The 54,910-nt window shown below is 42.8% G+C and carries 45 protein-coding genes and 1 pseudogene (1 of these 46 running past the window's edge); 42 read left to right on the top strand and 4 right to left on the bottom strand.

Translation table 11 applies throughout. The annotated features are described in order from the left end of the window. The first annotated feature begins 161 nt into the window (after positions 1-161). The 3 genes from KQI22_RS08310 to KQI22_RS08300 are packed head-to-tail and all read left to right on the top strand — an operon-like array spanning position 162 to position 3,311. Positions 162-1,814: a tetratricopeptide repeat protein gene (locus KQI22_RS08310; protein WP_216551616.1), complete on the top strand. Its 1,653-nt coding sequence runs from the start codon at positions 162-164 to the stop codon at positions 1,812-1,814. Positions 1,815-1,869: 55 nt separating this feature from the next. Further along, complete coding sequence (locus tag KQI22_RS08305) at positions 1,870-2,916, top strand: hypothetical protein (RefSeq protein WP_216551615.1); 1,047 nt, start codon at positions 1,870-1,872, stop codon at positions 2,914-2,916. An 11-nt stretch (positions 2,917-2,927) separates the two neighbouring features. Next, positions 2,928-3,311, top strand: a complete 384-nt coding sequence (locus tag KQI22_RS08300; protein WP_216551614.1) for a hypothetical protein — start codon at positions 2,928-2,930, stop codon at positions 3,309-3,311. A gap of 547 nt (positions 3,312-3,858) precedes the next feature. Here KQI22_RS08300 and KQI22_RS08295 read toward each other — a convergent pair. Continuing rightward, complete coding sequence (locus tag KQI22_RS08295; protein ID WP_216551613.1) at positions 3,859-4,608, bottom strand: ATP-binding protein; 750 nt, start codon at positions 4,606-4,608, stop codon at positions 3,859-3,861. 26 nt (positions 4,609-4,634) lie between these two features. After that, a pseudogene (locus tag KQI22_RS14130) lies at positions 4,635-5,967 on the bottom strand (IS21/IS408/IS1162 family transposase). 212 nt (positions 5,968-6,179) lie between these two features. Between KQI22_RS14130 and KQI22_RS08285 the strand changes: the two are divergent. From KQI22_RS08285 to KQI22_RS08255, 7 genes are all read left to right on the top strand, one after another. Next, positions 6,180-6,833 carry an Rpn family recombination-promoting nuclease/putative transposase gene (locus KQI22_RS08285; protein ID WP_216551612.1) on the top strand — a complete coding sequence of 218 codons (654 nt, stop codon included), beginning with the start codon at positions 6,180-6,182 and terminating at the stop codon, positions 6,831-6,833. Between the two features lie 3 nt (positions 6,834-6,836). Then, positions 6,837-7,100 carry an HDIG domain-containing metalloprotein gene (locus KQI22_RS08280; RefSeq protein WP_216551611.1) on the top strand — a complete coding sequence of 88 codons (264 nt, stop codon included), beginning with the start codon at positions 6,837-6,839 and terminating at the stop codon, positions 7,098-7,100. A gap of 434 nt (positions 7,101-7,534) precedes the next feature. Continuing rightward, complete coding sequence (locus KQI22_RS08275) at positions 7,535-8,491, top strand: hypothetical protein (RefSeq protein ID WP_216551610.1); 957 nt, start codon at positions 7,535-7,537, stop codon at positions 8,489-8,491. Positions 8,492-8,701: 210 nt separating this feature from the next. Further along, positions 8,702-10,126: an ATP-binding protein gene (locus tag KQI22_RS08270; RefSeq protein WP_330623307.1), complete on the top strand. Its 1,425-nt coding sequence runs from the start codon at positions 8,702-8,704 to the stop codon at positions 10,124-10,126. A gap of 125 nt (positions 10,127-10,251) precedes the next feature. Then, positions 10,252-11,004 (top strand): HD domain-containing protein, encoded by a 753-nt coding sequence (locus KQI22_RS08265; RefSeq protein WP_253293567.1) that lies wholly within the window; start codon positions 10,252-10,254, stop codon positions 11,002-11,004. Between the two features lie 104 nt (positions 11,005-11,108). Next, positions 11,109-12,425: a sugar phosphate nucleotidyltransferase gene (locus tag KQI22_RS08260; protein WP_216551608.1), complete on the top strand. Its 1,317-nt coding sequence runs from the start codon at positions 11,109-11,111 to the stop codon at positions 12,423-12,425. Positions 12,426-12,464: 39 nt separating this feature from the next. Beyond that, the gene (locus KQI22_RS08255; protein ID WP_216551607.1) at positions 12,465-13,952 is read left to right on the top strand and encodes a DUF6056 family protein; all 1,488 of its coding nucleotides are present in this window, start codon (positions 12,465-12,467) and stop codon (positions 13,950-13,952) included. Between the two features lie 3 nt (positions 13,953-13,955). On the opposite strand, the gene KQI22_RS08250 is transcribed toward KQI22_RS08255, so the two are convergent. After that, positions 13,956-14,822: a helix-turn-helix transcriptional regulator gene (locus KQI22_RS08250; RefSeq protein WP_216551606.1), complete on the bottom strand. Its 867-nt coding sequence runs from the start codon at positions 14,820-14,822 to the stop codon at positions 13,956-13,958. Between the two features lie 176 nt (positions 14,823-14,998). Here KQI22_RS08250 and gmd point away from each other — a divergent pair, with 176 nt between their 5' ends. The 26 genes from gmd to thiI all read left to right on the top strand — a co-directional run bounded on the left by gmd (position 14,999) and on the right by thiI (position 49,154). Continuing rightward, a complete protein-coding gene (gmd, locus tag KQI22_RS08245) occupies positions 14,999-16,090 on the top strand; it encodes a GDP-mannose 4,6-dehydratase (RefSeq protein ID WP_216551605.1) in 1,092 nt (363 codons plus the stop codon). 41 nt (positions 16,091-16,131) lie between these two features. Beyond that, positions 16,132-17,073: a GDP-L-fucose synthase family protein gene (locus KQI22_RS08240; protein WP_334299614.1), complete on the top strand. Its 942-nt coding sequence runs from the start codon at positions 16,132-16,134 to the stop codon at positions 17,071-17,073. Positions 17,074-17,081: 8 nt separating this feature from the next. Then, entirely contained in the window at positions 17,082-18,044 is a 963-nt protein-coding gene (locus tag KQI22_RS08235) for a tRNA-dihydrouridine synthase family protein (RefSeq protein WP_216551604.1), read from the top strand. 197 nt (positions 18,045-18,241) lie between these two features. Continuing rightward, complete coding sequence (locus tag KQI22_RS08230; protein ID WP_216551603.1) at positions 18,242-22,141, top strand: hypothetical protein; 3,900 nt, start codon at positions 18,242-18,244, stop codon at positions 22,139-22,141. A 197-nt stretch (positions 22,142-22,338) separates the two neighbouring features. Continuing rightward, positions 22,339-23,286, top strand: a complete 948-nt coding sequence (locus KQI22_RS08225; protein WP_216551602.1) for a magnesium transporter CorA family protein — start codon at positions 22,339-22,341, stop codon at positions 23,284-23,286. A 28-nt stretch (positions 23,287-23,314) separates the two neighbouring features. Beyond that, positions 23,315-24,382 carry a substrate-binding domain-containing protein gene (locus KQI22_RS08220; protein ID WP_216551601.1) on the top strand — a complete coding sequence of 356 codons (1,068 nt, stop codon included), beginning with the start codon at positions 23,315-23,317 and terminating at the stop codon, positions 24,380-24,382. Beyond that, on the top strand, positions 24,363-25,859 hold the full coding sequence (locus KQI22_RS08215) for a sensor histidine kinase (protein ID WP_216551600.1): 1,497 nt from the start codon (positions 24,363-24,365) through the stop codon (positions 25,857-25,859). Before KQI22_RS08220 ends, KQI22_RS08215 begins: the two co-directional genes overlap by 20 nt. A 9-nt stretch (positions 25,860-25,868) precedes the next feature. After that, a complete protein-coding gene (locus KQI22_RS08210) occupies positions 25,869-27,461 on the top strand; it encodes a response regulator transcription factor (RefSeq protein ID WP_216551599.1) in 1,593 nt (530 codons plus the stop codon). Positions 27,462-27,464: 3 nt separating this feature from the next. Then, the gene (locus KQI22_RS08205; RefSeq protein WP_216551598.1) at positions 27,465-28,493 is read left to right on the top strand and encodes a substrate-binding domain-containing protein; all 1,029 of its coding nucleotides are present in this window, start codon (positions 27,465-27,467) and stop codon (positions 28,491-28,493) included. Positions 28,494-28,731: 238 nt separating this feature from the next. Then, the gene (gene chvE / locus KQI22_RS08200) at positions 28,732-29,877 is read left to right on the top strand and encodes a multiple monosaccharide ABC transporter substrate-binding protein (RefSeq protein ID WP_216551597.1); all 1,146 of its coding nucleotides are present in this window, start codon (positions 28,732-28,734) and stop codon (positions 29,875-29,877) included. A 160-nt stretch (positions 29,878-30,037) separates the two neighbouring features. Next, complete coding sequence (gene mmsA / locus KQI22_RS08195; protein ID WP_216551596.1) at positions 30,038-31,579, top strand: multiple monosaccharide ABC transporter ATP-binding protein; 1,542 nt, start codon at positions 30,038-30,040, stop codon at positions 31,577-31,579. A 3-nt stretch (positions 31,580-31,582) separates the two neighbouring features. Beyond that, positions 31,583-32,755 carry a multiple monosaccharide ABC transporter permease gene (gene mmsB, locus KQI22_RS08190; protein ID WP_216551595.1) on the top strand — a complete coding sequence of 391 codons (1,173 nt, stop codon included), beginning with the start codon at positions 31,583-31,585 and terminating at the stop codon, positions 32,753-32,755. 466 nt (positions 32,756-33,221) lie between these two features. Next, positions 33,222-34,685 (top strand): MBOAT family O-acyltransferase, encoded by a 1,464-nt coding sequence (locus KQI22_RS08185; RefSeq protein WP_216551594.1) that lies wholly within the window; start codon positions 33,222-33,224, stop codon positions 34,683-34,685. Between the two features lie 77 nt (positions 34,686-34,762). After that, positions 34,763-35,704 carry a hypothetical protein gene (locus tag KQI22_RS08180; RefSeq protein WP_216551593.1) on the top strand — a complete coding sequence of 314 codons (942 nt, stop codon included), beginning with the start codon at positions 34,763-34,765 and terminating at the stop codon, positions 35,702-35,704. A gap of 43 nt (positions 35,705-35,747) precedes the next feature. Then, positions 35,748-36,938, top strand: coding sequence for a pyridoxal phosphate-dependent aminotransferase (locus KQI22_RS08175; RefSeq protein ID WP_216551592.1), 1,191 nt, complete (start codon positions 35,748-35,750; stop codon positions 36,936-36,938). Positions 36,939-36,982: 44 nt separating this feature from the next. Next, the gene (locus KQI22_RS08170) at positions 36,983-37,882 is read left to right on the top strand and encodes a patatin-like phospholipase family protein (protein ID WP_253293566.1); all 900 of its coding nucleotides are present in this window, start codon (positions 36,983-36,985) and stop codon (positions 37,880-37,882) included. Continuing rightward, the gene (locus KQI22_RS08165; protein ID WP_216551591.1) at positions 37,879-38,715 is read left to right on the top strand and encodes an undecaprenyl-diphosphate phosphatase; all 837 of its coding nucleotides are present in this window, start codon (positions 37,879-37,881) and stop codon (positions 38,713-38,715) included. Before KQI22_RS08170 ends, KQI22_RS08165 begins: the two co-directional genes overlap by 4 nt. A gap of 161 nt (positions 38,716-38,876) precedes the next feature. Next, complete coding sequence (locus tag KQI22_RS08160; protein WP_253293565.1) at positions 38,877-39,296, top strand: DUF6465 family protein; 420 nt, start codon at positions 38,877-38,879, stop codon at positions 39,294-39,296. A 224-nt stretch (positions 39,297-39,520) separates the two neighbouring features. Beyond that, positions 39,521-40,576, top strand: a complete 1,056-nt coding sequence (hrcA, locus tag KQI22_RS08155) for a heat-inducible transcriptional repressor HrcA (protein ID WP_022005190.1) — start codon at positions 39,521-39,523, stop codon at positions 40,574-40,576. 48 nt (positions 40,577-40,624) lie between these two features. Beyond that, a complete protein-coding gene (gene grpE, locus KQI22_RS08150; protein WP_022005191.1) occupies positions 40,625-41,245 on the top strand; it encodes a nucleotide exchange factor GrpE in 621 nt (206 codons plus the stop codon). 136 nt (positions 41,246-41,381) lie between these two features. Further along, the gene (dnaK, locus tag KQI22_RS08145; RefSeq protein WP_216551589.1) at positions 41,382-43,262 is read left to right on the top strand and encodes a molecular chaperone DnaK; all 1,881 of its coding nucleotides are present in this window, start codon (positions 41,382-41,384) and stop codon (positions 43,260-43,262) included. A gap of 97 nt (positions 43,263-43,359) precedes the next feature. Then, positions 43,360-44,547, top strand: coding sequence for a molecular chaperone DnaJ (dnaJ, locus tag KQI22_RS08140; RefSeq protein ID WP_216551588.1), 1,188 nt, complete (start codon positions 43,360-43,362; stop codon positions 44,545-44,547). 150 nt (positions 44,548-44,697) lie between these two features. Beyond that, positions 44,698-45,738 carry a 50S ribosomal protein L11 methyltransferase gene (gene prmA / locus KQI22_RS08135; protein ID WP_216551587.1) on the top strand — a complete coding sequence of 347 codons (1,041 nt, stop codon included), beginning with the start codon at positions 44,698-44,700 and terminating at the stop codon, positions 45,736-45,738. Between the two features lie 257 nt (positions 45,739-45,995). Then, positions 45,996-46,751: a 16S rRNA (uracil(1498)-N(3))-methyltransferase gene (locus KQI22_RS08130; protein ID WP_216551586.1), complete on the top strand. Its 756-nt coding sequence runs from the start codon at positions 45,996-45,998 to the stop codon at positions 46,749-46,751. 46 nt (positions 46,752-46,797) lie between these two features. Continuing rightward, positions 46,798-47,952, top strand: a complete 1,155-nt coding sequence (locus KQI22_RS08125; RefSeq protein ID WP_216551585.1) for a cysteine desulfurase family protein — start codon at positions 46,798-46,800, stop codon at positions 47,950-47,952. Positions 47,953-47,972: 20 nt separating this feature from the next. Continuing rightward, positions 47,973-49,154 (top strand): tRNA uracil 4-sulfurtransferase ThiI, encoded by a 1,182-nt coding sequence (gene thiI / locus KQI22_RS08120; protein ID WP_216551619.1) that lies wholly within the window; start codon positions 47,973-47,975, stop codon positions 49,152-49,154. A gap of 81 nt (positions 49,155-49,235) precedes the next feature. Here the strand turns inward: thiI and KQI22_RS08115 are convergent, their stop codons facing one another. Beyond that, positions 49,236-49,466 carry an HPr family phosphocarrier protein gene (locus KQI22_RS08115; RefSeq protein WP_022005198.1) on the bottom strand — a complete coding sequence of 77 codons (231 nt, stop codon included), beginning with the start codon at positions 49,464-49,466 and terminating at the stop codon, positions 49,236-49,238. A gap of 100 nt (positions 49,467-49,566) precedes the next feature. Here KQI22_RS08115 and mtaB point away from each other — a divergent pair, with 100 nt between their 5' ends. The 6 genes from mtaB to KQI22_RS08085 all read left to right on the top strand — a co-directional run. Then, entirely contained in the window at positions 49,567-50,952 is a 1,386-nt protein-coding gene (mtaB, locus tag KQI22_RS08110) for a tRNA (N(6)-L-threonylcarbamoyladenosine(37)-C(2))-methylthiotransferase MtaB (RefSeq protein WP_216551584.1), read from the top strand. Positions 50,953-51,168: 216 nt separating this feature from the next. After that, a complete protein-coding gene (locus KQI22_RS08105; RefSeq protein WP_216551583.1) occupies positions 51,169-52,050 on the top strand; it encodes a hypothetical protein in 882 nt (293 codons plus the stop codon). Positions 52,051-52,118: 68 nt separating this feature from the next. Further along, positions 52,119-52,382: an IreB family regulatory phosphoprotein gene (locus KQI22_RS08100; protein ID WP_022005202.1), complete on the top strand. Its 264-nt coding sequence runs from the start codon at positions 52,119-52,121 to the stop codon at positions 52,380-52,382. A gap of 12 nt (positions 52,383-52,394) precedes the next feature. Next, positions 52,395-52,826: a Holliday junction resolvase RuvX gene (gene ruvX / locus KQI22_RS08095; protein WP_216551582.1), complete on the top strand. Its 432-nt coding sequence runs from the start codon at positions 52,395-52,397 to the stop codon at positions 52,824-52,826. Between the two features lie 8 nt (positions 52,827-52,834). Next, entirely contained in the window at positions 52,835-53,125 is a 291-nt protein-coding gene (locus KQI22_RS08090; RefSeq protein WP_253293563.1) for a DUF1292 domain-containing protein, read from the top strand. A gap of 172 nt (positions 53,126-53,297) precedes the next feature. Then, on the top strand, positions 53,298-54,910 hold the 5' portion of the coding sequence (locus KQI22_RS08085) for a ribonuclease J (RefSeq protein WP_216551581.1). It continues 61 nt past the right edge of the window; only the first 1,613 of its 1,674 coding nucleotides appear in the window; it begins with the start codon at positions 53,298-53,300; its stop codon lies off the right edge, out of view.

Genomic DNA, 54,910 nt, shown 5'->3' with positions numbered 1-54,910 from the left:
ATTGAAGCTACTTCATATCCAGAAAACTCTAGTTTGAAGATATATGTAACTTGTAAACCGTTCAACAAATCCAGTAAAATCAAGGCTTTTGTTGAACATGCACTAAAAAGAATAGAGAGGCTTTTGTTGAACATGCACTAAAAAGAATAGAGAGGACATATATGCAGAGACTTGGCGAATTTGAAATAAGACAAAAAATTGAAGGTTTAACACGTCAAGATGCTATTACATATTTTAGGGAGTTGTCAAAGTATTATGGGTTAGAAGTACATAGAAAAGAAGATGAAGAGATTTATAAGATAATAAATGAAAATTTGTACAATAATCCTCTTTCTATAAAATGGTATATCAGTGGAATATATTCCGGAACTGACTCCAAACAAATGTTAAGTCATAAGGATGATTTAATTGAATTTTGTGTATCTAATATATTTGATAAGCTGTCAAATATATCAAAAAAGATATTACAGTTATTTTTGCTTCAAAATAATAAGTTGACTTATGGTTTGATAGATTTTTACATAGATGGCAATGAGCTGGAATTGAGAAACGCAATTAATGAATTATTGTCAACTTATATGATACAGGCGTCTTCAGGTGAATATGTAATGAATGATATGTCAAGGGAGTATATTTCATTAAAATATCCACCAAGTAATGAGTTTGTAAAGAGTGTGTTTCAAAAGAGAAAAGAATTAAATGGAATGTTACAAAAGGTAAAAGTTAATAGTGAACAAGCTCCGTTTAATCCGAATACTATATCTCCAAGGTTGAACAAAATAGATGAACAATTAGCAACATATCATTTAAAAAATGCATTAAATTATGGAAAAGAAAAAAAGTGGGATGAGTGCATGGAGGAAATTGCCAAGGCATCGAGTATTGACCCAGATTATTTTGAAACGTACAAAGTGAAAGCATTTTTAGAAGCAGAGAAGGGGGAGTTATATGGAGCAATAAATAATTACAATATTGCATTGTCAAAATGCACAAATGACAAAGAACGAGCTGTTGTATGTTATTTATTCTCAATTTTTTATACGGTGAAAATGCAGGACACGGATAGCGCTTTGGAGTATATTTTAAAAGCTGATGATTATCTTCCTAATACAAATGAGATATTGCTTGAAAAAGTTAGAGTATTTACATTTTTAGGGAAATATGATGAGGCGGAAAAACTATGGATACAGGCTAAAGAAACAGATAAACATCCAAATTTAAGAACATTAAATATTATGGCAAACAGATATATGGACCTAAAGCGACGGCAGACAGAACTCTTACAAAAAAGGGATTATGTTGAAAAATATAATATAATTAAGCAAGGCATAGAAGTATTAGAGAATGTAGGATCAATTGATGATAAGACCACAGTCACGTTATTGAAATTACTTACAAATTTGTCATATTCATATTATCATAAAGAATCTATAGAACTTATAGCAGATACGCTGGATAAGTATTCTTATGCTGTATCAAAATTGGATAGGAGTAGTAAGGCGAAATTGTTATCTAATATACAAGCACACAAAGAGGAAATTAAAGAGGAGTATTATGATTCAATTTATTCTAATTTATCTGCATTTAGAGATGAAGCTAATGAGATTATATCAGAAAATGAAGGTGTAGTGGTAAAAATAAAGGATACTTATGGTTTTATTTCAAACGCAATTCATACAAATAAAAATGCACTGTTTTTTTCAAAAAATAATGCATATAATGAAATAAAAGTTGGAGATAAGGTATCGTTTGAATTATATACAGCTGTGAAAGGTATTGGGGCAAAGAATATAAAAAAACTTATTGAAAATTAAAATTGCAATCAAAAAATAAGATATAATTAAAATATATAGTTGGGAAATAATTGATATGATTACAGAAGATACGGATAATTGTGATACAGTTCCACCTAGAAAAAAAGGGGAATGGATAAAAGAAAAATATAGGAAGATACGTTCGGTATTTGAAAGTTCTGCAAGACAATCATTAGAACGTATGGCAGTAGAACATAAGGAGAAGTATGCAGCAAAGCTGGTATCTCATTATAGAAACATAAATGCATGGCTAGGTGTGGTCGGACCGATATTAGTAAGCTTGCTTTTTTCAATATACACAAAACCAGATGCATCTGTTGAAAAGATAAACATTGTGATTTATTATATAATTATTATAGGTAGTGTTTGGGTTTGTATATTTCTTTTTACCATCACATTTCTTCAAAAAGATGTTTGGGAAGCTATATTATCAGAATACGATATGAATCAGCAAGAAATTATAAAGCGGCAACTCTCTGAAGAAAAAAAGAAAAATGAAGAATTGATTTTTAAAACCCAAATTCTTGAAGATGATAAAAATCGTTTGCTAGAATTTAAAAGTGTAACAGCATTACTAGAGTCTAATAGAAATAGAGGAAAAAATATTCAAAGTATTCTATTGCAGAGAATATTGACTGTTTTAGGAAATGGGGAATATTCTGTTGCGTTATATCATTCATATGATAGGGAGTATGTTCTTGATGAATATGAATCGACAAGAATTAAATTGGAAACTCCGACAAGTTTAAAGAAATTGTTAAAAAAGGATGATAACGAAAATAAATATAAGAGTTATTATTCAGCTGAATGCTTATTTGAGGAAAAAAATGGTAGACATTGTAAAAAAAATAGGGAAGAAATAAAGGATAGTTTAAAAGGAAATATAAAGGATATTAATCAATATGCATGTTATAATTATGAAATGGGGAAAACGCACAATATATTATTGGAAATAATAGCCTATAATGATACAAAATTTTCTTATGAAGACGATGATATAGATGGGTATTTTGATAAAATATTTGGATGTTATATGCCGCTGATTGAAATGTTTGTAGGAAGTGTAGATGTTCAACAAAAATTTAGGGATTTAAGAGCATAGGAAGGGAAAAAATGAAGGAAGTAATTTCAGAATATTCTGATTTAAAAGAAGAAATGTGCAAATATGAAATAGAATACTATAAATCAGAGTTAGAAAAGTATCAGACTGAATTAAGAGAACTTAAAAGAGGGATGAGAAACTTAAAAACTGATGAATTAACAAAACGTAAAATTTCACAGGATATTTTAGAAAGCACATTAGTTTATTATAATACTATGATCAGATTTTCTATAGAAGATGAAAAGACGAAAAAAAATAATAAAAGGCATAATGAGTCGTATATTGAAATGCAGGATACAAGAGATAGAAAAGTTGAAAAGAAAAACTTGGTATATAAACTGTTAGAGAAATATTATGACAATGTGCTTAAAAAAATATCTCAATATGTATTATGATTTAGAAATATTTTAAATACTGTAGTGAGAGCGTAAAAATGATAAAACTGATTAGGTATTTTGGAACTTTCTAAAACCATTTCCGAAATTGTGGTCGTTTATTGGAAAATTATGAGTTGCATTGAAAAACTTTATTATATCATTTCCCTGCTTAAATTATAGAAAAATCATAATTTGTAGATTGATATAACGACATTGGTTATAGAGGGGAAGATGAAATAAATAAGAATTGTAATTGCTTTGCAGTAATGGTATAGTCGTTGCAAAGCATATTTTCTTTTCGGAAGCTTTCTGTTTCTGGCGAACCATATCTTTAATATGCCATATGCGGCATATTAAAGGAGTATGCACTGGACGTTTACAATGCAATGAACGATTCAAAGTATACAGATCCTGATATGATTCAGATCATGCGACTAGAAAGCGGGATCTGTATGGCAGAAAACGTGTGCAGTGAATATTATGGTGCGGCAGAGCCGCCAGTCCGGACTAACGAAGCCACCCCATTTTGTTTATGAAGTTACTTTGCCATTGCTGGATCCAGTCCTTATACTTCTCTCATAGAAAGGTCTTTAGACGGATCAATACTTTCGTTATCGATCTTATAGGAATCATACGATATACGATCCATGATGGCATCGGCAAGAGTACTTTCACCATCACAGATTTGCTGATACCATTCACTTTCACGGAACTGGGAACAAAAGATCGTTGAAGATTTTTTACGTCTTTTATGTATCAGTTCAAAAAGATTTCTGGCTTTAGCCTCTGTCAGTTTAAGAAGCAGCCACTCATCAATAATCAATACTATTGGCTTGGTGTATTTTTTCAGGACAGTCAAAAAAGTTCCATTGTCTCTGGCGGTCTGTAAGTCCAATAATAGATCAGGAAGTCGTATATACTGCACTGTGTAGTAGTGTTTGCATGCTTCCATGCCAAAGGCACAGACCGTGTAAGTTTTACCGCTCCCAGTTGCTCCAGTAATAAAAATGTTCTGATATTCTGTAATGTATTCGCAAGTTGCCAGACGGGTGATCAGTGCTTTGTTCAGTTTTCGCCCAGAATGGTAATCAATTGCTGAGATGCTGGCATCTGGCTGCTCAAGCTCAGCTTGTCGGATCAGCCTTTTCAGACGATTGTTTTTGCGGTTGCTGTATTCGACATCGACAAGCATACCGAACTGATCCTCGAACGGAACTTCCTTCATTGTGGGATCATCCATCTGGATAAGGAATGCATCTGCCATAGCGGTCAGACGCATTTCAATAAGTTTATCGATGGTACTTTGATTTGTCATGATTGTTTACCTCCATAGTATCTGGCTCATCTGGTGATGCCGTGTGGTTTTATTGCTTGGGATGCTTCTGGTTCATTACCAGGCACATCCTTCGCTGCAGCCAATAGATTTTTGATACTTTTATAGCTGGGTTTATCAGAATAAGAAAGTGCCTTGGCGCAGACCTGCTCCAGTTTTTCTGGCGAATATTTTTCGGCCAGTTTCAATAATCCCATACAGCTTCTGTAGGATTGCTGTTCAATCCTGCCGGAGGTAAGCATTGCATCGACAACCTTACTTGTGTTAATTCCAATCGAATCAGCCCACTTACGGAACCGGTCACCGTTCCATTCCAGATATTTCTGGTGCTCCTGCGGCGTATGTTCTGTCACAGTAGAATACTGACCGCTTCTCCCATAGAGCCGTCTGTGAGAGGCAATACGATTGTGATTATAAAATATTTCAACTGTTGTATCTGTTATACGCACATCGACCTTATTTTTGATATACTGATAAGGCGCGGAGTAGAACATCCTGTCTACTGCGATGTGATAGTTAAACTGGACGGTGGTCTGTTTCCACTCAGCCAGTTCAAAAGATGTAGCAGGCAACGGAGCCAATAATGGCATTTCTTCCCCAAGAAATAAACTGAGTCTGCTACATTACTTTTTTGAGAATTTACGGGCGTTGTAGACATCCGGTTTTTTACGGATAGAAGCATTCAATTCACTCTTTTTATGATTCACTGCGGTTGTACAGTTATTGGAAACGAGCATGGGTGTAACACCGCCAAAGAAATCAAACATCTGGACATGAGCTTTGATCCAGTTGTCGGTTTTCTCATCCATATATGCTTTTACAAAAGCATACTGACTGTAAGTTAATACACCTACAAATATCCATGCATCTGTGATTTCTCCGGTATCCGGATCAATGATGTGGCAGGATCCCCAGCCCAGTCAACTTCAATCTGTTCACCTGGTTTTCTGGGATATGCATGGTAGCCCTGCGTTTTTCTTCATCCTTCTGGATGTAGTAGCAGAACTGAGAATACATTAGAGGCTCTTCGCTGCTTATGCGGCACTCCTCACAGCATTCTACCCAGAGAAGTTTTTTGCTTATACCGTTCCGCAGAAGTTCTTTGCGGATGTAGTCAAAGTTCGGCATATGTTTATTCGTTGCCGACTTATCCTTGGGAAACATCAGCTCATCTAGTGCACTGTCGGTCATGTCGAAATCCAGCGACCATGAAAGATTGATTTCCGCTGACTTTTTCAAAACCTTGGCGACTGTGTTTCTGGATACACCGTAGCTCTGTGCGATGTTTTTCTCACTGAATCCTAAGCTTTTCAAGCGTAGGATTTCACGATACTTGGTCATAACTTACGACCTTCTTTATCTGTATTCACACCAAAGGTGTGTACTTACAGTATAAAGGAAATATATGTAATAGAGCTCAATAAGGTGGTTCTGAATTACCGGAATATATGGCTCTCGTTCTTCGGAATGGTGGCTCTCAAAGTCCGGACAGGTGGCTCAGAGAGCCCGGAATAATCAGTGATGAGTAGCCGTATGTAATTTATTATTCATTTATGGAGGACTTAGATGTAAAGATCAAGCTGAATGATGCAAGGATCATCAATATTGAATTACAGGTATATAAGCAAACTTACTGGACGAACCGATCCCTGTTATACTGGGCAAGAGCCTATGACAGTATTAAGAGTGGGCAAGATTATGGTATGTTGTTTCCTACATATCACATTGGTATTTTAGATTTTACATTATTTGAAGAACATCCAAAGTTTATGGCAAAATATCAGATTTTAGATGTAGAAGATGGATTTTTATATTCAGATAAATTATGTATTAAAGTACTTGACCTGACACAGCTTGAGAAAGCAAAAGACCAGTCTGAAACAGATAAAAAGATTTTGAAATGGGCGGGTATATTCAAGGCAGAGACTCTGGAAGAACTTGAGCAGTTAGCAAGAGGCGAGGAGGTATTTGAGAATATGGTAGTGACAATGAAAAAACTGAGTGAAGATGAAAAAATCCGTATGCAGTGTGAAGCAAGGGAAGATTATGAGAGATGCCTTCTTACGGAATATAATGCCGGAAAACGGGAAGGGATAGAACTTGAACGGGAGAATACAGAAAAGGAGCGGCAAAGAGCAAATGATGCAGTTAAAAGAGCTGCTGAGTTGGAAGCCGAGGTAAAAAGACTGCAGGAGCTGTTGAAATAACTGATGAACCGAACAAGAATCGAGCAAACATTTGCAGAGTATACAAATAAATATAATGCATCTGATCCGAAGATCAGGCTGAAGATCGATCATACGAATCGTGTGGCGGCGCTTGCGGAGCGCATTGCCAAAACAGTTACGGATATATCCGTTGACGAGGATCTTGCGTGGACAATGGGGATGCTCCATGACATAGGTCGTTTTGAACAGGTGAAAAGATATGGCACTTTTGTGGATAGTGAGTCGATAGATCATGCGGCTGTATAGAGTGTCAGGTACCATTAAAAACAAAAAATGGGGAAAATTGTTTTGAAAACAGCCAAAAATGGGAGAGAATCTGTCAAATTATTAAAAAACATCAAATGGTCATTGGGGTCAAGTACTATTAAATAAACACTAAGAATGAAGAACTATTTTTAGAGATAGTAGTGTCAACAGTATATGACATCAAAGTGTGATCTAAATATTTACTATGTGATTGTAAATGCTTTGCAACAATGGTATAGTTGTTACAAAGCATATTTTCTTTTCGGAAGCTTTCTGCTTTCGGCGAACCATATCTTTATGATGTTGTGTGATTTCACAGCATATCTGTTCATCTTTTAGAAAATCCATGCTTGTAACTAAATAAGAGCAGGGATTTGCGAAAGATAACAAATTTACTATAGCAACTTCCTGTGGTATACCAAAGGAGGATGCTTATGGCACAGAAAGACAAGAAGAGAAACTATCGCAGCAATGGAAACAGGGAATACAAAAGTGATGTAATCTCCATGATGCTGCAAATACCAGAGTATGCACTGGATGTTTACAATGCGATGAATGATTCGGTATATACAGATTCTGATATGATTCAGATCATGCGGCTGGAAAATGGAATTTCGTTATCGGTACGAAATGACGCTTCCTTCTTTATCGGTAATTATCTGAATCTGTATGAACATCAGTCTACATACAGTCCGAATGCACCGTTGCGTTTTCTGATCTATTTAACGAGTCTGCTTAAGAAAATGATAGGAAAGCGGGATCTGTATGGCAGAAAACGAGTACAGATCACAACACCGCATTTTGCAGTGTTCTATAATGGAACAGAGAAAAGACCGGAGAAAGAAGTACTGAAACTTTCAGATGCATTTATCAACCAGACAGATACGCCGGAGATTGAACTGACAGTTACAGTGTACAACATCAATCCAAACAATAATACGCGGCTTCTTGCAAAAAGCAAGGTCTTGAGTGGTTATATGATCTTTGTGAACCGTGTGCGGGAGAATTTAGAGAAACAGAAGACATTTGTACAAAATGAAACGGAACATGATGACACAGAATATATGGAAGATTTGGAAACTGCGATTAATGAAGCGATTGATTATTGTATAGAGCATCACATCATGGAAACATTTTTTATGAAAAACAGGAGTGAGGTGACCAAAAGTATGGTACTTGATTATACATGGGAACGGCGAGAGGAACTGATCCGCGCAGAAGAATATGAGGATGGAAAGCATGAAGGGCTCGAAGTTGGCAGAGCCGAGGGTGAGGAAAACGCGCATCGTTATCTGATCAACAGATGGCTGCAAAAAGGAAAGACTATAGCTGAAATCGCGGATGATTTGGGAAAATCAGAGGAGTATGTAGAGAATCTGATGAAAAGCTGAATTGGTCTATCGGGCAAGGCAGCAATAACTGATTCGTGCATTTTTGCTCAATATCTAATGCATATCTTATTTCAGAAAATCCATGCTTTATTTCATAACTATTTAATAAAGCGGGAGTTTCGATTGTTGCATAGACTCATTTATGATATATTTAATTCAGAAACATTTTGTCAAAAACGATTTGAATAAAAATGAACAAATTTGGAGGAGATGCAAATGTTTATAGGAAGAGAAAGAGAACTGGCATCCTTAAAGGAGTTCTATGATAAAGAAGGCATTGGCATGACAGTCATATATGGGCGCAGACGTATCGGAAAGTCTACGCTGATTGCTGAATTTGTCAAAGATAAAAAGACAATCTTTTATACGGCGACTAAAGTGGGGAAGAATAGGAATCTGGAATTGTTCTCAAAGCAGGTAACAGATTTGCTTATGCCGGGTGTGGAGGATATCAGTTTTAATACGACAGAGGCGGTTTTTGATTTTATCAATAAGAATATGGGGGATGAGAAGCTTATTCTGGTAATAGATGAATTACCATATTGGGCTGAAAAAGATGATGCACTATTATCTGTTTTGCAAAAATATATAGATAGAGTCTGGAGTGATAAGAATCTTAAAGTGATATTGTGCGGTTCCGCGCTTAGTTTCATGGAGAAGAAAGTACTCAGTGAAAAGAGCCCTTTGTTTGGAAGGCGTGATTCGCAGATCAAATTGGAGGCATTTAATTACTTAGATGCAGCAAAATTTGTCCCTGATTATTCCAATGAGGATAAGGCTGTCTGTTATGGTATTACCGGTGGAGTTGCAAAGTATCTTTCTATGATCGACCCTGAAAAGAGTATAGATGAAAATATTATTCGACTATTCTTCAGAACAGATGGATATTTATATGATGAAACAAGAAATCTTCTGACGCAGGAGTTTTCTGATATATCACTTGTAAATAATATTGTTGAACAGATTGCATCCGGGGAAAATACGCTCAATACGATTGCAGGTAAAATCAGAGAAAAAGAGCAAACGGTATTATATTCTCTAGATAAGCTGATAAATGTTGGTCTGGTTGAAAAAAAGAAATGTATTACGGATGAAAAGAACAAAAAGAAGACGCAGTATGTCTTAAAAGATTATATGTTCAAGTTTTGGTATGAATTTATTCCAAAAGCTACCAGCGTAATTGAAATGGGACAGGGGGAACTCTATTACACAAAAGTAGTTAAGCCAGTATTACATTCATTCATGGGCTCCGTTTTTGAAGAAATGTGCAGGTATTATACGTTAATGAAGGGGATAACAGGTGAATATGGCTGCTTTATTACTTCTGTAGGTACTTGGTGGGGAATAGAGAAGGTGACAGATAAAAATGGAGGCATTAGAACACAATCTGCGGACATTGATGTGGTTGCTTTGTCTGAGGTAGACAAAAAGGCTGTTATAGGGGAATGTAAATTTAAAAACGAAAAGATTGACAAAGGTATTTATGAAACTCTGATTAGAAGAGGAAAGTTAATTACGGCAAAATATAAGGTTTCAAAATATATATTCTTTTCTCTGACCGGATATACAGACTGGTTTGAATCACTTTCCGAAGAGGATGTATTATTACTTACCTTGGATTCACTTTATGTGTAGAGATAGAGCACATGGAGCCAGGCATCACCATTAACTTGGTCTGTTGTAACTTTTTAGAGTATTCATTAAACAGAGAACAGGAATAACTGAAGCAGTTAGCAAGATGGGAGCTATTGAAATAACTGATGAACCGAACAAGAATCAAGCAAACATTTGCAGAGTATACAAATCAATATAATGCATCTGATCCGAAGATCAGACTGAAGATCGATCATACGTATCGTGTGGCGGCGCTTGCGGAGCGCATTGCCAAAACAGTTACGGATATATCCGTTGACGAGGATCTTGCGTGGACAATGGGGATGCTTCATGACATAGGTCGTTTTGAGCAGGTGAAAAGATATGGCACTTTTGTGGATAGCGAGTCGATAGATCATGCAGAGTTGGGGATAACAATTCTGTTTGAGGATGGTCTTCTTACACAATTCGGAGATTTTACACCGGAGGAACAGGAACTTCTCAAAGTCAGCATTGAAAATCATAACAAATACAAAATCCCGGAAGGTATGTCTGCGGAAAAAACTGCCTATTGCAATATATTGCGTGACGCAGATAAGATTGATATTTTCCGGGTAAATTGTGATACACCGCTTGAAGATATTTATAATGTATCGACTGCGGAACTGAAACAGGCAGCAGTATCGGATTCTGTGAAAAAATGCTTTATGGAGAAGCACACAGTGCTTCGCAGCCTGAAGCATACGCCGGTTGATAATCTGGTAGGACATGTTTGTCTGGTATTTGAACTGGTCTATCCGATCAGTGTACAGATTGCAAAGGAGCAGGGATATGTGGACAAGCTGATGCGGTTTGCGTCGGACAATCCGGATACGAACGCATGGCTTTCCTATATGCGGAAGCATTTATGGAACAGTTGATTGGAAAGCGGGTGTGTTTCGCGTGGAGCATGGAAATAGTTAGTTGTCCGTTCGCCCCATCCGTGCTAAACTAATTGTATTTATACAAGGGAACAGGAAAAACGATGAACATTGTATTATTATCAGGCGGATCAGGGAAGCGTCTGTGGCCGCTTTCCAATGATGTGAGAAGCAAACAGTTTATTAAAATATTTAAGAAAGAAGACGGCTCTTATGAGTCTATGGTACAGCGGGTCTATCGGCAGATCAAGACGGTAGATGCGGATGCAACCGTCACGATCGCGACTTCCAAGACACAGGTTTCAGCGATCCATAACCAGCTTGGTGATGGTGTAGGAATTTCCATAGAGCCATGCAGAAGAGACACCTTCCCGGCGATTGCGTTAGCGACAGCTTATCTTGTCGATGAAATGAAAGTCAGCCCGGAGGAATCGGTGGTAGTCTGCCCAGTCGATCCTTATGTGGAGGATGACTATTTTGCTGCCCTGAAAGATCTGTCTGAGCAGGCGGACAAGGGGGAAGCCAATCTGGTACTGATGGGAATCGAGCCGACATATCCAAGTGAAAAATACGGCTATATCATTCCAAAAACTGCTGATCATACCTCCATGGTTGAAACATTCAAGGAGAAACCGACGGCAGATGTGGCAGCGGAATATATAAAGCGTGGTGCTCTTTGGAATGGCGGTGTTTTTGCGTACAAGCTGAAATATGTGCTTGAGAAGGCACATGAACTGATTGAATTTACAGATTATCAGGATTTATTTGATAAATATGAGACTTTGACAAAAATTTCTTTTGATTATGCGGTTGTAGAGAAAGAGGATAAGATCCAGGTGCAGCGTTTTGCCGGACAGTGGAAAGATCTCGGTACATGGAACACACTGACAGAGGCGATGGAAGAATCTGTTGTCGGAAAAGGTGTTTTAAATGAGACCTGTTCGGATGTGCACATCGTCAATGAAATGGATGTGCCTGTGCTGGCGATGGGATTACATGATGTGGTCATTTCCGCTTCGCCGGATGGTATTCTGGTATCCGATAAAGAGCAGAGCAGCTATATCAAGCCTTATGTGGATAAATTTGAACAGCAGATCATGTTTGCGGAAAAATCATGGGGAAGTTTCAGGGTACTTGATGTGGAAGGAACTTCCATGACGATCAAGGTAACTCTGAATCCGGGGCACAGCATGAATTATCACAGCCATAAAAATAGGGATGAAGTCTGGGTGGTTATTTCCGGAAACGGCAGAACGGTCGTAGACGGATTTGAGCAGGCTGTGAAAGCGGGTGATGTGATCACAATGTCTGCAGGCTGCCGCCATACGGTGTTTGCGGATATAGAGCTGCGCCTTGTGGAGATCCAGCTTGGAAAAGATATCAATGTGCATGATAAACAGAAATTTGAACTGGAGATTTAAATAAAAATTTCGGAGTACAGAAGGGGAAACAGTGAGAGAATGAAACAGAAGAAAATAAATATGCAGACATTTTGGAGCATATTTTTATGGATTGTGTTATTGGTAGCAATTTTGCCGCTTTTATGGATGGCAAATTATAGCCATAGTATGTCGGACGACTGGGTGTATGGAGTAAAACTGCATGAAGTTATTCTGCAGGGAGGATTCCATCCACTGCAGGCATTGCGTGCCATATATGATTGGATTGTGCATTATTGGCATGGATGGCAGGGGACATATGCGGCGATCTTTGTTTTTCAATTGCAGCCGGCGGTCTGGGGAGAAAAATTTTACCGGCTGGGAACGTATATACTGACATTTCTGGCAATTACATCCACAGTGGCTTTTTTCAGAACATTATTGAAAAAGGTATTTGATGCGGAGAGACAAGCAGCTGATATTGTATCATGTCTGGTTCTGTTGTTATGGTTTGAACTGATGCCTTCTCCTGTGCAGGGACTTTATTGGTGGAATGGCGCTTCTTATTATGTGTTATTCTTTGCGTGTATGCTGTTCCTGTGTACGGGTCTGCTTAAAATGCAGACAGATGAAAGCTGTAAAGCAAGCCGTTTTGTAGGATTATTACTGCTGGCTTTCTTTCTGGCAGGAGGAAATTTTATTACGGCTCTTTTAACAGCAGAAATTTTATTTGCCAATCTCTGTCTGGCCTTATATAGAAAAAAGAAGTATTGGATACATTCACTTATCGTTTTTGCTGTCAATATAGGTGGCTTTATGCTGAGTGCACTTGCACCCGGAAATGCTGCCAGACAGGTAGAGTATGAGCAGTTTTCAGCACCGAAGGCAATTATATATTCTTTTTCTGAAGCCTATATTTTCCTGAATGAATATACTTCTCTTTATGTGATTTTGGCATTTCTGTTTATGATTCCATTCTTTTGGAAACTGGTAGATATGACAAAGCTGGCAGAATGGAAAGTGCCGTATGGGATTTGGACAGTTCTGGCCTATTGCTTTTTTGCGTCTTCTTTTACCCCAAATCTGTATGCTTATGGAAATGCAGGACCGGGAAGAATCCAGAACATCCGGTATTGGATGATGTGTATTCTATACAGTGTGTTAGTACTTGTTGCAGTGGGCAAGATAAAGCTGCTGTTACAAAAAGACAGGACAGATCAGGTGTTTTCAAATAAGATTCTGGCTTATTGGGGATGCATAATGGGATTCGTTGTTCTCTTTACACTGTCTGCTTTTCGAGAAGAGTATCGAGATACACTCTCCACTGTTTCGGCAGTATGTTCTCTACATAGCGGCGAGGCACAGGCTTATGATGCAGAATGGGATCAAAGGATAGACCGGCTTTTAGATCCGGAGGAACAAAATCCTGTTTTCCCTAAACTTAAAAATAAACCGCATTTGATTTATTTTCAAGACATTTATACAGATGAAACGGAATGGAGAAATCAGGTGTGTGCACAATATTATCATAAAGAGAGTGTCAGAACAAAGAAGAAAAAGAAAAAATAACTTCTACGTTCCCCACATCCTCCGGTATTCACTGATGCTGCAACCCTCCACCTTTTTAAAGACGCGGCTGAAGTAGTACAGTTCGTGAAAGCCAACCTCAGCACCGATCTCTTCGGCGGATTTGCCGGAAAAGCGCAGTTCCCGCTTGGCATGGGTGATGCGGACATTTAAAAGGTAATTGTTGATGGTAACACCAAATTGTTCTTTAAAAATTCGGGTGAGATAATATTTGTTGATGAAGTATCGTTCGGCGAGATCGTCGAGCGATATTTTTTGCGCATAATTCTGGTCAAGATACTCCCGGACATGCCACAGGCTGGTACGTTTGGTATGTGCAGGCATACTGTCCGGATGCCAGCTGTCCTCCATCAGCAGGGTTAACAGGGCAGAAAGCCCTTCGTTGATCTGCATATCCCGGACATAGGAATTGCCGGAGACCATGTTGTATAGATGGTTAAAATAGTCTTCATAAAGGGAAAACGCATTTGCGTGAAAGGCGGGCAGACCGCCGCGTTCCTTATACTTCTGGTAGATGCCATCGATCGACGGACCGTTAAAATGCACCCAGGAAAGACTCCAGAGGTCATCCTTTGTTTCATGAAAATAGGCAGACTTGCAGTCGATAAAAACACAATCACCTACACCGAGCGGATAAGTATTATGTGCATAATGCAGCTCCCCGGAGCCGGATCGTACCATAAAAAAGAGATAGGAATCCAGATCCGTACGTTTGCTGATATGCGGTTTTTGCGCCTGCAGGGTACCAATTTCCTGTACATGTAAAAGGGAAGTTTTGGCAAACTCCGAGGGGGTATAAATGATCCGGTTTGTATTAACGAGATCACCGTGAAATAATGCCTGCTGTTCCATGTTAAGACTCCGTTTCTGTGCTATCTTTCCTATATAGTATATAAGATTAAAATAAAAGTCAATATAATGCAACTGAATGTCAATACAATGAATGGATAAGGCAGAAATGTGGGTATATTATAGAAAACAGAAAATAGCAATATCGTCATATATAAAAAGAAAAAGGAGAAGGAATTATGGCAAAGACAGCACTTATCACAGGTGTGACCGGACAGGATGGCTCTTATTTAGCGGAGTTTTTATTGGAGAAGGGCTATGAAGTATACGGTATGATCCGCAGATCTTCCGTGGATTTCAGAGAACGTATTGCCCATCTGGAAGGAACACCGCATTTTCATTTGAAATTTGGTGATCTTGGGGATTCCATCAGTCTTGTAAAACTGATCGGAGAGATCAGACCGGATGAGATCTACAATCTGGCAGCACAGTCCCATGTGCAGGTCAGCTTTGATGTCCCGGAATATACAGCCGATGTGGTAGCAACTGGTGTCCTCAGAGTACTTGAAGCAGTCCGTGTCTGCGGGCTTGAAAAGACCTGTCGTATTTATCAGGCTTCTACCTCAGAGCTTTACGGAAAAGTGGAAGAGGTTCCGCAGAAAGAGACAACACCGTTCCATCCGTATTCGCCTTATGCGGTTGCAAAGCAGTATGGCTACTGGATCGTGAAAGAATACAGAGAAGCCTATGATATGTTCTGCTGCTCCGGTATTTTATTTAATCATGAAAGCGAGCGCCGCGGCGAGACATTTGTAACAAGAAAGATCACACTGGCTGCAGCAAGAATTGCACAGGGCAAACAGGATAAGTTGTATTTAGGTAACCTTGACAGCCTGCGTGACTGGGGATATGCAAAGGATTATGTGGAATGTATGTGGCTGATCCTGCAGCATGATAAGCCGGAAGATTTCGTGATCGCAACAGGCGTACAGCATTCTGTCAGAGAGTTCGCAACACTTGCGTTCCATCATGCAGGTATTGAAGTGGAATGGCAGGGAAGCGGAATGGAGGAAAAGGGTATCAATAAAGCCAATGGCAAGGTGATCGTGGAAGTCAGCCCTGATTTCTACCGCCCGACCGATGTGGTAAATCTCTGGGGAGATCCGACCAAGGCAAAGACAGAGCTTGGCTGGAATCCGACCAAGACAAGCTTTGAAGAGCTGGTTGCCCTCATGACAAAGCATGATATGGAAAAAGTCGCAGTTGAGAGAGCGGAAGAGCACATTAAAACAAATCTGGAAGAATATCTGGAAAAAGGCGTTGTAAAATAGACGTAATTTTTGAAAAAGGGAAGAAGGAAGAAGAGCAAATGATGGAAAAAGATGCAAAGATCTATGTTGCAGGCCACAGAGGCATGGTTGGTTCTGCAATCGTAAGGGAACTGGAAAGACAGGGCTATCACAATATTGTGACAAGAACCCATAAGGAACTGGATCTGACAAGACAGGATGCTGTAGAGGAATTTTTCGCACAGGAGAAACCGGAATATGTATTCCTGGCAGCAGCCAAGGTAGGTGGAATTGTGGCAAACCAGAATGCGCTGGCGGACTTTATGTATGATAATATGATCCTGGAGATGAATGCGATCCACAGCGCATGGAAAAACGGCTGTAAGAAGCTGGAATTCCTTGGCTCTTCCTGCATTTATCCGCGTATGGCACCACAGCCGATGAAGGAAAGCTGTCTGCTGACTTCAGAGCTGGAGAAGACAAATGAAGCATATGCGCTTGCGAAGATCTCCGGTCTGAAATATTGTGAATTTTTAAATAAGCAGTACGGAACAGACTATATTTCTGTTATGCCGACCAATCTGTACGGTCCAAATGATAACTATCATCCGACACATTCCCATGTACTGCCGGCGCTGATCCGCAGATTCCATGAGGCAAAAGAAGCAGGCCTTAAGGAAGTAACGTGCTGGGGAGACGGTTCACCGCTGCGTGAGTTCTTATATGTAGATGACTTGGCTAACCTTTGTGTGTTCCTGATGAACAACTACAGCGGAGATGAGACAGTCAACGCCGGAACCGGTAAGGAACTGACGATCAAAGAGCTGACAGAGCTTGTAGCAAAAGTAGTAGGATTTACGGGAGAGATCAAGTGGGATACGAGTAAGCCGAACGGAACCCCGAGAAAGCTTCTGGATGTTTCAAAGGCTGAAAGCCTTGGCTGGAAATACAAGACAGAGCTGGAAGATGGTATCAGACTTGCTTATGAAGATTTTCTGCACAATCCGATGCGTGCGGAGCGGTAAGCCGACGTATGAATATCTACTTTGCACCACTGGAAGGCATCACAGGTTTTGTTCTGCGCAATGCATATGAATCCTGCTTTCCGGGAACGATCGATCGATATTTTGCACCCTTTATCGCAGCCAGTTGTCGTAAGAAGCTGGCTGCCCGGGATTTAAGGGATGTCCTGCCCGAAAATAATGCCGGGATCTGTCTGATCCCGCAGCTTCTGGCAAATAAAGGAGAAGATTTTATATCCACAGCGCAGATGCTGTATCAGTTTGGCTATCGGGAGCTGAATCTGAATCTTGGTTGCCCTTCAGCAACTGTTGTCACAAAGAAACGCGGCGCGGGACTGCTGGCAGAACCGGAGCTTTTAAAAGCGTTTTTGACGGAATGTTATGACTGGGCAGAAGGAAAAGGCATAAAGCTATCCATTAAGACAAGGATCGGTATGGAGGAAGAAGCAGAATGGGAAAAGCTGCTTTCCTTGTATGAGTCGTTTCCTGTTTCGGAGCTGATCATCCATCCGCGCCTTCGGGAAGATTACTATCAGGGAAAAATCCATGAGGAAGCGTTTGCACAGACTTACAGGGAGATCTGTGTAGAACAGAAACAGCCAGACATACGGTTATGTTACAATGGAGATATCATAAGCAGGGAGCAGATACAGAAGTTAGCAGATGTTTATCCCAAGCTGCCTGCTGTCATGATCGGCAGAGGCTTTTTGATGCGACCGGGGTTTACAGTGGAGCGGCTATGGCTGTTTCACGACCGGATCTACGAAGGTTACCGGTCTTATCTGCAGGGAGATAAACCGGTTCTGTTCAAGATGAAGGAGCTGTGGAGCTATCTGCAGGTCGGGCTTGCAGAGTTGGGAGAGGAAAACAATCCCAAAGTAGATAAGCTTATGAAACAGCTGCGGAAATGTAATGCGTGCGCCGATTATGACAGCGTGATCCGGCAATTGAAACTGCTTTGCAGAGATAACTAAAAATGAACTTAAAACAGGAAAGAGGTTTTGCACAAAGCAGAGCCTCTATTTTTGTGAATTTAGCCTGTGAAAAACAGCCGCCTTTCAGTTGCAAAAAAGTGGCCGATGCAAGATAATAATAGTGTGTGTCGTATTGTCTGAAAAGGGTAAAGGGCAGATGACATGATAAAAGTGGAAAGAAAAAGAAGGGAGAAAACATGAGAAAGAAGAGTTTAAACGGAAAACGCGTGATGGCGCTTGCGCTTGCTTTTTCTCTGGTGCTGGGAGAGACATCGGCAGTGGTGGCTGCACCGGCAGATACTTCTGAGGCTTGCGCAGTGGAAACAGTTGCCGATCAGGAACAGGGAACAGAGCCGGCAGAAGAAGCCGTGGCACCGGAAAGCGTGGAAACAGAAGTACAGGTTCCGGAGACGGAAGAGACAGAGGCTGCAGAGGAGACAAGCGTCTCAGAAAATGGTACAGAGATCACTGTTTCAGAGAATGATGCGGATCTGGATGCGGATGAGGCATATGACGGAAGTCTGTCAAAGGTGATCGGTCTTTCCGTGGATGCATCACAGATGGATGGTAGGATCTATGACTTTGGATATAATATGGCTTTGCGGTATAATAAAAAGCAGATAAATACAACAGTCCGTGTACAGGGAGAACTGGAGCAGCAGAGTGACAGCGCGCTGTATGCTTATAATGGGAAATGGTATGATTATACCCGATATGACAGCAACCATGATGAAACAATCCTTTCTACAAGATATGAGGTAAGCTTGAAGGAAGGAACGATAAACCAGTATTACAATGGACAGACGCCTCTTTGTACGATTGATAATATTACATATCCTTATTACAAAGTATATCAGAGAACGATAAACGGAAAAACATATATAGCTTATAGAAAATCAGACAGTGTTACTGCGGTTGGCATCTGCGATTCGGCTGAAGCATTTAATCAAAAGTATGGTCGCTATGTAGATGCGCCTGATTATACTAAAACAGCGGACTATTACGAGTATAACGGAAGATTTTTTACAAAGAATGCACTTAATTATGACTTCGTGAATGGGAAAAGATATTATTCTCTCTATGATAGGGAAGAGATTGTATTTAACCAGAGAAAACCGATCTTTTCATGGAACAGTCTGACTATACCGGCGGGGGCAAAGGGCTCTTCCGGTCAGCCGTTATATCTGGGCTACGAACTGGAAATAAATGGAAATCTCTGTACACAGGCTGTTTATACAGATAATAATCAGGATTATTATTTCCTGCTGGCAGCAGATGCAGCGGGGAAAGAACATATGCTGTCAGAAGACGCGGAGTACACCTATCCAAAGCTGATGGCAAACGGTGAAAAAGTAAATGTACGTGTACGTGGAGTGTATTATTATAACGATTATACAGACAATGGCGGTAAGACGAAACGGATCGCGAGTCTGGGTGCGTGGTCGGATGTGCTTACTTACACTTATACAGCACCTTCTTTTGTGCCGGCGGTTGCATCTGTAAGTGCAGCGTATACGGCAAAAGATGTAAAAATAGACAATGGTTCCGTTCGCAATATGTCGAATGGAAATGGACAGATCAGACTGTCCTGGACGGCAGTAAAAGAAGTAAGCGGCTATAGTATTTATGTGATCCGTTCCAAGAAGGCACTTCAGGTAACGGCTGCCAATTTTGTGAAGTATTATGATAAAAATTATCTGACACAGAATGAGAAAAAAGCACTTGGTATTTCTGACACAGATGAGATCGAAACAAATAGTGTGACGACATATAGCACTTTTTATAATTATGCGGTAGATAAGGAAGGTGGATATTATTATTTTGCAGTCGTGCCTTACGGATCTGTGGCAGATGAAAAATATATAGATCTGCAGACTTACCGCAGCGTTAAAGCCGTTGCGGCAGTGACAGTAGCTCCACAGCAGACAATGCCGCAGATAACCAATCTACATGTAGAAAAACGCCCAAGCGGTTCTCAGTGTCTTGTCTGGGATCCGGTCAAAGAAGATGTTGTCATTTATGCATATGAATCGGCTAATTTCCCGAACTATTATACAGCCGGTATTTTAATGCCGGAAAGAGTGGAAAATGGTACAACCTATTATTTGGATAAGAATGAAGACGTTTATGGTTATAATGGTGTGAGAGAACTGCAGTATAACGATAAGACCGCACTTAAAAAAGTAAGAACATATACAATTAAGAACTATAGCGGTTATGTGGATTCATGCGATATCGATTATATTGTACCGACAGATGGAAAAACCTACTATTTTGTGGCTTATACATATGACAAGGATGATCGTAAGGAACGTACAACGCCGATTGTGTATAAAACGAACATTACGAGTGTCCAGAATGGAAAAGTTGTCAATAAACCATATGAAAAGCAGTATAATGTATACAGTAATATGAGTGCAGCATCTGCTATAGTCAGCACGAAGACTGTATTCGGAAAACCGGGTATCAGCACACTTGCTAAAAAGGACAGTATTAAGCTGACAATCTCAAAATCAAATGTGACAGGTTTTGAAATTTACAGAAAAAAAGGTAAAAAATTCAAAAAGCTCGCTACGATAACCAACGATGTATATACAGACGAGGGATTAAAAAATAATACAAATTATGTGTATAAGATACGGGCGTACCGATATGATCCGGATAGCCGTAAGAAAACATATGGTGAATACGCAACGGTAGCAGTCAGAACAACAGATGCCCCTAATCTGAAAGCAAAAATCGATAAAACATCCAAAACAGGTGTGAAGCTTTCTTGGACCAAAGTTGCAAATGCAAAAAAATATGAGATTTATCGTGTGTGTTCCGCGAACGCAGATACAAAAACATATTCCAAAAAATTCAGTGCTTCCGGATATGTTACTTATCTGTCAAACAGCCGGTACGAGTTGATTAAGACGCTGCCAAAATCCAAGACAAGCTATAGTGATAAAGGCTTGGTTGAAGGGGAAAATTATACATATGTTGTGATTGCTTATTATACAACGGGAAACAAGACAGAATATGTTTCTTACTCTGCTTCGGTTGACATGAGACTGAGTGATTCTGTTCAGAACCTCAAGGCTGAAATAAAGGGAAAGAAGGCTGTGTTCAGCTGGTCAAAGGATAAGTATGCTTCTGGTTATGAAGTGGAATATACAGTATACGATACGCTGAATAATCCCAAAACGGAACAGCCCGTTAAAAAGACAGTGAAGGGAACATCATTCTCTGTAGCACTTGCTTGCGGAGAACGTGTTTCGCTTCGCGTACGTGGTGTGGCTAAGGGCGGCATCTATGGAAGCTGGAAGAGTCAGGATTGTACACGTTATTTGCCTGCGGTTAAAGGAATCAAGGCTTCTCAGGTTACAACAGGTAATAAAAAAGGAGTTAAGATCAGTTGGAAAAAAGTGACCGGAGCGAAATATTATGTGGTGTACAGAAGTTATGTGGAGGGCATCTATTACCAGGATGAAAAATTATATGGACTGCCTTCCAGCAGACAGTCGATTTCGAAGGAATCAAACGATGATTACAAGTATGATGACAGTCTGACAAGTTCTAGTAAATTTAATTCCCAAACAAAGATGCAGAGATCAACTGCGGCTGATGTACCTTATGAAGAATATTATGGTGTAACAGGTTCTGTAACCGGAACAAGTGCGGTGGATTATGCAGATGTTCCAGTGGGAGTAACTGTATACTATACGGTAGTGGCTTATGGCGATATCCCGTGTGCGGGCCATAATTCCATGATAACAAGTGACAGAACAAGTAAGGCTGCCAAGGTAACAGCAGACGGTATTAATACTGTTACGCTGAAAAACAGCAAGAAGGGTAAAGTCAGCGTAACTTTCAATGCAGTTCCGGGCGCAAAGAAGTATACAGTTTATCGTGCTACGAAGAAAAACGGTAAGTATACAAAGGTAACTACGATCAAAGTAACAAAGAAGAACAAGAATAAAAAGACCTTGAGCTATACAGGTAAGGCAACAAAGAAGAAAACTTACTATTACAAGGTAACTGCAGAAGGTACAAACGAACTGAAGGCAGATATGAATATCGAATCTGCTGTGAAGAAGATCAAAGTAAAGAAATAAAAAATACAAGATCTTACAGTCTGTAATATAATAACAAGCAGGGAATCTCCGGTGGATGAGCAGTCGTCTGCCGGAGATTTTTGCGTTCTGCCGTCTCGGCTACTGGGATTTAGAGGATTTTATTGCACCGAATGTCGAAAAGATGTAAACTGGTAACAAGGTATGCAAATAAAGATATGCAAAATGGGAGGCTTTTTATGCGTTGTATTTACAAGACAGACAATGGCGTTTTATCAAAACTGAAAGATTTTGAGCCGGATGTATGGGTAAACCTTGTAGCACCGGATATGGAAGAGATTGTCTCGACCGCCAAGCAATACGGCATTGATGTGAATGATATGAAGGCAGCGCTGGATGATGAGGAAAGTTCCCGTGTGCAGCTTGAGGACGGGTATACCCTGATCCTTGTCGATATCCCATCGACCGAAGTGCGTAATAACCAGAACGCTTACACGACAATCCCGCTTGGTATCCTGCTTGTCAGAAATGCGATCATTACGGTGTGTGGCATAGAAACGCCGGTACTGACCCATTTTTCGCAGAATCTGGTCAGAGGCTTTTCGACCAAGAAAAAGATGCGTTTCGTATATCAGATCCTGCTTCGGACGACTAACATGTATCAGGCATTCCTGCGTGTTATCGATAAGCGGCGCAGTGAGATCGAGCAGAGAGTCAGTGAAGAAAATGATACAGAGGACCGCGATCTGATCCACTTACATGAGCTGGAAAGCAACCTTGTCTATTTCGCAACGTCATTAAGTGCCAACAGAGTCGTACTGGAACGACTGACGCGTTATGAACGGATCGAGCAGTATCCGGAAGATAAAGAGCTGCTGGATGATGTCATAGTCGAAAACAGACAGGCGATCGAAATGACAAATATTTACAGAGATATTATCCATGGTGCCAGAGAACTGGTATCTACGATCTTAAATAACCGCCTGAACAATGTGATGAAATTCCTGACTTCCATCACGCTTGTTATGGCGATCCCGACGGTCATTTCCGGTATTTACGGTATGAACGTCAGTGCAAACTGGATGCCACTTGCCAAGACGCCTTACGGATTTGCGATCATCTGCGTGGCGATTGCTGTGATCTGCGTTGTGGCACTTGTTGTATTAAAGAAAAAGAAATTGCTGTAAGAAGAGAAGAAAGTTATAGATATTATTTATGAAAAAAAGAAACAGATGGAAAGAAACATTAGGGAAAGCCGCACAGGTGCTCCCCTTTTATCTGCTGGCGACACTGATGGTCATCATGTGTGTGTTCTATTTCCATATGCGGAAGAGGGAAAGTCAGGTACTGCAAAAGGTACAGGATGCGGAAGAATACAGCAGCTATTATATGATGATTACCAATGATGACAGCCTGCCATTCTGGCAGAATGTTTATGCAGGCGCCTTGGAGGAAGCACAGAAAGCAGATGCCTATATAGAAATGCCGGGGATCAATCTGGAAACAGAGTATGATAAGCGGGATCTGATGAAGATCGCAATCGATTCCAAGGTGGACGGTATCATTGTGGAAGCGGATGAAAGTGCCATGATGACAGAACTCATCAAAGAAGCCGAAGAGAATGGAATCCCTGTCGTGACTGTGCTGGAAGATAACACGCAGGCAGGCAGACAGAGTTATGTGAGTATCAGTTATTATAATCTGGGCAGAGAGTACGGAAATCAGCTCTGCGATATCATAAGAGAAAAACAGGAAAAGGGATACAGCGGCAGACAAAGTGTCATGGTGCTTTTAGATGCGGAACGTGCAGACACGAGCCAGAGTATCCTTCTTGCATCTATGCAGGAGGTGATCGATGGAGCTGGCTTGGGTGATCTGGTGCAGATCGAAGCGGTTCCGGTGCAGAGCGGTTCTGCTTTTGCGGCAGAAGAAGCGATCCGTGATATTTTTATGACAAGAGATACACTGCCTGATGTGATGATGTGTTTAAATGAACAGAATACGACCTGTGTATATCAGGCAGTTGTCGATTACAATAAAGTTGGAGAGATCGAGATCGTAGGATATTATGAATCTGATATGATCAGAAGTGCGATTCAAAAAAATATCATACATTCTTCCGTGACGATCGATACAAAGCAGATGGGCAGATATTGTGTGGATGCCCTTTCGGAATATCAGGAAAGCGGCTATGCAAATGAATATTTTGCGGTAGATATCTCGCTTTTAAATGCACAGACGCTTGGGGAAGGAGGCGCGGACAATGCCAAAGAAACTGGCTGACGCCTTCACTGCTCTTTCTATCCGGACAAAACTGATCTGTGTGTTTGTTCTGACGATTCTTGTTATGCTGCTTGTGAACGTGTTCATGTATCTGAATATTAACAAGATCACATTACAGCTGGATGAAATCTATGCGGATAATGTCAGGCTGAATTCGATCGCGGATGCGCTTGACGGACTGCAGTCCAGCATGACCTCCTATCTGAATACCAAAACGACAGATGCTATGGAGGAGTATTATAAAAACGAGCAGAATTATGCAGATCTGATCGCGGGACTTCAGACAAAGGCAACAGGGGATGAACTGCTTCTGATGGAGCGCAATATCCACTATATGTCAGAGACATATTTGTCGCTGACAGCGGATACGATAGAGGCAAAAAGAGGTCGTAATGTAGAAAAATACAAGGCATATTATGATGATGCATCGCAGCTTTACGAATATCTGCAGATGTATATCCTGAGTCTGAACAACAGACGGTTCCGTACCAATACCGGGGATTACGAAGTGCTTTCCGATTCCCTGCAGTATCTGGAAATGGTCAGCATCTTTATTTTTATCGCGCTGACGCTCTGTACCCTTTTAATGGTCATCATGTTTACAAGGAATATCACAAAGCCGCTGCGGAAGCTTTCGGATGCAGCTTATCGGGTGGCAAACGGAGAGCTGGAGCAGGCGGATATGGTAGAAGTGCATTCGATGGATGAGATCGGTGTCGTAACGGTAGCGTTCAATCAGATGCTGCAGAGCATTCCGAATTACATGAACAGGCTCCGCGAGAGTATCGAAAAAGAACGGCAGATGAAGGAAAAGGAACTCCTGATGGAAACGCATCTGAAGGACGCCCAGCTGAAATATCTGCAGGCGCAGATCAACCCGCATTTCCTGTTTAATTCGCTGAATGCGGGGGCACAGCTTGCCATGATGGAAAGCGCAGATCGTACCTACGATTATATCCAGAATATGGCGGCGTTTTTCCGCTACAATATTAAGAAGGATCATGATGAAGTGACGCTGGAAGAAGAAATCCGGCTTGTGGACAATTATATTTATATATTAAATGTCCGGTTCTCCGGTGATATCCACTTTGAGAAAAAGGTGGATGAGTCTCTTCTGGGCATTCATATTCCGAGTATGCTCCTGCAGCCGATCGTGGAAAACAGTGTCAACTATGGAATCCGCAATATCGACTGGGAAGGCCGGATCGTACTTTCTGTTTACCGGAAGGAGGAAAATGTCTGCATCAGTATCAAGGATAATGGTATTGGTATGACGGCAGAACGGATTGAGCAGGTGATGCAGAACTGTATTTCTCATCAGGAAGAGGCGGGAGATTCCAACGGTGTCGGTCTGAATAACGTAATGGAACGTCTTCATCTGTTCTTTGATGGGGCAGAGCGGTTTGCCATGACGAGCGAAGGAATGGGTAAGGGAACGGAAGTAGTGATCAGTATTCCGTACCCGGACATAAAGTGAGGATAAGATATGTATAAGATTATGCTGGCAGATGACGAAGGGATCGTGATCGATTCCCTGCGGTTCATCTTATCAAAAGAATTTGGTGATACGTGTGTGATTGAATCCGCCAAGACAGGCAGAAGCGTGATCGAGCTGGCGGAGCATTTCAGCCCGGATATTGCGATCATGGATATCCAGATGCCCGGTATCAACGGGATCGAGGCAATGCGCGAGATTCGGGAAACAAATACAAATACAATTTTTATTGTGATGTCTGCCTATGATAAATTCGATTATGCAAAGGAAGCCATCGGACTTGGCGTTTTGGAATATCTGAACAAACCGGTTGACAGAACTGAGATCGTTGCGGTCGTGAAGCGCGCCATGCATCTGATCGACAAGGAACGGGAAAAGCGATCCAAGGATCTGATGATCCGCGAGAAAATGGAGACGGTTGTTCCGATTATTGAAAACGGACTTGTTTATAATATCCTGTTTCAGGAGTTCTTTGAGGACGATATCGAAAATTTCAAAAATCTGTTGGGACTATCGATGAATTACGGTTGTATGATGGCACTTGTCTTTGGTGAAGATCAGGAAGGCAATCATATGACGAATGCGGTCGGGACCAGTGTCCGTGTGCAGAATCATGTCCGGGAAGTGCGTGAGGTGGTCAAAAGCTATTTTCCGGGTATTGTCGGTTCTGTCATGGCAAATAAGATCGCAGTCTTTATCCCGTGGGAAGAGCCGAAGCAGGAATATAATGAACGTATTGAAATGATCGAAAAGGCACGTGTCATGGTCAGAAAACTCAGAAAGCATCTGGATGTGGCATTCCGTGCGGGATTTGGCTCTGTCCGTCCTTTGAGTGAAGCGATGGAATCTTATAATGAGGCACTGGATTCCCTGACGACAACGACCGGAACGGTAGCGCATGTAGATGACCTGCCGATCGGTTGTGAATATGAAGAAAATTATCCGGTAGAAACAGAGCGGCTTTTATTTGATGCACTGGAAAAAGGTGATTTGAATGGCGCGGTAGCTGCGGCTAACCAGTTTTTTGACTGGATGCTGGAAAACTATCCGAACTGTGAAATGGATATCAAGCTCAAGGTGCTGGAATTTGTACTATGGGCAGAACATGTAACTTATGAGAACAGCGGTAAAGTGTATCACTTCCGCTCCAGACAGGATTATCTGCCGTCGCTGCTTGCCATTACCCAGTATGAAGAACTGCGGAAATGGTATATTGACAAAATCACGCAGGCATGTCGTAATGTCATGACCCGCAAGGAGGAGCAGTCCAGCAGCATTATTGACCGGGCAAAAGATTATATTGCCGGACATTACAGCAAAGATATTTCGCTGGATGATGTTTCGCGCGAAGTGGATATCAGCCCTTATTATTTCAGTAAGGTGTTTAAAGAAGCAACCGGTGAAAATTTTATTGAGTATCTGACAAATGTCAGGATTTCAAAGGCGAAGGAAATGCTTCTGGCAGGTGACAGCAGTATGAAAGAGATCTGTTCGGCGGTCGGCTATTCAGACCCTAATTATTTCAGCCGCACTTTCAAGAAAAATGTAGGTGTGACGCCCACAGAGTTTAAGGAGGGCAAATAATAGATGAAGAAAAGGCTTATGCTGTTTGTTGTATGCCTGCTCCTGCTGACGGGCTGTGGCAGATTACAGGAGACAGAGCCGGAGGAAGATCAGCAGGACGATACGCCGGTGCAGATCGGACTTGTATTTGATTCCTTTGTCATAGAAAGATGGCAGAAAGACAGAGATGTGTTTGTTTCCACAGCGAAGGAATACGGTGCAGAGGTCAATGTGCAGAATGCCAACGGCGATATTGACACGCAGATCTCACAGATCCGTTATCTGATCAAGAAAAAGGTAGATGTGCTTGTTGTAGTCTGCATTGATTCCGACGGACTGGCAGATGTGATCACGGAAGCAAAGGATGCAGGCATCCGGGTGATCGCTTATGACCGTATGATCAAAAACGCGGATGTGGATCTGTATATTTCTTTCGATAACGAAAAGGTAGGAACGCTGATGGGGGAGGCACTGGTACAGGCAGGCCTTCCCAACAAAAAAGTGCTGATGCTTTCCGGACCGACCGCAGATAATAATGTTTCGCAGGTAGAGAAGGGCTTCTGCACTGTGATGGGAGAAAACGGAATTGAAATCGTTGGCAGCATGCATGCGGACGGCTGGAAACCGGAGCTGGCATATGATTATATCAATGAACATCCGGAACTTCTGGATGGACTGGATGCGATCATGTGCGGAAATGACAGCCTGGCAACGAGTGCGGTAAGAGCACTTGCAGAGAAAAGGCTGGCAAGCAAGATCAGGATTGTCGGACAGGATGCAGAGCTGGAAGCGTGCCAGCGTATTGTGGAAGGAACACAGGTTATGACCGTGTATAAGCCGGTGGAGAAGCTTGCACAGGCAGCAGCCGTTTACGCATGTCAGATGGCAGGTGGAGAAGGCATCAGCACGGATCGTACAGAATATGATGGCACCTATGATGTGCCTGCTGTTGTGCTCGAACCAATCGCGGTAAATGCTGACAATATGCAGGATGTCATTATAAACAGTGGTTTTCACCTGGAAGAAGAGGTTTATTTAAACGTGCGCGATTGAGGGCACGTGCACGCAAAAATAAAAAATCAATAGTAAATTATTGCAAAAAGTGCTGGTACACATAACAATTTTGTGCTAGCACTTCTTTTATTATGCGATATGCTATCTTAAAAAATGACAGAATTTCGCAAACTATTGCTATTGAAGATGTGATACATTCTACTTGTAACAAAGAAAACCTAAAAAACGGAATGATTTGTAACACAAAAATATATTTTAATTAAGGGAGGACTTCAATATGAAGAAGAAATTATTAAGTGTTTTACTCAGCACAGCAATGGTAGCTTCTCTGTTAGTTGGTTGCGGAAGCAATGCAGCTTCAGATGACAGCGCAGCAACAGATGCAGCAGCAACAGATACTGCTAATGACAGCGCAGCAACAGACACAAGCGCAAGCTCAGGCGAAGGCGGATTCGTTGGTGTAGCAATGCCAACAAAGGATCTGCAGCGTTGGAATCAGGATGGTTCAAACATGCAGGCAGAGCTGGAAGCAGCCGGTTACAAAGTAGATATCCAGTATGCATCTAACGACACAGCTACACAGGTATCTCAGATCGAGAACATGATTACAGAAGGTGTTGACGTTTTAGTTATCGCTTCTATCGATGGTAGCTCACTTGGTACAGTAATGAGCCAGGCAAAAGAAGCAGGTATTCCTGTTATCGCATATGACCGTCTGATCATGGATTCAGATGCAGTTTCTTACTACGCAACATTTGATAACTACATGGTTGGTACAAAACAGGGCGAGTACATCCGTGACAACTTAGACCTTGACAACGCAGCAGGCCCGTTCAACATTGAAATCTTCACCGGTGACCCAGGTGATAACAATGCTAACTTCTTCTACGGCGGCGCAATGGATGTTCTGAACAAGTACATCGACGAAGGCAAACTGGTAGTTAAATCAGGACAGAAAGAATTCGCAGACGTAGCAACAGCTAACTGGTCTACAGAAACAGCACAGTCCAGAATGGAAAACATTCTTGCTTCTTACTACGCAGACGGCACAAAGCTTGATGCAGTTCTTTGCTCAAACGACTCTACAGCACTTGGTGTTGAGAACGCACTTGCGGCTAACTACACAGGTGATTACCCGATCATCACCGGTCAGGACTGTGATATTGCAAACGTTAAGAATATCGTAGCAGGCAAACAGTCAATGTCTATCTTCAAAGATACACGTACACTTGCAAGCCAGGTTGTAAAGATGGTTGGTCAGATCATCGAAGGAACAGAAGTTGAAGTTAACGATACAGAGTCTTATGACAACGGTACAGGCGTTATCCCTTCATTCCTTTGCGAGCCAGTATTCGTAGATTCTTCTAACTACAAAGAACTGTTAGTAGATTCAGGATACTACACAGAAGCTGATCTTCAGTAATTGTCACATATTTGCGAAGCAAATGTGCGACTAAATAACCTGCGAAGCAGGTTATAGAACACAACAAAATAAATATCAATAACAGGCGGGTTTACCCCGCCTGTTAATCTCAAGATGTAAATAAATGTAATGATTTGATTAGATATTAGGAGGGATACAATTGGCGAAAGTATTATTGGAAATGAAAAATATCACCAAAACATTCCCCGGTGTTAAGGCACTTGATAATGTAAATCTTCAGGTAGAAGAAGGCGAGATCCACGCTCTTGTTGGTGAGAACGGCGCCGGTAAATCTACCCTTATGAATGTTTTAAGTGGTATCTACCCTTACGGTAGCTATGAAGGCGATATTATATATGACGGAGAAGTTTGTAAGTTCTCCAAAATTAAAGATAGTGAAGAAAAGGGAATTGTCATTATCCATCAGGAACTGGCATTGATCCCTTACATGAGCATCGGTGAGAACATGTTCCTCGGTAATGAAAGAGGAAAGAAATTCTCGATCAACTGGAATGATACATACGGCGAAGCTGAAAAGTACATGAGAACGGTAGGCCTGAAGGAATCTTCCAGAACATTGATCAAGGATATCGGTACCGGTAAACAGCAGCTTGTAGAAATTGCAAAAGCACTTGCAAAACATGCAAAGCTCCTGATTCTGGATGAGCCGACTGCCTCTTTGAATGAGGATGATTCACAGGCACTTCTGGATTTACTCCTGAAGTTCAAAAAAGAAGGCATGACTTCAATCATCATCTCTCATAAGCTGAATGAGATCTCTTATGTAGCAGATAAGATCACAGTCATTCGAGACGGATCTACGATTGAAACATTGGATAAAGAAAAAGACGATATTTCCGAAGCACGTATCATCAAAGGCATGGTTGGCCGTGAGCTGACAGACCGTTTCCCGAAACGTGAAAATAAGAAATTCGGAGAGATCAATCTGGAGACAAAAGACTGGACCGTTTACCATCCGCTTTACACAGAGCGTAAGGTCGTTGATAATGTCAGCATCAATGTCCGCAAGGGCGAGGTTGTTGGTATTGCAGGCCTGATGGGCGCAGGACGTACAGAGCTTGCCATGAGTCTGTTCGGTAAGAGCTATGGTACAAAGATCTCCGGAACCTTAAAGCTGAATGGCGAAGAAGTACATCTGAAAAATGTAAGAGATGCCATTCATCACAAGCTGGCATATGTAACGGAAGATCGAAAAGGAAACGGACTGATCCTTTCCAATCCGATCAAGATCAATACGACGCTTGCAAATCTGGATGCGATCAGCAAACACGGCGTGATCGACCAGGATGAGGAATATGCAATTGCAGTAGATTACAAAGAAAAGTTACATACAAAATGTCCGACTGTAGAACAGAATGTCGGTAACCTTTCCGGTGGTAACCAGCAGAAAGTATTACTGGCAAAATGGATGTTCGCAGATCCGGATGTACTGATCCTCGACGAGCCGACAAGAGGTATCGACGTTGGAGCAAAATATGAGATTTACTGTATTATCAATCAGTTGGTGGCAGAAGGAAAATCTGTTATCATGATTTCTTCAGAGCTTCCTGAAGTACTTGGCATGTGCGACAGAATCTATATCATGAACGAAGGAAGAATTGTTGGAGAACTGCAGGGCGAGGAAGCATCGCAGGAAATCATTATGTCACATATTTTAAAATCTACAAATAAAGGAGCGTAAACAATGGATAAAGCAAAATTGATGAATGGTGTCAAAAAATATACAATGATTATTGTTTTAGTATTAGTTACGTTGTTCTTTACGTGGCAGACAGGTGGTAAAATTCTTCTTCCACAGAACGTAAGTAACTTAATTTCTCAGAACGCATACGTATTCGTTCTGGCAACTGGTATGTTATTATGTATCTTAACCGGTGGTAACATCGACCTTTCCGTTGGTTCGGTTGTCTGCTTCGCAGGTGCTGTCGGTGCAACATTAATGGAAAGCAAGGGTATGAACCCTGTAGCTGCTTCTATCATGATGCTTCTGATCGGTCTTCTGATCGGTGCATGGCAGGCTTTCTGGATCGCATATGTACATGTACCTCCTTTCATTACAACACTGTCCGGTATGTTAGTATTCCGTGGACTTTCAAACGTTGTACTGAACGGTTTAACAGTTTCCCTGACAAATGCAGGATTCGTTAAAGTATTCGGTGGTGGTGCTGAATGTTACATCCCTGATTTCTTCGGTGGAAACGGATTTAACATCACATGTATGTTGGTTGGTGTGATCGCATGTGTGATCTACGTTCTGGTTCAGATCAAGAACCGTATGAACCGTGCAAAGAAGGGCTACGAAATGGAAGCTCTGAGTGCAATGGTAGTCAGAACAGTGATCATCTGTGCAGTTATCTTAGTATTCATGTTCCGTCTGGCTCAGTACAAAGGTATTCCTACAGCACTCTGCTGGGTTGCCGGTGTCGTTCTGATCTACGGATACATCACAAGCAAAACAACAACAGGTCGTTACTTCTACGCAGTAGGTGGTAACGAAAAAGCAACAAAGCTTTCCGGTATCAATACAAACAAGGTTTACTTCATCGCTTATACAAACATGGGCTTCTTAGCAGCTCTTGCAGGTATGCTGACAATCGCACGTATGACAAGTGCACAGCCTACATACGGTCAGAACTATGAAATGGATGCTATCGGTGCCTGCTTCGTAGGTGGTGCTTCTGCTTACGGCGGTGTTGGTACAGTTCCGGGTGTTATCGTTGGTGCGGTTCTGATGGGTGTTATCAACCTTGGTATGTCAATCATGGGTGTTGATGCCAACTACCAGAAAGTTGTAAAAGGTCTTGTACTTCTTGCAGCAGTTATCTTCGATGTAGTAACAAAGAAACAGGATAAATAAGAGTTATAAGGCAGAATGATAGCAATATCATCCTAATATCTAATGAAAGCTCCCGGGCATCGCCCGGGAGCTTTCGCGTGATACAAGATATACACATAGAGTTTTGCTCTGCAAAACTCTGGCGCCGAGCGCGGTCGCTTGCGACATATTCCGCTTCGCGCGAGTGCGCATCCCACGGAGTGGCTCTTTATATATCAGGGAAAATTCCCCTGATATATAAAGAGCAGGCTCCCCAAAGGGGAGCCTGCAAGGTGAAAGAATAACACTGCAGAAGTACTGTATCTTCTGCTTGTGATACAGGCTTTTGCAATCTATAGGTATCATAGCATTGTTTGCTGTAAAAGCATAGAGTGATAGTGCCTACACTTTTATTGCGTTTTTATCGAAAATAAACAAAAAATTGCCAAACGGACGTATTCGACGTATAATAAACTGACATTACCATTTAGAAAGGAAGGGCAAATTTGTGATTTTTAATTCAGTCAGCTATCTGCTGTTTTTTCCTATAGTGACGATCCTGTATTTTGCTTTTCCGAAAAAGCTGCGCAATGCATGGCTTCTGATCGCGAGCTATTTCTTCTATATGAACTGGAATGCAGCCTATGGTCTGCTGCTTTTGGGTTCTACCGTGATCACTTACCTGTGCAGTCTTCTGGTGGAATGGGCAAAGGTCAGACGGCAGTCCGTAAAACTGGCAAAGATGGCGATGGTAGCCAGCTTTCTACTGAATCTGGGACTGTTGTTCTACTTTAAATATCTGAATTTTGCAATTGTGAATCTGAACAGGCTCAGCAGTCTTTTTCATGGCAGACAGCTTTCTGCCTTTGATATCCTGCTTCCTGTCGGTATTTCTTTTTATATTTTTCAGGCATTGGGTTATACGATGGATGTATACCGGGGCAAGATCAAAGCCTGTCGGAACTTTTTCCGTTATGCCCTGTTTGTTTCGTTCTTCCCGCAGCTTGTAGCAGGTCCGATCGAGCGTTCGGACAATCTGCTGCCACAGTTTGAGGAGGAACATACCTTTGACACAGACCGGATCCGGGAAGGGCTTTTATGGATGCTCTGGGGGCTCTTTTTGAAAATTGTGATCGCGGACAACCTGTCCGTATATATTACGGAAATTTATGACAATTATCTGGCATATACCGGTGCGGAGATCGTTTTCGCAACTGTTTTGTTTGCGTTTCAGATCTATTGCGATTTCGGCGGTTATTCTTATATTGCGATCGGAAGTGCGAAGGTGCTGGGCTTTCGGCTGATGGATAATTTCAAGGCGCCTTATCTGGCAGTCAGTGTACATGATTTCTGGAGACGCTGGCACATTTCCCTGACAAGCTGGTTTACGGATTATCTGTATATCCCGCTTGGCGGTAACAGAAAAGGAAAGCTGCGCAAATATCTGAATGTCATGATCGTTTTTCTGGTCAGCGGTCTGTGGCATGGTGCTGACTGGACATATGTGATCTGGGGCGGTATCAACGGACTTTATATGGTGATCGAGGAAATGACCGGTTATCGGAAAAAGGCAGAGCAGCTTGCAAAACAAAGCCCGTCTTACAGGATCTTTGCGGGCATTCTGACATTTGCCCTTGTGGATCTTTCCTGGCTGTTTTTCAGAGCTTCTTCCTTGGGCGATGCTGTTGGTATGCTCAGGCAGATCAAGGCGGTTCCGGGCTTCCACAGGTTGTTCGGGGCTGTTTTTGCGGGAATGGAGCCATCACTTTTATTGGCGGTCACGCTTGCGCTGCTTTTACTGTGGCAGGTTGACAGACTGCTTTATCAGGGGAAAAATGCAGCAGTGCTTGTCCTTTCACAGGGCTGGTTTGCACGGTATCTGGTGTATGTAGGACTTTTGCTGTTTATCCTGCTGTTTGGCGTATACGGCTATGAATATGCCCAGACGGCATTTATCTATTTCCAGTTCTGACAGATCCAAAGCCGGACAGTCGGAAAATAAAGATATTGAAAAGATTATTTGCAGTAAGATATAGAAGGAATATGTGCATGAAGAAAAAAGTACTTTTCTTTTGTAAATTATTTATATTGACATTACTTCTCTTTGCATTCTGCTTTGGGATTGTTATGCCGCAGTATATGGGCAGTTATCAGGCGTCCATGGTAGATAAGGCTTCACGCCTGCAGTCGATAGAAGGCCCGAAGATCGTTCTGATCGGCAATTCCAATCTGGCGTTTGGTATGGACAGTCAGATGTTGGAGGAAGCATTTTCCATGCCTGTTGTAAATATGGGACTGCACGGCGGTGTCGGAAATGTATTTAACGAACAGGCGGCACGGCTGAATGTGACGCCCGGCGATATCTACGTGGTGTGCCACAGCAACTATGACGATGCGGATGCGATCAAGAATCCGGTGCTTGCATGGATCACGATTGAGAATCATTTTGAGCTGTATAAGCTGATCCGCCCAAAGGACTGGTGGGACATGATTCGGGCGTATCCGACCTATCTGCGCAAATGTCTTGGGCAGTGGCGCAATGAATCAGGCAATCAGGAAACAAATGACTGCTACCGCAGAAGTGCCTTTAATGCATACGGGGATGTATATTATCCCCGCCCGCAGTCGGAGGAAGGCATTGATTTTTCGATGGTGGCGATCCATCATATTAATGAGACGGCAGCAAAACGCCTGAATACATTATATGAAGATCTGCAAAAGCAGGGAGCAGATATGGTTGTGGCAGGTTATCCGATTGCAGATTATGAAGGAACACCTGACAGGGCAGCATATGATGAGATGGGGCAGGAGATTGCGGATGCATTGGAGGCACCGGTGATCTCGGACTTTAATGATTACAGATATCCGACTTCTTATTTTTACAACACCTATATGCATCTGACGGATGAGGGCGCAAAAGCAAGAACGCAGCAGCTCATCAAGGATCTGCGTGCTTATATGGACGGCGAAGTAAAATACGAAAACAAATAGAAAACAGATAAATATCCGTATCGTTATATAAAGGAGGAACAGTATGATCTCACAAAAGTACAAAGATATGTTAGGACAGAAATCGGTCATCCGTGAAATGAGTGCGGCCGGTCATAAAATGGGCGAGGAGATCGGATTTGACAATGTATTCGATTACAGCCTCGGCAATCCGAGCGTGCCTGCTCCGAAAAAGGTGGAGGATGTGATCAAAAAGCTGCTGGAGGAAACAGAGCCGCTTTCCCTGCATGGCTACAGCGAAGGCCACGGTATTTTGCAGGTGCGCAAAAAGATTGCAGCGTATCTGGCAAAGACATATGATATCCCATATACCTATGAAGATGTTTTTATGGCAAGTGGTGCTGCAGGTGCTCTGGCACATGCCTTCCGTGCAGTTGTATGCCCGGGCGAGGAGATCATTACCTTTGCTCCGTTTTTCCCGGAATACAGACCGTATATTGAAACAACAGGTGCGGTTCTGAAGGTAGTACCGGCAAATACGGAAACCTTCCAGATCAACTTTGAGGCATTTGAGCAGATGATCACCGAAAAAACAGCGGCAGTTCTGATCAATACCCCAAATAATCCGTCCGGAATCGTATATTCTACAGAAACGATCCGGAAGCTGGCAGAGGTGCTTTCCAAAGCACAGGAAACATACGGACACGATATTTATATCATTTCCGATGAACCATATCGTGAAATTGTATTTTCAGGCGTGGATGCCCCTTGTGTATCGCAGTTTTACGACAATACGATCATGTGCTATTCTTACAGCAAATCGCTTTCTCTGCCGGGCGAGCGTATCGGTTATGTGGCAGTCAATCCTGCCTGCAAGGACGCAGCACTGATCGTACATATGTGTACACAGATCTCCAGAGGGATCGGACATAACTGTCCTGCTTCCCTGCTGCAGCTTACGGTTGCAGAACTTCTGGGAGAAACTTCAGATCTGTCGGTTTATGAGGAAAATGCCAATATCTTATATGAAGCACTGACCAAGATGGGATTCTCCTGTGTCAGACCGGGCGGTACTTTTTATATGTTCCCGAAGTCCCCGGAAGAAGATGCAAAGGCATTCTGCCAGAAAGCACTTGCTTACAATCTGGTGCTTGTACCGGGCGACAGCTTTGGCTGTCCGGGCTTTTTCCGTATTTCCTACTGCGTACCGACAGAAAAGGTGAAAAGGTCACTTGCGGCATTTGAAAAGCTGGCAAAGGAATATGGATTGTGCTAAAATTTAGAGACTGTTTAGAAAAAGGATAACAACAGGTTACTGTCATGTTTTATGATAGAACACATAATATAGAAGGAAGTGATAACATGTATCAGGCTGGTCTGGTTTTAGAAGGCGGTGGTATGAAAGGCGTTTATACAGCCGGCGTCCTGGATTTCTTTTTGGACAAAAAGATCACATTTGCAAATTGTTACGGTGTTTCCATGGGAGCCTGTACGCTCTGCAGCTATATTTCCGCACAGCGGGGCAGAGGACTCAGCGTTGCGGTCGATTATCTGAAGGATCCGCATTACTGCGGCTTTTACAGCATGGCGACAACAGGAGATATTTTTAATGCGAAAATGTGTTATGATACGATACCGAATGAGCTGAATCCATATGATTATGAGGCAGCGATGAAATATCCGGGAAATGCATATGCAGTTATGACGGATGTGGAAACGGGAGCTCCGGTCTATTATAAGATGCAGGATATGCACAAGGATATCATTGCGGTGCAGGCGTCTGCTTCTATGCCTCTGGTTTCCCGGTTTGTGGAGATCGATGGCAGAAAATATCTGGACGGCGGAATTGCAGACTGCATTCCGATCATGCATTCTTTAAAGGAAGGAAACCGGAAGAATGTCGTTGTCATGACAAAAGAGGTCGGTTATCGCAGAGAGCCGTTTTCCATGCTGGGCATGGTAAAGGTACGGTATCATAAATATCCGTATCTGATCCACGATATGGCGATCCGCCATACGCGGTACAACCGGACGCTCGATTTTCTGGAGAAGGAAGAAAAGAGAGGCAATGTATTTATCATCAGACCACAGCAGAAGTCGGCTGTCGGCAGAGTGGAAAAAGATAAAGAAAAACTGGTCGCATTATATGAGGAGGGCTATCGTGATGCGGAAGCCTCCTACGATGCAATGCGGGCATATTTAGAAAAGGAGACACCATGATAGAAATTATTAAAGCGATATTTTTCGGTATTGTAGAGGGTATTACGGAATGGCTGCCAATCAGCAGTACCGGCCACATGATCATTCTGGATGAATTTATCAAGCTGAATGTCAGAGAAGAATTCTGGAACCTGTTTCTGGTCGTGATCCAGCTGGGGGCAATCCTTGCAGTTGTCCTTTTGTTCTGGAACCAGATCTTCCCATTGAACCTGAAGGATAAAAAAGAGCCGGTCTGGAAAAAGGATATCCTGCTTTTGTGGGTTAAGATCCTTGTTGCCTGTGTTCCGGCGGGAATTGTCGGTGTTTTATTTGATGATGTGTTTGACAAATATTTATATAATTTTCCGTGCGTTGCAATGGCACTGATTGTATTTGGTATCTTATTTATTATTGTAGAAAAGAAGAAAAAGGGAACAACTTTCCGGATCACCTCGATTGATCAGCTGGATTATAAAACAGTAATGTGGATCGGGGTATTCCAGCTGATCGCGGCTGTCTTCCCGGGCACATCCAGATCCGGTGCAACGATCATCGGCGCATTGCTCCTTGGGGTATCCAGAGTTGTGGCAGCAGAATTTACCTTTTATCTGGCGATTCCGGTCATGTTTGGTGCCAGCCTGCTGAAACTGGTCAAATTCCTGATGATGGGACTCAGTTTCACATCCATGGAACTTGCAATCCTTGCGGTTGGCTGTATTGTATCGTTTGTTGTGTCTATAATTGTAATAAAATTCCTGATGGGATATATCAAAAAGCATGATTTTATCCCATTTGGTATCTACAGAATTGTTTTAGGTGCGGTATTATTGATATATTTTGCGCTTGTTCACTGATTTTTTTGTTCAAAATGGAGAAAAAGCCGTATTTAAGCGGCTTTTCGGGCGAAAAGTTTGACACGAATTGGAAATTGCGTTATAGTATCCACAGAAAAACAAACACAAAACTAATCTTTCAGTCAATATAACATGAAATAGTGTGAAGGGAGACAATGATTATGGCAGACGTTAAGAAAGCTGCAGCAGCAGCAAAACCAGTAGCAAAGGCAGTCGCAGCTACAAAACCTGTAGCAGCAAAGGTTGAAGAGAAAAAGGTTGAAGCTAAGAAAGTAGTAGAAGAAAAGAAAGCAGCACCTGCTAAAAAGGCAGCAGCTCCTAAAAAGGAAACAGCTAAGAAAGCAGCACCTGTAAAGAAAGAAGCTACTGTAAAGGCAGCAACAAAGGTCAGTGTAAATCTTCAGTTCGCCGGTAAGGAATACAAAGCAGAAGATTTCGAAAAGATGGCAAAAGATGTTTGGCAGTATGACCTTGGTAAGAAGGCGGCTGACTTAAAGAGCGTTGATTTATATGTAAAACCGGAAGAAAACAAGGTTTACTATGTAATGAACGGTGATGTAACAGGCGATTTCGATATCTAAGTCGAAGGTTTTAAGCAGTTGTTACATATTATAAGGAAAGACTTCGGAAGAGTTCCACTTTGGTGGAGCTCTTTCTTTTTATTGTATAGAAAATGATACAAAAAATATTTTCAAATAATCGTTGACAACACACAAAAGGAGTGCTATGTTATGGATAGAAAAGATGTTAGCACTCGAAAGAGCTGAGTGCTAACAAAAAGAAAAAGGTCTGAAAAGGAAGTGATATGGTGGAGATCGATGATAGAAAATTTAAAATTCTACAGGCCGTTGTCAGGAACTATTTAGAGACGGGCGAACCGGTCGGAAGCCGTACGATTTCCAAATATACAGATCTGAATTTAAGCTCCGCGACCATTCGGAATGAAATGGCGGATCTGGAAGAGCTTGGTTATATCCTGCAGCCTCATACTTCTGCAGGGCGGATTCCTTCTGATAAGGGCTATCGTTTATATGTTGACCACATGATGGCCGAGAAGGAGCAGGAAGTCAATGAAATGAAAGAACTGCTTCTGGAAAAGGAAGAAAAGCTGGATTCTCTTTTAAAGCAGACAGCCAAGGTACTTGCCAATGATACCAACTATGCGGCAATGGTTTCAGCGCCGGTTTGTCAGGGCAGCAAGGTGAAGTTCATCCAGCTCTCCAGAGTAGAGGAACATCAGCTCATTGCAGTGATCGTGGTGGAAGGTAATCTGATCAAAAATAAAATGCTTACGACAGAGGAAGCACTGGATGATGAGACGATCTTAAAGCTCAACATCCTGCTGAATACTTCGCTGAACGGTCTTTCCATTAATGAGATCAGCCTTGCGATGATCACAGGGCTGAAAAAGCAGGCGGGCGAGCATGAAGCGCTTGTCGGAGATGTGATCGACGCGGTAGCGGAAGCGATCAAGGAGGACAAAGACCTTGAGATCTATACATCGGGAGCCAAAAATATTTTCAAATACCCTGAACTGACGGATAATGAAAAAGCAAGCGAGATCATCAGTACATTTGAAGAAAAGAATCTGCTGAATTCACTGGTGGAAGAAACGCTTACCAATCCGGAAAACAACGGTATTCAGGTGTATATCGGTGATGAATCACCTGTTTCGACCATGCGTGACTGCAGTGTTGTAACAGCAACCTATGATCTGGGAGAAGGCATGCGGGGTACGATCGGTATTATCGGACCGAAGCGGATGGATTATGAAAAGGTAGTGGATACCATGAAAGGGCTGATGAATCAGCTTGATAATCTGTATGATAAAAAGAAGATCGGTACAAAGGATGATAAATAACATCTTTTCTAATTGAAATAATAAAGAAAAACGGAAAGGGATGATAACATGGCTGAGGATAAAGAAAAAGTAATACAGGATGCGATCAAAGAGGCGCAGAAAGCAGCGGAAAAGGAAGAAAAGGAAGCCGCAAAAGAAGCTGAAAAGGAAGCTGCTGAGGAATCTGACAAAAAGGAAACAAAAGCTTCCGAAAAGGAAGAAAAAAAGAAGGACAAAAACGACAGGAAAAAAGATAAAACAAAAGAAAAAATTGACGAACTGGAGGATAAAGTAAAACGCCAGCTTGCAGAATTTGAAAATTTCCGAAACCGGAGTGAAAAGGAAAAGACCCAGATGTTTGATATGGGCGCTAAGAATGTGCTGGAAAAGATACTTCCGGTTGTTGACAACTTTGAAAGAGGTCTTGCTACTCCGATTGTGGATGAAGCAGACCAGCCGTTTGCAGACGGTATGCAGATGATCTACAAGCAGCTGATGAAACAGCTTGAAGATCTGGGTGTTAAGCCTATCGAAGCGATCGGTAAGGAGTTTGATCCGAATTTCCATAATGCAGTGATGCAGGTGGAGAGTGAAGAATATGAAACAGGTTTTGTGGCACAGGAGCTGCAGAAAGGCTATCTGTATAAGGATACGGTAATCCGTCACAGTATGGTAGCGGTTGTTTCTTAGCGGGAAATGGTTATGGTGTAGGGATCTGAAACAGAGATCTTTATATAATATGGCTTTATCGAAAGATAAGGCCGGTGAATAAAATGGATGATTTAAAAATTGGTTTTGAAAAGAATATCTTTAGGAGGAAAAAGTTATGAGTAAAATTATTGGTATTGACCTTGGTACAACAAACAGCTGTGTAGCTGTTATGGAAGGTGGTAAACCTACCGTTATCGCAAATACAGAAGGCGCAAGAACAACACCGTCTGTTGTTGCATTTACAAAAAACGGAGAGCGTCTTGTCGGTGAACCTGCAAAACGTCAGGCAGTTACAAATGCAGAAAATACGATCTCATCCATCAAGAGAGATATGGGTACAGACAGAGGACGTACAATCGAAGGCAAGAAATATTCTCCACAGCAGATTTCAGCAATGATCCTGCAGAAATTAAAAGCCGATGCAGAAAGCTATCTGGGAGAAAAGGTGACAGAAGCTGTTATTACAGTACCTGCTTATTTCAATGATGCACAGCGTCAGGCAACAAAAGATGCAGGTAAGATCGCAGGTCTTGATGTAAAACGTATCATCAACGAGCCTACAGCCGCAGCACTTGCTTATGGTCTTGACAATGAAAAAGAACAGAAGATCATGGTATACGACCTTGGTGGTGGTACATTCGATGTATCTATCATTGAAATCGGTGACGGTGTTATCGAAGTATTATCCACAAACGGTGATACACACCTTGGTGGTGATGACTTTGACCAGAAGATCATTGACTGGATGGTAGCAGAATTTAAGAATGCAAACGGTGTTGACTTATCTACAGATAAGATGGCTATGCAGAGATTAAAAGAAGCAGCTGAAAAAGCTAAGAAAGAGCTTTCTTCCGCTACAACAACAAATATCAACCTGCCATTCATCAGCATGAATGCAAATGGACCGCTTCACTTTGACATGAACCTGTCCAGAGCGAAATTTGATGAACTGACACATGATCTGGTTGAGAGAACAGCAATTCCAGTTCAGAACGCATTGAAGGATGCAGGTATTACAGCAGCAGATCTTGGCAAGGTATTACTCGTTGGTGGTTCTACACGTATTCCTGCAGTACAGGAAAAGGTAAAACAGCTGACCGGTCACGAACCGAATAAATCACTGAACCCTGATGAATGTGTAGCACTCGGTGCTTCCGTACAGGGTGGTAAATTAGCAGGTGATGCAGGCGCCGGTGATATCCTTCTTCTGGATGTTACTCCACTTTCTCTTTCTATCGAGACAATGGGTGGCGTTGCAACAAGACTGATCGAAAGAAATACAACGATCCCGACAAAGAAGAGCCAGATCTTCTCTACAGCGGCAGATAACCAGAGTGCAGTTGATATCAACGTTGTACAGGGTGAAAGACAGTTCGCAAGAGACAACAAGTCTCTGGGACAGTTCCGTCTGGACGGTATCGCACCGGCTCCACGAGGAATCCCGCAGATCGAGGTTACATTCGATATCGATGCAAACGGTATTGTAAACGTATCCGCTAAGGATCTTGGTACAGGTAAGGAACAGCATATTACGATCACAGCAGGCTCTAACATGTCTGATGATGAGATCGATAAGGCAGTCAAAGAAGCTGCTGAATATGAAGCACAGGATAAGGCACGTAAGGAAGCCATCGATGCAAGAAACGAAGCTGATTCCTTCGTATTCCAGACAGAAAAGGCATTAAATGAAGTAGGCGATAAGCTTTCTGACAGTGAGAAATCACCGGTGGAAGCAGATCTTGCAGATCTGAAGTCTTATCTGGAAAGCACAAAGGATCAGGAGCTTACAGCAGATCAGGTATCTGAGATCAATGCAAAGAAAGAAAAACTGCAGACATCCGCTCAGGCACTTTTCACGAAGATGTATGAGCAGGCACAGCAGGCAGCAGGTGCTCAGGGTGCAGCAGGTGCACAGGCAGGACCTGATATGGGTCAGGCGCAGCAGCAGGCAGCACCGGAAGACGATGTAGTTGACGGAGACTTCAGAGAGGTATAAGATAGTAGCTGCGACGCGCAGAACAGATGAAAGAAAACGGAACAGGGTGTGGGCGGTAAAGTCTGCACCCTATCCCTTGTTTGAAAGGTAGAACATAATGGCAGAACAGAAACGAGATTACTATGAAGTCCTCGGTGTCGATAAAAACGCGGATGAGGCTACGATCAAAAAAGCATACCGTACGCTGGCGAAGAAATACCATCCGGATATGAATCCGGGCGATAAGGAAGCTGAGAAAAAGTTCAAAGAAGCTTCTGAGGCATATGCAATCTTAAGTGATCCGGAGAAAAAACAGCAGTATGATCAATTTGGCCATGCGGCATTTGAAGGCGGCGCAGGCGGCGGCTACGGCGGATTTGATTTTAACAGTGCAGATTTCAGTGATATCTTTGGTGATATTTTCGGCGATATGTTTGGCGGCGGCAGAAGACGTGCCAGCAATGGACCGATGAAGGGTGCAAATATCAGAACAAGCGTCAGGATCACATTTGAAGAAGCTGTTTTCGGCGTAGATAAAGAACTGGAGCTGAATCTGAAGGATCCATGTCCGACCTGCCACGGAACAGGTGCAAAACCGGGCACGAGCAAAACAACCTGTCCGAAATGTGGCGGTAAAGGTCAGGTCGTATTTACACAGCAGTCTTTCTTCGGAACAGTCCGTAATGTACAGACATGTCCGGATTGTGGCGGAACAGGTCAGATCATTAAAGATAAATGTCAGGATTGCCATGGAACAGGATATATCTCATCCCGCAAGAAGATCCAGGTATCCATTCCTGCCGGTATTGATAACGGACAGAGCGTCCGGATCCGCGAAAAGGGAGAGCCTGGTACAAATGGCGGACCGAGAGGAGATCTGCTCGTTGAGGTTATGGTACAGCGTCATCCAATCTTCCAGAGACAGGACAGCAATATTTATTCCACAGTCCCTGTATCGTTTGCGGTTGCAGCACTGGGCGGCGAGATCATGATCGATACCGTGGACGGTAAAGTGGCATATACGGTAAAACCGGGCACACAGACTGACACGAAGGTACGTCTCAAAGGAAAAGGTGTTCCGTCCCTGCGGTATAAAGATACAAGAGGCGATCATTATGTAACGCTCGTTGTACAGGTTCCGGATAAATTAAGCCATGAAGCGAAAGAACTGCTCCGTCAGTTTGATGCGGAAACTGGTAATACGCTGGAGGCTGTCAAAAACTACACAGCAGGCAAAAAAGACGATGATCCGAAGGATCCAAAGGGCTCCCCGGATAAGAAAAAGAAAAAAGGTCTTTTTAAATAAAATAAAACAGTTGAAAAGGTGCTTTTAGGAGTACCTTTTCTTTTTGCTTTTCTTTTTTGCGTAAACGGAATATTTGTCTATCTGTCTGAAATCTGCTATAATCAACTATTAAAGTGTTTGGTAGAATGTATATGAGAAAGGAACCGCGTGATGAAGTGGACAAAATTAATGATAAAGACAACTTCCGAGGCAGAGGATATCATCATCAGTACGATGTACGATCTGGGGCTGGAAGGTGCACAGATTGAGGATAAAGTGCCGCTTACCGCATGGGAAAAGGAGCAGATGTTCGTGGATATTCTGCCGGATGGACCAGCAGATGACGGTGTGGCATACCTGAGCTTTTTTGTGGAAGTACCGGAAGAAGGCGATGAAAAACCACAGCTGCCACAGGGACTTGATGGGGCAGCGGACAACTCTTACTTTCTGGTAAGCAGCGGGCGGGTAGTTGATCTGCCGAAGCTGATCGAGCGCATGCAGCAGGAGCTTGACGACCTGCGTATGTTTATGGATATCGGGGAAGGAACGATCACGGTTTCCGAGACGGAAGATAAAGACTGGGTCAATAACTGGAAAAACTTCTTCCATCAGTTTTATATCGATGAACTTCTGGTAACGCCGTCCTGGGAAGAAGTAAAGCCGGAGGATCAGGGCAGAAAGATCCTGCATATCGATCCTGGCACTGCATTTGGGACAGGTATGCACGAGACAACACAGCTCTGTATCCGCCAGTTAAAGAAATATATCACACCGCAGACAGAGCTTCTGGATGTCGGAACAGGTAGTGGTATCTTGGCGATCGTAGCGCTGATGTATGGCGCCGGGCATGCGGTTGGAACGGATCTGGATCCATGTGCAACGGAAGCGGTCAGGGAAAATATGGAAATGAATGGAATAGACCCTGCTAAATTTGAGATGATGATCGGCAATATCATTACGGAGAAGGAGATCCAGGATCGTGTCGGTTATGGAAAATATGATATCGTAGTAGCCAATATTCTGGCAGAGGTGCTTGTGCCTCTGATGCCGGTTGTGGCAAAATGCTTAAAGCCGGGCGGAACCGTCATTACCTCCGGAATCATCAACGGAAAAGAAGGGCTTGTGGCAGATGCCATGAAAGCCGCCGGTCTTACTGTCGTTGAGATCACCCAGCAAGGAGAGTGGATGCAATGTACTGCATCTATGAAATAGATGCAGTATGCAGCCCCGAGCATTGCGAAGCAATTTTCATGCGAGGGGTTCCCAAATGTACTGCATCTATAAGATAGATGCAGTATGTAGCCCCGAGCATTGCGAAGCAATTTTCATGCGAGGGGTTCCCGAATGTACTGCATCTATGAGATAGATGCAGTATGCAGCCTCACCGCATTGGCGCAGCCAATTTTGCATGCGGTGAGGTTCCCGCCGCGTTACAAAACTGAGAATCAGAAGTATGATAGGAGAAACGCATGTACCAGTTCTTTGTAGATCCGGGCGCGATCAGCGAAAAGCAGGTCGTCATTACCGGAAAAGATGTCAATCATATTAAAAACGTCCTGCGCATGAAGGTCGGCGAGGAGATCGCGGTCAGTAACGGCGTCGATGGCAGAGAATACAGATGCGGCATTTTGCAGATGACAGAAGATGCGGTGATCTGCGAACTGCGCTTTATCAAAGAAGACGGCGTAGAACTGCCTTCCAAAATTTATCTTTTTCAGGGACTTCCCAAGGCGGATAAGATGGAACTCATCATCCAGAAGGCAGTGGAGCTCGGTGCTTACGAGATCATTCCGGTCGCGACAAAACGCGCGGTTGTAAAGCTGGATGCCAAGAAGGAAAAGAGCAAGCTTGCGCGCTGGCAGGCGATCAGTGAGGCGGCGGCAAAGCAAAGCAAACGGGCGGTTGTTCCGCAGGTACATTCTGTGATGAGCTTTGCACAGGCACTTGCCTATGCGGATATGCTCGATGTCAGACTGATCCCATATGAAATGGCGGAAGATATGGCAAAAACACGCAGTCTGATCGAAGAGATAAGACCCGGGCAGAGCATCGGGATTTTTATCGGTCCGGAAGGCGGATTTGCACCGGAGGAGATCGAGCAGGCAATGGCACATGCCACGCAGCCGATCACGCTGGGCAAGCGGATCCTGCGGACGGAAACAGCCGGTATGACAGTGCTTTCGATTTTGATGTATACACTCGAAGGACAGGAACTGAAAGCGTAAAAAATGCATAAGATAAGATAGGACAAAAGCGGAAAGGAAGACGAAAATGGAAGTATATTTGGATAACTCCGCAACGACGAAGGTATATGATGAGGTCGTGCAGCTTACTTCAAAGATCATGTCTGAGGATTACGGAAATCCCTCCAGCATGCATCAGAAGGGTGTGGATGCGGAAGTCTATGTGAAAGAAGCAAAAGAAAGGATCGCTAAGACACTGAAGGTACAGGAAAAGGAGATCTTCTTTACTTCCGGCGGTACAGAATCCGATAACTGGGCGCTGATGGGTGCAGCGAGTGCAAACAGCAGAGCGGGCAGACATCTGATCACAACCAAAATAGAACATCCTGCAATCCTGCAGACAATGGAATATCTGGAAAGCATCGGCTATGAAGTGACTTATCTGCCGGTCGATGAAAAAGGCGTTTTACGTCTGGATGCACTGGAGCAGGCGATCAGACCGGATACGATACTGGTATCCATTATGCATGTGAATAACGAAGTGGGTGCGATCCAGCCGATCGAAGAGGCCGGTGCACTGATCAAACGCATGAATCCGCATACGCTGTTCCATGTAGATGCGGTGCAGGGCTTTGGCAAGCTTCGTATTTATCCAAAGAAAAGTCATGTAGATATGCTTTCGGTGAGCGGACATAAGATCCACGGCCCAAAGGGTGTCGGCATTTTGTATATTGATGAACATGTGAAAATCAAACCGATCATTTTCGGCGGTGGTCAGCAGAAAGGAATGCGCTCCGGAACAGAAAACGTACCGGGAATCGCAGGCATCGGCAAAGCAACGGAGTTATCATATGCTAACCTTGATCGCGATGTAGAACGGTTATATGAACTGAAACGTTATTTTGAAGACGGACTGCAGAAATTGAGTGATGTTGTTATCAACGGCCCGCTTTATGAGCAGGGAGCACCACATATCGTCAGTGCATCTTTTGCGGGCGTCAGAAGCGAGGTGCTTCTTCACGCACTCGAAGATAAAGGGATTTATGTTTCAGCAGGCAGTGCCTGTGCATCCAATAAGCATACGGTCAGCGCAACATTAAAGGCGATGGGTATCAGCCAGAGCCTGCTGGATTCCACGATCCGCTTCAGCTTCAGCGTCTTTACAACCGCCGAGGAATTGGACTATACTTTACGTTGTTTATATGATATACTGCCAATGTTACGCAAGTATACAAGGTATTGAGCATAGAAAAGAAAGGGAAAATTATGTTTACAGCATTTTTGATAAAATATGCAGAGATCGGTGTCAAAGGCAGAAACCGGTATCTGTTTGAGGATGCACTGGTCGATCAGATCCGTTTTGCACTCAGCAAGATCGATGGTGAATTTGCTGTCCGCAAGACACAGGGTCGTATTTACGTGGATGCGCAGTCAGCGTTTGATTTTGATGAAACGGTAGAAGCACTGAAGAAAGTATTTGGTATTTCAGGTATCTGCCCGGTTGTTTATGTTGAGGATGAAGGATTTGAAAAGCTCTCCGAGACGATCGTAAATTATGTCAAAACAGTTTACCCGGAAGGAAACAAGACCTTCAAGGTATGTGCAAGACGTGCCAGAAAGAATTATCCGATGCGCTCCATGGAAATCAACTGTGAGCTTGGCGGTGTGATCCTGGATGCATGCCCGGATATGAAGGTAGATGTGCATCATCCCGATTTTGAGCTGAATGTGGAGATCAGAGAAAAGATCTATATCTATTCCGAGATCATTCCGGGACCGGGCGGAATGCCTGTCGGAACAGGCGGTAAGGCGATGCTCCTGCTTTCCGGCGGAATCGATTCCCCTGTTGCGGGTTATATGATCAGCAAACGTGGCGTGAAGCTGGAGGCAACCTATTTCCATGCACCGCCTTATACATCAGAACGTGCAAAACAGAAGGTTGTCGATCTGGCAAAATATGTTGCAGCCTATGCGGGCCCGATCCGTCTGCACGTTGTAAACTTTACGGATGTACAGCTTGCCATTTATGAGAAGTGCCCACATGATGAACTGACGATCATTATGCGCCGCTACATGATGCGGATCGCAGAAACGATCGCAAAAGAAACAGACTGCCTCGGACTTGTAACGGGCGAAAGCATTGGGCAGGTGGCTTCCCAGACAATGCAGAGTCTTGTGGCAACAAACGAAGTATGCGAGCTGCCTGTATACAGACCGCTGATCGCATTTGATAAGCAGGATATCGTGGATATTTCCGAAAAGATCAACACCTACGAAACCTCTATTCTGCCATTTGAGGACTGCTGTACCATCTTTGTGGCAAAGCATCCTGTTACCAAGCCGAATGTAAAAGTGATCAGAGGGCATGAAAAGAATCTCGAAGGCACTGTAGAAGAACTGGTCAAGACAGCACTTGAAACAAGAGAGATCATAGAGATTGAATAAAAATAGAAAAAGAAAAACGAGCAGCTTGGCTGCTCGTTTCAATCTTCTGTTTGAGGATCTCACGAAGTGAGATCAGATGCATTAAACTGTGTAGTTTTTTAAAACCTTCATAACATCTTCTGCATCGCCTTCTGCATGGATGTTTAAATCGATTGGCTTAGATAAATCCAAACTGAAAATACCCATGATAGACTTTGCATCGATTACGTATCTTCCTGATACTAAATCAAAATCATAATCAAATTTTGTGATGTCGTTTACGAATGATTTTACTTTGTCGATTGAGTTTAATGAAATCTGTACTGTTTTCATTTGAATTACCTCCTTTTGTTTTAATACCTTCGCCTATTATACTAAATAAAAGGGGCTGAAAAGTCAATACGAAAACCATACAAAAAAAGTGAGGATAACAATGAAAAGTGTGGCATTACATAACCTTGGTTGTAAGGTGAATTCTTACGAACTTGACGTTATGCAGCAATATTTACAAAAAAAAGGATACAAAATTGTTAATTTTAACCAAAAAGCGGATATTTATATCATAAATACATGCACTGTAACAAACATTGCGGACCGAAAAAGCAGACAGATGCTGCATCGTGCCAAGAAGCAGAACCCGGATGCGATCGTTGTAGCCGTGGGGTGTTATGTGCAGACAAATGAGGCTGAGATCGAGAAGGATGACTGCATTGATCTTGCGATTGGTAACAACCGAAAGAATGAACTTGTGGAGATCATAGAGGCTTATCTGGACAAGCGTCAGAGTGCGGAGAAACAGCTACCGGACAAAACAATGGAACATACTTCGGTGATCGATATCAATGCGGAAAAGGAATATGAGGAGATGCAGCTTGTGCATACGGCGGAGCATACCCGTGCATATATCAAGATCCAGGACGGCTGCAATCAGTTCTGCAGCTATTGTGTGATCCCGTTTGCAAGAGGACGTGTCCGTTCCAGAAAGCCGGAGCAGGTAGAGGAAGAAGTCAGAAGACTTGCAGAAACCGGCTATCATGAGATCGTTTTGACAGGAATTCATTTAAGCTCCTATGGACTGGACTTCCATGGCGAGTCATACAATACGACTGGTGGACAGGGAAATGAGCAGGAGCTTTTGCGGCTGATCGAGCGGATCCATGCGGTAGATGGTATTACCCGTATCCGTCTGGGCTCTTTGGAACCCCGTGTGATCACAGAAGCATTTGCAGGCGCGCTTGCTGCACTGCCAAAGGTGTGCCCGCATTTCCATCTGTCACTCCAGAGTGGCTGCGACAGTGTGTTGAAACGGATGAACAGAAGATATACGACAGAGGAGTTTGCCCGGAGTGTGGAAATCCTGCGCTGTGTGTACGAGCATCCTGCGATCACGACGGATGTGATCACGGGCTTCCCCGGAGAAACCGAGGAAGAGTTTGCGCAGACAGTTTCTTACCTTGAAAAGATCCGTTTTTTTGAAATGCACGTTTTCCCATATTCCAGAAGGGAAGGAACGGTGGCGGCAAATATGCCGGGGCAGCTCACGGAAAAAGAAAAGAAGCAGCGAAGCAGTGTGCTGCTTGCCATGACGGCAAGACATTCTAAGGAATACCGGGAATATTATATCGGAAAAGAACAGGAAGTACTGTTTGAGCAGTGCCATGAAATAGAAGGCAGACAGTATCTGACCGGGCATACACGCAACTATGTACGCGTGGCAATCCCTGCGGAAGGTATCGATCCGGCAGAAATGACCAATCAGGAACGCATCTGCCGCCTGACAGGCTTTGCAGATGAGGAAACCCTGCTCGGTACTTGTTAAGAAAACAGGGAATTGTCAGTATCCTGGAATAATGCTATAATGTAATAAGCACAAAGAAAAACAAGCGACACCGAAGGTGGCATTTGTTTTTCTGTGCTTATTAACGAGCAAATATCCTGCGCAACAGGATGCAGAGTGCGGGATAAAGTCTTTTCCAAGCATGGGGGCAACAGAAAAGACAGATCATGTAGAAATGTAGAAGGCGGGGTACCAAATATGAAATACACAAAGGACGAGATCGCAGAGATCGATCGTGTAGCAAAAGAAACATCACAGGCAATCATGGAGCATTTCCCGAAAGACGCAGATTTCGAGATTGAAATGACGCTTGAAACAACAAACAGTGAGAACGGCAATCTGCTTCTGCGTGTAGATGCCAATACATTTGAGATCAGCATCGGTGAGACATCCTTTAATTTCATGAAGAAGGCGAGCTTGTCCGATTCGACGATGTCTACCAAACAGCAGGAGATCACAGACTTAAAATACAAGTTTTTGAAGAGCGTGCTTGTAATTGGTCTGCCGTCTTTAAATGCCAGACTGGAAAAGCAGGTAAAAGACAGACAGGCAATGCACGATTATATTATGAAGATCGGCGTGAGCGTCGGTATTGCCGTACAGCAGGCAGGGGCAAAGACAGTGAGCCCGGCTGCGGCAGTTTCCCGCCAGCAGGTAGATTATTATATCAACCTGATCAAGGAACAGCTGACAAGGCTGGCATTCAGCTCAGAGATCAATCCGACCACAAGAGGCAGTATCGTGATCCACGGAGAAAGCTCAGACCGTACGATCCGTATTGATGAAACGGTTTACGATTCTTTGACAAACCAGCAGTCCGTGCATGAGATCTACTATTATCTCGACACCAAAGAGATTAAATACTATGAAAACGGAAAGCACAGAAATATCAGTGATCTGTTCATGTCGATCACAGCTTCCGAGAAATATAAAAAGATCTTCAACGAGGTCAATCTGCTGCTGAAAAAAGAAGTTGTGATTGATAAAGATGTGGAAAATTTCGTGCAGTCACAGAAGCCGGTAGAGAATGAATTTTTAAAGCCGGAAATGAATTCCTTTAAGCAGACACATATGGAGTAGGTTACATAATACTTGAAAAAACATAGAAAAAGGGTTACAATACCAAAAACAGACAGGGGCGTGATGAAATGCAGGATTTGGGAAATACACAATATTTTAAAGTGGAAGTAGAGCCGGAAACAGGCGTGAAGGTTGTTCTTTCTACAGTATACGAGGCTTTGAGTGAAAAAGGATACAATCCGGTAAATCAGATCGTCGGTTATATCATGTCGGGAGATCCTACTTATATCACAAGCCATAAGAATGCCAGAAGCCTGATCATGAAGGTAGAACGGGATGAACTGGTAGAGGAAATGCTCAGAGAGTACATTAAAACGAATCATTGGAAATAGTGAGGATATACTATGCGTATTATGGGTTTGGATTTCGGATCAAAGACAGTGGGTGTTGCTGTAAGTGATCCGCTCGGGCTGACAGCGCAGAGCCTGGAAATCGTGCGCAGAAAGTCTGAAAACAAATTAAGACAGACCTATGCCAGGATCGAAGAACTGGCAGCACAATATGAAGTTGAGAAATTTGTAGTAGGATTACCGAAGAATATGAATGCAACAGAAGGTGAGCGGGCAGAAAAGTCACGTGCGTTTGCAGATGCGCTTTTCCGCAGGACCGGGATCGAAGTGGTCATGTGGGACGAGAGGCTCACAACTGTAGCAGCGGACAGGACAATGATGGAAGCAGGGATCCGCAGGGAAGACCGCAAAGAGTATGTGGATGCCATAGCAGCTTCTTATATATTACAAGGGTATCTGGATTATCTTCAGAACCGGAAAGCGTAGATGACAGAATGACAGATGGAAATAACCTGGAAAAGGTTGAATTCATACCGGATGTAGAGGGAGAAAAAGTACAGTTTTATGTGTTGGAGCGGACACGCCTTGGTGGAGTGGATTATCTGCTCGTGACAGATCAGCCGGATGGGGATGCCCAGGCACTGATCTTAAAGGACATTACAGAAAATGACGGGGACGAAAGCGTTTACCGTATTGTATCAGACGATAAAGAACTGGATGCAGTAGCAGCAGTTTTTGAAAATATGCTGGATGATATTGAATTCGTGGAAGACGAAGAAGAATAAGACCGGCAGACAAAATATAAATAATATCAATAAAACAAAGGGAGTACTCTGTACAATCCTATGGGCGAAGGGCTTGCCATTCCATGACCGGGAAAGACGAACTGGCAGCGTGTGTGCATAGTATTTTACCGGGAGACTTTCTTTGCGTTTCAAGAATGTGGAGGAAAAACAATTGAATAAGAAACAAACAGAAAGTCCGTCAAAGCTCAAGATCATACCGCTGGGAGGTCTGGAGCAGATCGGGCTGAATATTACTGCCTTTGAATATGAAGACAGTATTATTGTGGTGGACTGCGGTCTGGCATTTCCGGAGGATGATATGCTCGGAATCGATCTGGTTATCCCGGATGTAACGTATCTGAAGGAAAATGCAGATAAGGTAAAGGGCTTTATGATCACACATGGACATGAGGATCATATCGGTGCGCTTCCTTATGTGCTGAAGGAACTGCCTGTTCCGATCTATGCGACAAAGCTGACAATGGGTATCATTGAAAATAAGCTGACAGAGCATGGACTGGAAAAAGCAACAAAGCGTAAGGTTGTCAAATTCGGACAGCATATCAATCTGGGACAGTTCAGAGTAGAGTTTATCAAGACAAATCACAGTATTGCGGATGCAGCAGCACTTGCCATTTATTCACCGGCGGGAATTGTTGTGCATACAGGCGATTTTAAAGTGGATTATACACCGGTATTCGGAGATTCCATTGATCTGCAGCGTTTTGCGGAGCTTGGAAAGAAAGGCGTGCTGGCACTGATGTGCGACAGTACCAATGCGGAAAGACCGGGATTTACCCCTTCTGAGAGAACGGTCGGTGTGACATTTGACAATATTTTCTCAGAACATACCAATACAAGGTTGATCATTGCGACATTTGCATCCAATGTGGATCGTGTGCAGCAGATCATCAATTCCGCTTATAAATACGGACGTAAGGTTGTTGTCGAAGGACGCAGCATGGTCAATATCATTGATACAGCCACAAAGCTTGGTTATATCAATATCCCGGATAATACGCTGATCGATATTGAACAGCTCAAAAATTACCCGGATGAAAAAACAGTCATTATCACAACAGGAAGCCAGGGCGAAAGCATGGCAGCTCTTTCCCGTATGGCATCCGGAATGCACCGGAAGATTTCAATCGGTCCGCTGGATACGGTTATCTTTTCTTCCAATCCGATCCCGGGAAACGAAAAGGCAGTTTCCAAGGTGATCAACGAACTGTATGCCAAGGGTGCAGATGTTATTTTTGAGGATGCACATGTATCGGGACATGCCAGACAGGAAGAGATCAAGCTGATCTATACGCTGGTACAGCCGAAATATTCGATTCCGGTGCATGGCGAATACCGTCATCTGAAAGCACAGGCAAATCTGGTGCATAAGCTGGGCATGGATAAGGATAATATCTTTATCCTGCATTCAGGCGATGTGTTGGAGCTTTCCGAGGAAGATGCAAAAGTGACCGGTAAGGTTCCGGTCGGTTCTATCTTTGTAGACGGTCTTGGTGTCGGCGATGTCGGCAATATCGTTATCCGCGACAGACAGCATCTGGCAGAAGACGGTATCCTGATCGTTGTTGTGGCACTCGACTGCGAGAACAATGTCGTAGTTTCCGGCCCGGATATCGTTTCTAGAGGTTTTGTCTATGTGAGAGAATCCGACGAGCTTTTAGACGGCGCGAGAGATATCGTATCGGATGTGCTGGATGACTGCATTGACAGAAATATCTCCGACTGGGGAAGAATGAAAAATGCGATGAAAGATTCGCTGAACGA

This window comes from Kineothrix sp. MSJ-39 (genome assembly GCF_018917935.1).
In the GTDB taxonomy this organism is placed as follows: Bacteria; Bacillota; Clostridia; order Lachnospirales; family Lachnospiraceae; genus CAG-194.
This window is presented reverse-complemented; position numbering and strand designations above follow the sequence as displayed.

Coding starts and splice junctions, on each gene's coding strand:
- KQI22_RS08130 (WP_216551586.1), top strand. CDS start 45,996: ATGTACCAGTTCTTTGTAGATCCGGGCGCGATCAGCGAAAAGCAGGTC.
- KQI22_RS08235 (WP_216551604.1), top strand. CDS start 17,082: ATGAATATCTACTTTGCACCACTGGAAGGCATCACAGGTTTTGTTCTG.
- KQI22_RS08170 (WP_253293566.1), top strand. CDS start 36,983: ATGTTTTATGATAGAACACATAATATAGAAGGAAGTGATAACATGTAT.
- KQI22_RS08175 (WP_216551592.1), top strand. CDS start 35,748: ATGATCTCACAAAAGTACAAAGATATGTTAGGACAGAAATCGGTCATC.
- chvE (WP_216551597.1), top strand. CDS start 28,732: ATGAAGAAGAAATTATTAAGTGTTTTACTCAGCACAGCAATGGTAGCT.
- KQI22_RS08240 (WP_334299614.1), top strand. CDS start 16,132: ATGGAAAAAGATGCAAAGATCTATGTTGCAGGCCACAGAGGCATGGTT.
- KQI22_RS08305 (WP_216551615.1), top strand. CDS start 1,870: ATGATTACAGAAGATACGGATAATTGTGATACAGTTCCACCTAGAAAA.
- KQI22_RS08115 (WP_022005198.1), bottom strand. CDS start 49,466: ATGAAAACAGTACAGATTTCATTAAACTCAATCGACAAAGTAAAATCA.
- KQI22_RS08090 (WP_253293563.1), top strand. CDS start 52,835: ATGACAGATGGAAATAACCTGGAAAAGGTTGAATTCATACCGGATGTA.
- mmsB (WP_216551595.1), top strand. CDS start 31,583: ATGGATAAAGCAAAATTGATGAATGGTGTCAAAAAATATACAATGATT.
- KQI22_RS08100 (WP_022005202.1), top strand. CDS start 52,119: ATGCAGGATTTGGGAAATACACAATATTTTAAAGTGGAAGTAGAGCCG.
- KQI22_RS08310 (WP_216551616.1), top strand. CDS start 162: ATGCAGAGACTTGGCGAATTTGAAATAAGACAAAAAATTGAAGGTTTA.
- KQI22_RS08250 (WP_216551606.1), bottom strand. CDS start 14,822: ATGGAACAGCAGGCATTATTTCACGGTGATCTCGTTAATACAAACCGG.
- KQI22_RS08265 (WP_253293567.1), top strand. CDS start 10,252: ATGAACCGAACAAGAATCAAGCAAACATTTGCAGAGTATACAAATCAA.
- KQI22_RS08285 (WP_216551612.1), top strand. CDS start 6,180: ATGGAGGACTTAGATGTAAAGATCAAGCTGAATGATGCAAGGATCATC.
- KQI22_RS08215 (WP_216551600.1), top strand. CDS start 24,363: ATGCCAAAGAAACTGGCTGACGCCTTCACTGCTCTTTCTATCCGGACA.
- KQI22_RS08165 (WP_216551591.1), top strand. CDS start 37,879: ATGATAGAAATTATTAAAGCGATATTTTTCGGTATTGTAGAGGGTATT.
- KQI22_RS08300 (WP_216551614.1), top strand. CDS start 2,928: ATGAAGGAAGTAATTTCAGAATATTCTGATTTAAAAGAAGAAATGTGC.
- dnaJ (WP_216551588.1), top strand. CDS start 43,360: ATGGCAGAACAGAAACGAGATTACTATGAAGTCCTCGGTGTCGATAAA.
- KQI22_RS08230 (WP_216551603.1), top strand. CDS start 18,242: ATGAGAAAGAAGAGTTTAAACGGAAAACGCGTGATGGCGCTTGCGCTT.
- prmA (WP_216551587.1), top strand. CDS start 44,698: ATGAAGTGGACAAAATTAATGATAAAGACAACTTCCGAGGCAGAGGAT.
- KQI22_RS08160 (WP_253293565.1), top strand. CDS start 38,877: ATGGCAGACGTTAAGAAAGCTGCAGCAGCAGCAAAACCAGTAGCAAAG.
- KQI22_RS08205 (WP_216551598.1), top strand. CDS start 27,465: ATGAAGAAAAGGCTTATGCTGTTTGTTGTATGCCTGCTCCTGCTGACG.
- mtaB (WP_216551584.1), top strand. CDS start 49,567: ATGAAAAGTGTGGCATTACATAACCTTGGTTGTAAGGTGAATTCTTAC.
- dnaK (WP_216551589.1), top strand. CDS start 41,382: ATGAGTAAAATTATTGGTATTGACCTTGGTACAACAAACAGCTGTGTA.
- grpE (WP_022005191.1), top strand. CDS start 40,625: ATGGCTGAGGATAAAGAAAAAGTAATACAGGATGCGATCAAAGAGGCG.
- hrcA (WP_022005190.1), top strand. CDS start 39,521: ATGGTGGAGATCGATGATAGAAAATTTAAAATTCTACAGGCCGTTGTC.
- KQI22_RS08210 (WP_216551599.1), top strand. CDS start 25,869: ATGTATAAGATTATGCTGGCAGATGACGAAGGGATCGTGATCGATTCC.
- ruvX (WP_216551582.1), top strand. CDS start 52,395: ATGCGTATTATGGGTTTGGATTTCGGATCAAAGACAGTGGGTGTTGCT.
- KQI22_RS08260 (WP_216551608.1), top strand. CDS start 11,109: ATGAACATTGTATTATTATCAGGCGGATCAGGGAAGCGTCTGTGGCCG.
- KQI22_RS08270 (WP_330623307.1), top strand. CDS start 8,702: ATGCAAATGTTTATAGGAAGAGAAAGAGAACTGGCATCCTTAAAGGAG.
- KQI22_RS08225 (WP_216551602.1), top strand. CDS start 22,339: ATGCGTTGTATTTACAAGACAGACAATGGCGTTTTATCAAAACTGAAA.
- KQI22_RS08255 (WP_216551607.1), top strand. CDS start 12,465: ATGAAACAGAAGAAAATAAATATGCAGACATTTTGGAGCATATTTTTA.
- KQI22_RS08105 (WP_216551583.1), top strand. CDS start 51,169: ATGAAATACACAAAGGACGAGATCGCAGAGATCGATCGTGTAGCAAAA.
- KQI22_RS08275 (WP_216551610.1), top strand. CDS start 7,535: ATGGCACAGAAAGACAAGAAGAGAAACTATCGCAGCAATGGAAACAGG.
- KQI22_RS08180 (WP_216551593.1), top strand. CDS start 34,763: ATGAAGAAAAAAGTACTTTTCTTTTGTAAATTATTTATATTGACATTA.
- KQI22_RS08125 (WP_216551585.1), top strand. CDS start 46,798: ATGGAAGTATATTTGGATAACTCCGCAACGACGAAGGTATATGATGAG.
- gmd (WP_216551605.1), top strand. CDS start 14,999: ATGGCAAAGACAGCACTTATCACAGGTGTGACCGGACAGGATGGCTCT.
- KQI22_RS08295 (WP_216551613.1), bottom strand. CDS start 4,608: ATGACAAATCAAAGTACCATCGATAAACTTATTGAAATGCGTCTGACC.
- KQI22_RS08220 (WP_216551601.1), top strand. CDS start 23,315: ATGAAAAAAAGAAACAGATGGAAAGAAACATTAGGGAAAGCCGCACAG.
- KQI22_RS08280 (WP_216551611.1), top strand. CDS start 6,837: ATGAACCGAACAAGAATCGAGCAAACATTTGCAGAGTATACAAATAAA.